A 57,066-nucleotide genomic window follows, 5' to 3' on the forward strand; every position below is an offset into this window, starting at 1 on the left:
GACGCTGTTCCTGGTGGCAGTGTTCCTGCTGGCGAAGCTGCCGCTGGGCACGCTGCCCCGCCTCCCGTGGTGGATCTGGGCGGGCGTGCTCATCGGGGCGGCCATCAACGCGCCCGTCGGCGCGTCGGCGCTGCTGCGGTACGCGCAGGTGATCCTGTTCGGCTTCCTGCTGCTGGGTGCGTCGTTCCTGGTCGCCTGGACCACGCCGATGGGTGAGGTGGCGCCCGCGCTGGCCCGACTGGGTGCGCCGCTGAAGCGCATCGGCTGGACACGCCGCGGAGTCCGGCACGCGATTCCGGTGGACGAGTGGGCGGTGGTGGTCGCGCTGACCCTGCGCGGCCTGCCGCTGTTGCTGGAGGAGATGCGCATCCTGCGCGCGGCTCGCAAACTGCGGCCAAAGGATTCGCTGCGGCATCGCGCGTCGGAGAACCCGCTGGTCGACATTCTGACCGCGAGCATGGCGGTCTCGAGCCGGCGGGCGGGCGAACTCGGCGAGGCCATCACCACCCGCGGCGGCACCGGCGAGCTGACCGCCCGCCCGGGATCGCCGGGGCGCGCCGATGCGATGGCGCTGCTGGTGGTGGCTTTGGTGTGCGCCTTGGGTATCGGCGTCGAACTGCTTGTCTAGCAACACACGAGCCGAAAATAATTCTGGGTGTCGGTGCCCCGCGCTACCGTGTCTGTCAGTAGAACGCGTTGCTGATGCAGCACGGGCTCACAGTCGCGAAGGGGGAATTCTTTCAACTGAGCCGTGTGTTGCCACAAACACCTGATGAAGATTGGAAGACCCATGATGCTGCGCAAGATCACCGCTATCGCCGCGCCGGTTGTCACGGCAGTCGCCATCGCCGGAGCCGGTGTGGCACACGCGGATCCGGCGGTGCCCGATATCGGTTACCAGACCCAGTTGGTCGGCAATACCGTTGTCACCACCCTCACCAATGGCAGCTTCGAGTTGGCCGGGGGAGCGGTGAAAATCAAGGACTCCGCGGGCGCGACCGTCCTCAGCCTGCCGCTGGCCTTCGAACAGGACGGCCTGAGCTACCCGGTGCCGGGCGCCGTCAGCGATGACGGTGCCACCCTGTCCCTGACCGCGGTCAAGGACGTCGCGGCGACCACGCCGGTACTGCACCCGGTGGCCTCGACGAACGAGAACCAGCACGCCATGGATGCGTTCAGCACTCAGTTCGGCATCGGCACAGCCATCGGCAGTTTCCTGGGCCTGGCCGTGGGCGCGGCAGTCGGCGCGATCGGATTCCTCGGTGGCGCTTTCGGTTTGGCGACCGTACCGGTCGCCGCGGCTGTCGGCGCGGTCATCGGCACCCTGGTGGTCGGCGGGCCCACCCTGCTCATCGCCGGCATCGACCTGATCAACACGCTGAACGCGGCGCCCGGCACCACGAAGTGGGCCCAGCCCGGCGATCGGTAACGATCCGACGCGGGTGCACCGACGGCTGCGGACGATCGTCAGCGCACGGTGCACCCGGCGTCCACCGGATCGCCGTTGAACCGATCCGACAGAAAGTTCATGGCCCCCAAGGCTTCTCCGGCAGCCGCCGGATTGTGGCCCGGTATCGCCGAGCGTATGGCGGTGAGGTTCGCGCCCAGCGCGCAGTAGCGGTCTACGAGGGCGCTGAAGCCCGCCGGCGGAATCACGTCGTCGTTGTTGCTGTGGTACAGGTAGAGCGGCACGTCCGGCGCCCAGCCGCCCAGCTCCTGATGGTTGGCGGCGGCCCGGAAGGCTTGGCTGCCAAGGATGTCCGGGACGGTCGAGTAGTCGTCGACGTGTTGGAAGAAGTGGTGGACTACCAGATCGCCGCCACAGGAGGTCGCCTCCTGCGCCAGCAGCGCATGACCGTTGTCATCGAGCGTGTCCGCCAGCCCGGAGCCGGAATCGTTGCGCGCCAGGGCGAGCAGGATCAGCACCGCGAGCCCCGCCTGATAGCTGCCGTCCACCCCGCGGGCGATGGCGGGGATATCGGCGGGCACGCCACCGGAGGTCACGCCGGCGAACCATATCTCGGGCGCGTAGCTCGCCCGCAGCTGCATGGCCCACAGGGTGGCGAAGGCGCCACCCGAGTAGCCCCAGGCTCCGAGCGGACTGGCGTCCGTGATACCCAGTGGTGCAAAGGATTTGGCGGCGCGCACGCCGTCCAGCACGGCCCGGCCGGAGTTCACGCCGTCGAAGAAGCGGGACTGCGGGCCCTCGTAGTCCGGCACCACCAGGGCCCAGCCGCGGCGCAGCGCTTCGGCCAGGAACGGAACGTCCAGCAGGGTGGTGGTAATGGAGAAGTCGCGCCCGCCGCGCAGCGCGAACGATGGGGCGCAACGGGTTCCGAGGCTGTCCTCGGCGATCTGATACGACAGCAGCGGGCGGTCGCCGGGACCGGTCCAGGGCGTGAGCGGCGTCATCACGGTGGCCACGTCGGCGGCGGCCTCCCCGGCGGAATCGGCGGTGCGGTACTGCACCTGCCAGCCCGCCACCGGGAGCGGCAGCCCGAAGACGGCGATCGGCCGGGAGTTTAGGATTGCCCCGTTTGTGAACTCTCCCAGGTTGATCGGCGCCGCGTAGAACGGATCATTGTCGGGATAGGGGACGTCGGCGCGAGTGCCGGGCACCGCCACCACCGCCGCCAGCAGCGTCACCGCCCCGATCAGCCCGGCGCGCCACCAGTGTCGAACCTTGGGTGAACACCCCGTGAATCCGCGCGTGCGTACCCCGAACCATGCGCAGTCCCGCCGCATAACCCCTCCAGCGTCGAATCATCCGACGCTCCAGACATCACGGACCCGCTGTTCGCGCCGATGAGAACTCCGGCGCATCGGAGAACCAAAATTACGTCGGGCCGGTCCTCGCGGTCAACGGCGTCTCCGCGCGTCGTAACTACGGCGTTGCGCGGTTTCTCGTACGAAAAGATATATCCAGCCCGAAGTCCAGATCTTTGGAACTGGCTCTACCGGTTGCATGCCAGTTGCCGCCATGCTCGGTCAATGTTGTTGCGCCGCCTCATCGCTCTGTACGTCGGACTCTGGCTGTACGGCTTCTCCATGGCCGTGATGATCCGCGCCGCGCTCGGCCTGGATCCGTGGGATGTGTTCCACCAGGGCGTGGCCGATCAGGTACCACTGAGTTTCGGTACGGTCGTGGCGATTACGGGCGCGGCGGTATTGCTGGCCTGGATTCCCCTGCGGCAGTGGCCGGGTCTGGGCACGGTCAGCAATGTCGTGGTCATCGGCGTCTCGGTGGACGCGGGGCTGTGGTTGCTGCCGGAGTTGCACGCGTTGCCGATCCGGATCGCGGCCATGGGTGCGGCGGTGCTGCTCAATGCGATTGCGACGGTGCTCTATATCGGCGCGGGCATGGGGCCGGGTCCGCGTGATGGACTGATGACTGGCCTGGTTCGGCGCACCGGCAAGCCGGTGTGGGTCATCCGGACAGGGCTGGAGGCGACGGTGTTGTCCGTCGGTTGGATCCTCGGTGGCAGCGTCGGAGTGGGCACGGTCGTGTACGCGTTCGCCATCGGACCGCTGATCCAGCTGATGATCCCGTTCGTGGACCGGTTCCTGCCGGGCTTCCATTCCGCGGAACTGGCCGGTTCACCCGCCCCGGAGGCCGAGCCGATGGCTGCCTGAGCCATCCCGGGTTGACAGGCTAACGGCGTTAGCCTAACGTGATGGCTAACAACATTAGCCCCAGTTAGAAGCCTCGGAGGGTCCGATGACCACCATCGCCGCCAACCTGCCGGCCGCCACCGATCACCGCGTCCCGGCCCTCGTCCGCAAGGCCGGATGGATCACCTGGACCGTCTTCCTTGCCGCCTTCGCCATCGTCGAGGGCGTCAACCACGGCACCGGCTCCTGGCTGGCCCTGACGGCCGGCCTCATCGCCCCCGACCTCACCTTCTTCGCCGCCATCGGCGCGAAAGACCCTGTGCAGCAGGGTCAATTGCCCCGCCGGGCCGTCCCCTTCTACAACGCCGCCCACCGCGCCTGGATCCCCCTGGCCCTGGCCGTCGCGTACGCCATTGCCCCCCTGCGGATCCCGGCCCTGTTCACCTTCCTCCTGGCCTGGATGCTGCACATCGGCATCGATCGCATCGCCGGCTACGGCCTGCGCACCGCGGACGGATTCCTCCGTGCCTGACCCGACCGGAACGCTCACCGAGCGGCAGCGGCAGATCGCCGCCGCCGCTCGCGCGCTATTGGACGCCCAGGGTCCCGAGGCCTTGACGATGCGAAACGTCGCCGAGGCACTGGGCATCAAGGCCCCCTCCCTCTACAAACACGTCCCCGACAAGACCGCCCTCGAAACCCTGGTGGTGGCCCAGGCTTTCACCGAGATGGCGCAGACCCTGGAAAAGGCCGCGTCACAGGGTCTCCCGGGCGTCGCCGCGGCGTACCGCGACTATGCCCTGTCCCACCCGCACATCTACCGCCTCATGAACTACCGTCCCCTGCGCCGGGACCTGCTCCCCCCGGATCTCGAAGAGCGCGCCGCGCAGCCACTGGTCGCAGCGGTCGGCGGCGACCAGGCCCGCGCCCGCGCCCGCGCCCTCTGGGCCTTCGCCCACGGCATGGTGAGCCTCGAAATCGACGGCCGCTTTCCCGGCGACGCCGACCTCGGGGCCGCCTGGCAATCCGGCCTCGCCGCCTTCGGCGAGTAGCGGCCGATCCCGCAATGAGCGCCTCAGCGCAGGCTGCAGCCGGGGGGCATCGGATTGCCGGCGAAGCGGTCGGACAGGAAGTTCATGGCTCCCAGGGATTCCACGACTGCTGCGGGGTTGTGGCCCGGTATCTGTGAGTGGATGGCGGTCAGGTTTGCGCCGAGGGCGCAGTAGCGGTCGACGAGGGCGCTGAAGCCTCCCGGCGGGATCACGTCGTCGGCCGTGCTGTGGTAGAGGTACAGCGGGGTATCGGGGGCCTGGCCGCCCAGTTCCTGACGGATGGCGGCGTCCTTGAACGGTTGGCTGTCGACGAGATTCGGTGCGGTCGAGTACTCGTCGAGATGTCGCATGGCGTGGTGGAGCACCAGGTCGCCGGCGCATGACGTGGCCTCTCGGGCCAGAAGCGTACGGCCGTTGTCATTGAGTAGTTTGGCCAGTCCGGTGCCGAAATCGTTGCGCGCCAGGGCGATCAGAATGAGCACGGCGAGCCCGGCCTGGAAACCGCCGTCCACCCCGCGCATCATGGAGGGGATGTCGACGGGTACGCCGCCGGAGGTCACGCCCGCGAACCGGAGCTCGGGTGCGTAGCTCGACCGCATCTGCATGGCCCACAGGGTGGCGAAGGCGCCGCCCGAGTAGCCCCACGCGCCGAGCGCACTGTTCGTGGTAAGGCCCAGTGGGGCAAAGGATTTGGCGGCACGTACGCCGTCCAGCACGGCCCGGCCGGAGTTGACGCCGTCGAAGAAGCGGGACTGCGGGCCCTGGTAGTCGGATATCACCACCGCCCAGCCGCGCCACAGCGCCTGAGTCAGGAACGGGACATCCAGCAGGGTGGTGATGATGGAGAAGCCGCGTCCGCCGCGCAGCGCGAACGATGGCGCGCACCGTGTTCCGAGACTGTCCTCGGCGACCTGGAACGCCAGCAGCGGGCGGTCACCCGGCCCGTTCCACGGGGTATTGGGCAACAACACCGTTGCCATATCGGCGGCGGCCTCGCCGCTGGAGCCGGTGGTTCGGTATTGGACCTGCCAGCCCGCCACCGGCAGCAGCGACTGCCCGAGCACCGTGATCGGCCGGGAGTTGAGGATCGACCCGTTCGCCATACTTCCCAGGTTGGCGGGCGCCACGTAGAACGGATCGTTGTCGGGGAAGGGGATATCGGCGCGGGCGCTGGGCGCCGCGATCACCGTCGTCAGCAGAGTGACTGCGCCGATGAGTCCGGCGCGCCACCTGTATCGGATTGTTGTCGATCGCTTGGTCGATCCATTCGTGCGTTTCCCGAACCGTGCGGCATCGCGCTTCAAAAAGGGCCTCCAGTGTGTACCGGCCGACGCTCCAGATACCACGGACCACTGCATACGCCGGCAAGAGTTCCGACGCATCGGAGAACAAGCTATGTGGCCTGGTACTCGCGGTCAACGATGACTCGCGCGTGGCGACAAAGGTGTTGTGCGGCGTTTGTCCAGCGGGGTGGGTGGAGCCTGGAGTCCAGCTCTCCGGCCCCTGCGGCCCTCGGCTACCCTTCGGTCCGGCCCGGCCGAGGGCCGGTTGTCATCCACAGATCCAGCTACTTCGAAAGGTTGGTCTCACATGAGGTTGATCAGTGCGCGGTACGCAGGCGTGATTGCAGTGACGATTGCCGGATTCGCCGCCGGTGCGGCACTGTCCGGTGCGGGAGTGGCAGGCGCCGATCCGATGAACGATCTCGAACCGCTGCTGAGCTCGAGTTGCTCGTTCGACCAGATCGACGCCGCCTTCCATCAGGTGGATCCCGATACCGCGGCGCAGCTCGATGCCGCACCGGTGCGCAAGGCCGTGTTCCAGATGGCCTACGACCAGCCGGCCGCGCAGCGGCGCCTCGCCTTCCAGGCGCTGCTTGCCGAACAGCAGCAGATGAACGCGCCCACCGACATCAGCTCGGACTTCGGCTCGCACCTGCGCCAGGTTGCCGACAGCTGCCACCAGTACTGACCAGCGGTTTGCCCTGCTGATTCCCATGGAGCGGTGAAGCCGGGGAATCGGGAAGGTTCGGTGCCGGCGGGAGAGGCCGAGGCGGATCGCTCGGTATCCGCTGCCGGCACCGTGCTCCCTACCGCGGTTGAGATGACTTGGTGGGCAAGGAATTTCGCGTCCACGCGGGCTCCTTGGAGATCACCTCGATCAGATGCCGGGCGGTGTGGAGGCGCGGGCGCATGCCGTGAATATGCCAACCGGTTGCTGATCAGCCTCGGATCGGGGTGAAGGCGTAGTCGGGGAGGCGAAGGGCGCGGGTGCGGCGGCGGTAGCTGCGGGTGGTGCCGGGCCAGTTGTTGGTGATGCGGCCGGAGGGTGTCCGATACCAGCTGGTGCAGAAGTTCCACGGGGTGCGGGCCAGGCGCTGCTGAAGGGCGTCGTTGAAGGCCAGCTCGGCCTCGGGGCGGACTTCCAGATAGGTGCGCGATCGTTCGCCGAGGAGTTGCAGGGCGTGGCGAATGTAGTGGGCCTGGGATTCGATCATGTAGATGATGGATCCGACGGCGAGGTTGGTGTTGGGGCCGTAGACCATGAACATATTGGGGAATTCGGGGACCGTGATACCCAGGTAGGCGTGGGCGCCGCCGTCCCACACGTCGCTCAGATTGCGGCCGCCGCGGCCCCGGATCTTCATGGGCCACAGGAATTCCGTGCCCTTGAAGCCGGTGCCGTAGATGATGACGTCGGCCTCGTGCAGCACGCCGTCGGCGGTGCGGACGCCCTCGGGGACGATCTCGCTGATGGCGGTGGTCTCCACGCGCACATTGGGCTGGGTGAGGGCCGGGAAGTAGTCGTTGGAGAAGAGTCCGCGTTTGCAGCCGATGGGGTAGTCGGGGGTGAGCTTGGCGCGCAGCTCCGGATCGGCGACCGTCACCTCCAGATGCTTCTCCGCGATCCGCGCGACCGCGCGCACGATGCCGGGGAACTCGACCAGCCCCAGCGATACGAACTCGGCGATCAGCCACCACGAAAGGCGTTCGGCCTTCGGCATTCCCGGAATCGAGATGAGGATCCGCTGATGCACCGGCTTGTAGTCGGTGTCGAACTTGGGCAGCACCCAGGCGGCGGTGCGCTGGAACACCGTCAGACGAGCGGCCTGCGGCTGGATCTCGGGAATGTACTGGATCGCGCTGGCCCCGGTCCCGATGCAGGCCACCCGCTTGCCGGCCAGTTCGACCCCGTGATCCCACCGCGCCGAATGGAACGATTCCCCGCCGAACGCCTCGATGCCCGGAATCGGCGGCATGGCCGGGCGCGACAGCTGCCCGACGGCCGGGACTAGCACATCCGCGGTGCGCGTCACGCCGTCGGCGGTGCGCACCGTCCACTGCCCGGTCGTCTCGTCGAACTCCGCCTCGGTGACCTCGGTCCCGAACACGATGTGGTCCAGCAGCCGATGCCGCTCGGCGAGCGCGCGCAGGTACGCCCAGATGTCCTCGCGTGTCGAATACCGCTGCCGCCACTTCGGTTTGGGCTCGTGCGCGAACGAGTACAGCGGTGACGGCACATCGCAGGCCGCTCCGGGGTAGGTGTTCTCCCGCCACACCCCGCCCAGGTCGGCCGCTTTCTCCAGGATGGTGAACTCGCGGAAGCCATTGCGCTGCAACTCGATCGCCATGCCGAGCCCGCCGAATCCGGCGCCGATGATGATGACGGACGGCATTGTGGTGCTCCTCACATCGAAGACCCTTCTCACTGTAGGAGCGGGCGATCGATTTGGTGGGCGACCGGATCGAGAATTTCGGCCATAATCAGGCTATGGGCACGGTGCAGGAGGCGGGGATTCGCGACTGGAATTTCCCGCGCGGCGTGGCGAGTGTCGCCCTCATGGTCGGATTCGCGCGCGAGCACGGAGTCCCGCCCGCCCGCATGCTGCAGGGGAGCGGGCTGAGCGAGAGACAGCTGGCCAATCCGGACGAGCAGATCGACGCGCACACCGAACTGGCGGTGGTCCGGAACCTGGTGCGCGAACTGGGCGCCCGCCCCGATCTCGGGCTGGAGGTGGGCCGGCGGTACCGCATCACCACCTTCGGCATCTTCGGCTTCGCCTGCGTCAGCAGCCCCACCCTCGGTGAGGCCATCTCCCTCGCGTTGCGCTACCTGGAGCTCAGCTTCACCTTCTGCATTCCGGCGGCCCGCTGGCGGCCGGGCGAATTCGTGGCCCGCATCCACGACGAGCGGGTGCCCGCCGACGTCCGCCGCTTCCTGGTGGAGCGCGACGTCACCGCCATGTTCCAGATGCTGTCGGACCTGATGGGCCACCGCGTCGAACTGCTGCGCGCCGACTTCGACTTCGAGCCGCCGCCCGACCTCCGCCTCTACACCGAAATCTACGGGCTGACACCGAATTTCGAGTCCGAGCACAATCTTTTCGCCATGGATCCGGCGATCCTGGAGCAGCCGCTGCCGCAGGCCAACGAGCACACCTGGGCCATGTGCCTGGCGCAGTGCACCGAACTGGTCTCCCGGCGCCGCGCCCGCACCGGCATCGCCGCCGAGGTGCGGGAGCTGCTGGTGCCGCGCGGCGGCCTGGACGGTTTCGCGGTACCGCCCGGAATCGATTCGGTGGCAAGGGATCTCAATATGAGCACCCGCACCCTGCGTCGCCACCTGGACGCGGCGGGCACCAGCTACCGGCAGCTGCTGGACGAGGTGCGGCGCGCACTGGCCGAGGAGATGCTCACGGCCACACCGCTGTCGGTGAGTGATGTGGCGATCCGGCTCGGCTACGCGGAGGCGTCCACCTTCATTCACGCCTTCAAACGCTGGACCGGCACTACGCCGTCGGCCTATCGGCGCGGCGCGATCACTCCGTCGGTTCGCTGAGCCAGCCGCCCATGGCGATGGGCCGGAACATCGACAGCAGCCGGCCGTCGGTGATGGAGTGGAAGATCATCGACGGGTCGGGCGCGAAGTCGATCGGCACGTGTCCCGGTGCGGCCGTTTCCCATTCGCAGCCGATGGTGGAGGAGACGCTGGGCGCCACGATCAGCGGCTTGCCCGCGAACTGGGTCATGAGCCCGGCGTGCACGTGGCCGGTGAGGACGGCGGCGATGCGGTCGTCGCCCGCCACGATCTCGGCCAGGCGCTCCGGATTGGTGAGCCGGATGGGATCCACGACGGTGGACTGCACCGGCACCGGCGGATGATGCATGGCCACCAGCACCACCTCATCGTCGGGGGCGGCCGCCAGCACCTCGGTGAGGAAGTCGTAGGTCTCGTCGTCGAGCAGGCCCTCCGGTTTGCCGGGGATGCTGGAGTCGAGCAGGGCCAGGGTCACGCCGTCGATTCGGTAGGACTGGTTGATGGGTCCGGTGCCCGAGGTGGCGGGGAAGAGCACGCTGCGCATATTGGTGCGGTCGTCGTGATTGCCGGGCAGGATCAGCACGGGCAGATCGGCCGTCAGGGCCGCGCGCGCCTGCTGGTACTCCTCCACATCGCCCTCGTCGGCGATGTCCCCGGTGACGATGATGGCGTCGGGTCGCTGCGGTAGCTCGGCGAGAAAAGCCATCACCCGTTCGGCGCGTTCGACATTCCGTGCGCCCATATTGAAATGGGTGTCACTGAGCTGAGCCAGCAGAACCATCGGCGTTCGCTTTCTGTGAAGGGCCGCATCATTGCGCCCGGCCGTGCCGCCGCACCGCGGTCACCCCATTCAGGCTAATTGACCTGCCCTGATGCGGTCTCGGTGAGACCCGCCACCCAATATAGCGAAGTCGTATCAGTTGCCGGTCGATGTGGTTCGGGTCATGAGTTCGCTTGCGCTGCTCAACAGTTGCCGCGGATCGGTGGTGACCGGGGTGTCGCCGACACGCCAGAAGTCGGCGCCCGGCTCGGCCTCCAGTTCGAGTGTGCCGGTGGGACGCCAGGACGCGTCCAGGGTCAAACGCCACGAGTGCAGATGCGTGCGCGGAAATGCGCCGGACCGGTCGAAGAGCGGGTCGCCGACAATGGGGTGGCCGATCCAGGCCAGGTGCACGCGAATTTGATGCCGTCGCCCGGTGATCGGGCGCAGCGCCAGCACGGTATGGGCACCGGTGCGGGCCAGGGTGGTGAATTCGGTGACCGACGGATAGCTCTTGCCCGCCGCCACCTCCTCCTCGTCGACCAGCCAGGTGTCGCCCGCGCGGTGAATGCTCTCGCGGGGCGCGGCGATTCGCACCCGGTTCTTGCGGCCCACACTCAGCGGCAGGTCGATGACGCCGCGGTCGGGCAGGCCCGTGGAGGCGGTGACGGCCAGGTACACCTTCTCCGCGGTGCGCTTGTTGAACTGCCGGGTGAGCTGCCCGTGCGCGGACAGCTCCTTGGCCAGCAGGACGAGACCCGAGGTGACCTTGTCGATCCGATGCACCGGATACAGCGTCTCGCCCTGCGCCGCGGCCATTTCCACGATGTCGGTGTCGTGGCGTTCACCCGTCACCGAGATCCCGGCCGGCTTGTTCAGGGCCAGGACCGCCTCGTCCTCGAGGATCAGGCACTCGGTGCGCAGTTCGGGCCACGATGTTTCCACGCGGACCAGCGTAATGAGGCCCTGCGCGGCCCTGTGCCACGAGGCGTCAGCCGACCGCCCGCTCCAGCTCGGCCAGGCCGTTCTCCAGATGATCGGTCATGCGATCGAGATCCGGCACGGTGCGGCGGCAGCCGACCAGGCCGAAATCGAGATTGTCGCCATTGGTGGTCAGCGTGATGTTCATGGCCTGCGATTCGAACGGTATCGACAGCGGGTAATTGGCGTCCAGACGCGCACCCTGCATGTAGACCGGTTTACGTGGCCCGGGCACATTCGAGATCACCAGGTTGAACGGCATGCGCGGCAGCGCTTCGAAGCCCGGTAGCAGCGACACCCCGAGCGGTGTCATCAGCGCGGCCGACAGCAGCATGGCCTCCAGCTTCGGCAATTGCGTGAACACCCGTTTGGCGTCGCGCATGGAGGTGCTGATGGTTTCCAGCCGGGCCGTCGGATCCTCGATGTGGGTGCCGAGGTTGGTCAGGCAGGCCGCTACCAGATTGCCCTCGGAGGTATCGGATTCGGCGGAGCTGCGAATGTTGACCGGCACCATGGCGATCAGCGGCTCGTCCGGCAGTGCGTCACGCTCGAGCAGATAGGCGCGCAGCGCGGCGGCGCTCATGGCCAGCACGATGTCGTTGACGGTGGCCCCGGTGGCCAGCCGTACGGCATTGATCCGCTCCAGCGGCCAGGACCGCACCGCGATGCGCCGGGCCCCGCCGATGGAGGTGTTGAGCACGGTGCGCGGGGCGGTCATGGGCAGGGTGAGCCGCCCGTCGATGGCGCCCCGCAACGGCGCGGCGATCGATCCGGTGGCACGCAGGATCCGCGGCAACGCCCGGCGCAACTGCGTCCAGGGGCTTTCGGATTCGGGGCAGTCGTCGCGCGGCACCGGCGCCGTGCCCCACGGGACGGTGAGCCGGCTGTCCAGCGGGTCGTCGGTGAGGGTGCGCTGCAGCAGCCGCATGGCCGAGACGCCGTCGATGAGGGCGTGGTGCATCTTCACGTAGACCGCGAAGCGGCCGTCGGACAGGCCCTCGATGAGCCGGGCCTCCCACAGTGGGCGGTGCCGGTCCAGCAGGATGCCGTGCAGGCGCTCGGTGAGGTCCAGCAGGTCACCCATGCCGCCGGGCGCCGGCAGCGCGGAACGTCGCAGGTGGTAGCCCAGATCCACGTTCTCGGCATGGGACCAGGCGAGGCTCGAGAAGCCACCCAGCAGCCGGCTCGGTCTGCGCCGGAATCGGGTGCGGACTTCGGTTTTCGAGGCCATCGCCTCGAACAGCTCATGGGTGTAGCCGGGGCCCGCGTCGGCGGGCGGTTCGAACAGCTGCAGACCGCCCACGTGCATCGGATGCTCGCGGGATTCGATGGCCAGGAAGATCGCGTCGAGAGGGTTGAGCAGGTCCATGGGAGCCGCCTTGGCCGGGAGGGGCACAACTGCCCGGAGCGGATACGGTGCGGCGACGCTGCCCCCCGCTGCGTTAAAGGTTGATCAGGCTATCACTGTATATGATTCAGGCCATATCGACCGGTCGGCGCAAACTCCCAGCTCTGCGCGGCGTTTCTGCTATCGGGGCGCGAGTTCGGCCACCCGCCGCCGGATTTCCCGCTCGTCGTCGGTCCGCGACGCGAAGGTCATGGCGACGATGGTGCGGCGGCCGTGCGCGAAGGGGTGCACGCGGTGCAGAGTGGTGTCGGTGCGCATCAGGTAGAGGTCGCCGGGCTGTATCTCCCACGAGTGGATCGGATTGCGGGTCAGGGTCCGGTAGATGTCGGCGTGGTCCCAGTCGCGGCGGGTGTGCGCCACCGTCTGTACGAAGCCGCCGTCCGCCAGCGGCGGGCACTCCACCACCAGGACGAGGGCGAAAGCGTAGTCGTCCCAATGCCATTGGCCGGTCGAGTCGTCGTGGTGCAGGCGGGTGACGCGGTAGCGCTCGGCCTCGGGGCAGGGCAGGACGGGTTCGGCGGCCACCACGGACAGGCTGTGCCGCAAGGGTTCACAGTCGTAGAGCCGTGGGATGCAGGAGGCGTGGGCTGCCACCTCCTGCTCGGTCAGGTCCACCTGCTGCCGGGCCGGGCCCTCGCCCTCGGGCAGCAGGTCGCCCCACTGTTTGTGATGATCGAGCAGGGTCAGCGCCTCGGCGGCGAGGACCCGTTTGACCTGGTACGGGAGCAGAAATCCCAGCCGTGCGATTCCGGTCTCCGCCAACCGGTTCCGCGCGTGGTGCAACGCCGAGGGATCCACTCCCCTCAGGTGCCGCAGGGTGATGTCCACCGTGCTGTGAGCCGGCATCGCGTACGTCCTTTCACCCGGCCGTCTCGCGAACGGCCCGACTGCCGAAAAGACCGGGCCGTGACCCGGGCGACCCGGGCTCAATTGTATTCCCTTGCCCGGCAACGACTATGGAATAGGGTTGCCAGTTGATCACGATCTGGAGCCGCCGCCGCTCCCCCGACGTGCCGAATCCGTGCGATTTCGCCCGGGCGCCCCCGGCGGCGCGGTAGCTTGATATTCGCTATGGCGGATTACGGGCATGAGCTCCGGTTCGGGATCTTCGTGCCGCCCGAGGCGGCGCGCGGGCGTCCGCTGCTGCGCCTGGTGCGTCACGCCGACGAGTCCGGGCTGGAAGTGCTGGCGGTGCAGGATCATCCGTATCAGCCCGCCTTCCTGGACACCTGGACCCTGCTGTCCTACCTGGCCGGCCTCACCCGCAACCTCACCCTCATGCCCGCGGTCGCGAACCTCCCGCTGCGCCCGCCCGCGGTGCTGGCCCGCAGCGCCGCCAGCCTGGACCTGCTCAGCGGCGGCCGGGTCGAACTGGGTCTGGGAGCCGGCGCGTTCTGGGACGCCATCGAGGCCATGGGCGGCACCCGCCGCAGTCCCGGCCAGGCCCTCGCCGCGCTGCGCGAGGCCATCGCGGTCGTTCGCGCGCTGTGGGGCGAGGGTGAACGCTCACAGCTGACCGGCGAGTTCTATTCGCTGCGCGGCGCGAAACCCGGTCCGCGCCCGGCTCATCCGATCGGCATCTGGCTCGGCGTCTACGGTCCCCACGCCCTACGCCTGACCGGTGAACTGGCCGACGGCTGGCTCGGCAGCTTCGGCTACGCCCCGCCCGCCACGCTGACCGCCATGATGACCGCCATCGACGCCGCCGCCCGTGGTGCGGGCCGCGTCCCGGCCCTGATCCGCCGCGCCTACGTCATCGACCCCACCATGACGCCCGGCCAGCTCACGGAGGTGGCGCTGGTCCACGGCATCAGCGAATTCCTGCTCCCCGTCGACCCCGACGGCGACCGCGCCACACACCATTTCGCCACCGAGACCGTCCCCGCGGTCCGGTCCGCGGTCGCCTCCGCCCGCGCCGGTCGCCCGGTTGTCTAGCCCCGAAGACAGTTATCTGGCCCCGAAGAATCGGTTGTGCATGATCTGACGGATGGGGGAGAGCAGTCCGTCGAAGGTCACCCGGTCCGAGCGGACGGTGTGCAGGCTGGCGTCGCCGCGCTTGGGGTCCTCGCAGATGACGCGCAGCTTCTTGGCGTTGCTGTGCACCGCGCCGAGCGTGAGGGTGACGCTGCCGTCGGCGCCGACGACGCCCCACGGGCCACTGATATCGGACGCCGCGATCTGGCACCTGTTGTCCGGCTTCTCGCCGGTGACCCGGGCGGTCACCTCGGTACGGCCCTGGATCACGGCCTTGGGTTCGCCATGGGCATTGGTGGCGGCACCCACGGCGAGCAGGGCGCCGAGGCTGCCGACCACGGCGACGGTGAGAACGCGGGTGCGCAGTGATCGAGACATAGCACCGATATTGGACCTTGCCTCGTGAGTATTTCGTGATGGCGCGGCATGAACTGCCAATGAACAACGCACCAAACCTGTTCTCGGTCGCCATCGACGCGAAGGGTTGCCCTGCAGTATCTTGCATTTCGATCGCGATTCACCCCGACCGGAGTGTTTTCGGCGAGGATCGATTTGCTGTCGGTACGCTGTGCGCCGTTCTATGTGCCCCGATTGGTAGAGCTGGACGGAACCCCTCCCGAGGAGGATGTGGTGACTGCAGTTGCTCCAAAGCCCGAACAGAATCTCGAGGCGGCCCGCCCGTATCCGCCTCGGCACGGTCCCACGGGCTCGTTCATTCTCAAAGTGATCACCACGACCGATCCCAAGATGCTCGGGATGATGTACATGACCACGGCCATCAGCTTCTTCCTGATCGGTGGTCTGATGGCGCTGCTCATGCGTGCCGAGTTGGCGCGGCCGGGTATGCAGTTCCTCTCGACGGAGCAGTTCAACCAGCTGTTCACCATGCACGGCACGATCATGCTGCTCTTCTACGCCACCGCCATCGTGTTCGGATTCGCGAATGTGGTGCTGCCGCTGCAGATCGGCGCGCCCGACGTGGCGTTCCCGCGCCTGAACGCGCTCAGCTACTGGCTGTACCTGTTCGGCGCGAGCATGGCCACGGCCGGCTTCCTGACCCCGGGCGGTGCGGCCGACTTCGGCTGGACCGCTTACACGCCGCTGTCGGATATCACGCACTCCCCGGGCGTAGGCGGCGACCTGTGGATTCTGGGTCTGGCCGTCTCCGGTCTGGGCACCATCCTCGGTGGCGTCAATATGATCACCACCGTGGTCTGCCTGCGCTGCCCGGGCATGACGCTGTTCCGGATGCCGGTGTTCGTTTGGACCATCCTGGTGACGAGTTTCCTTATCCTGGTGGCCTTCCCGATCCTGACCGCCGCCCTGTTCGCGCTGGCCTTCGACCGCCACCTGGGCGGCCACATCTACGATCCGTCGAACGGCGGCAGCATCCTCTTCCAGCATTTGTTCTGGTACTTCGGGCATCCCGAGGTGTACATCATCGCGCTGCCGTTCTTCGGCATCATCTCCGAAGTCATCCCGGTGTTCTCGCGCAAGCCGATCTTCGGCTACACCACCCTGGTCTACGCGACCTTCGCCATCGCGGCGCTGTCGATCGCGGTGTGGGCGCACCACATGTACGCGACGGGTGCGGTGCTGCTGCCGTACTTCTCGTTCATGACGTTCCTCATCGCGGTCCCGACCGGTGTGAAGTTCTTCAACTGGATCGGCACCATGTGGAAGGGGCAGTTGACCTTCGAGACACCCATGCTGTTCGCGGCCGGGTTCATCGTCACCTTCCTGTTCGGTGGTCTGTCGGGTGTCATCCTGGCCTCGCCGCCGCTGGACTTCCACGTGTCCGACACCTATTTCGCGGTCGCGCACTTCCACTACGTGCTCTTCGGCACCATCGCCTTCGCCACCTATGCGGGCCTCTACTTCTGGTTCCCGAAGATGACCGGCCGCATGCTCGACGAGCGCCTGGGCAAGTGGCACTTCTGGACCACCTTCCTCGGCTTCCACGCCACCTTCCTGGTCCAGCACTGGCTCGGTGCGCAGGGCATGCCGCGCCGGTACGCCGACTACCTGCCCAGTGACGGATTCACCACGCTGAACACCGTTTCCACCATCGGGTCGTTCATTCTGGGCGCGTCGGTGCTGCCGTTCGTGTGGAACGTGTTCAAGTCCTACCGCTACGGCGAGGTCGTGACCGTGGACGACCCGTGGGGCTACGGCAACTCCCTGGAATGGGCGACCTCCTGCCCGCCGCCACGGCACAACTTCTACGAGCTGCCGCGCATCCGCTCCGAGCGTCCCGCGTTCGAGCTGCACTACCCGCACATGGTCGAGCGCATGCGCGCGGAGGCGCATGTGGGGTGGGGTTCGAGGCAGCACGCGGTGGAGGAGCTCGAGAAGGCTCCCAGCTAGCTCGTTCCGCACGTCAGGCGCGGCGGCCGTCTCCGGACGGCCGTCGCGCTTTTTTGTGCGCTGACCAGGCTCTCTCCATCCGATAGAAAGATTAGGTTTGACATATGAAAGAGGTCGGAATTAAATTTAGGTCCAACCTAGAAATAATGGCGGAAGCGCCGGGTCTCATCGAAAGGCACTGTCAGTGCGCAAGATTCAGTTCTCTGGCCGCAGCCCCGTCATCGTTACCGCCGCCGAGCCCGTGCCCGGCCCGGATCAGTTGCTGGTGCGCACAGAGCTGGCGGGCGTCCATCTCGGGCTGGTGCGGATGCTGCAGCGGAACAACGGCCCCGACGGCGGTGAGATCGTCGGCACGGTGGTGGCGGCCGGACCGGACCTCGCCGACTGGGTGGGCAAGCGGGTCGGCGGCGTGGTCTTCGAAGGGGCCTACGCCGAATATGCCCTCGCCGCACCGCAATTGATGTCCGAGATTCCCGCCGAAGTGGATGCCGCCGACGCGCTCACGCTGGTGCGGGGCGGCGTCATCGCCCTGGGTCTGCTGCGGACGGCGGGGTTCGTCGCGGGGGAGTCGGTGATGGTCACCGGTGCGGCCAGCGGGGTCGGGCATCTGGCCGTCCAGCTGGCCCGGGCGCTGGGGGCGGTGCGGGTGATCGCGGCAGTCGGCAGCCTGGGCAAGGCCGAGTTCCTGCGCGGCTGTGGCGCGGACGAGGTCGTCACTTACGCGGACGCCTGGACCGAACGGGTGGATACCGTCCTCGATGGCGTCGGCGGCGACGTGGCTCAGCGCTGCGTGGACATCCTCGGCCCGCATGGTCGTCTGATCGCCTTCAGTGCTTTCGGCGGAAATATCGACGCGGGCAGTCTGCTCGGTGAGCTGAAGACCGTCGGCGGCTTCTCGATGGGCCTGCTCAGCAGGACCCGGGCCGATCTGCTGGAGAGCTGGCGTGCCGAACTGTGGAACCTGCTGGCGTGCGGGCGAATTCGCCCGCACCAGACCATTCTTCCGCTCGACCGGATGGATGCCGCACTCGAGCTCATCGAGACCCGCGCCAATCGGGGCCGGGTCGCGGTGCGCATCGCCTGAAGTCGGGGCGCACCTTCGGATCCGGGTGCGCGACCCCGGCGATCTGTCAGGGGCGCGGCCAGGGCCGCCCGTCGAGGCGCTCGATATCGGTGTTGAAGCGTTCGAGATAGCTCGCGAAGGTGGCGACGTCGGCGGCCGACCAGTTCACCATGACGCGGTCGAGGCCATCGGTATTGGCCTGACGCTCGGCCTCGAGGGCCTGTTCGCCCGTCTCGGTGATGCGGAATTTTCGGGCGATGCCGCCGATGGGGTCGGGGATGCGGTCGACCAGTCCGGCGCGCAGCAGGGCGGCGGTCTGCCGGTTGACGGTCGAGGTGTCGAGGCCGAAGGCCTCGGTGAGCTGGCCGATGGACATGGGTCCCTCGACGCTGAGGCGGCTGAGCAGGACGTAGGCGCTGCGGTCGAGGCGGGTGCCGTCGCGGCGGTAGCGGGCGGCAATGGAGTAGCGGCCGAGTAGCATGGTCTCGAATTCCACACGGGCCGTGGGTTTTTCGGACGAGACCGGATCTCCGGACGAATCGGCGGGCTGTGCCATGCCGTCCTTTCGTTGCGAGCTGCGGAATCTGTCTATCACAGCTGAACCGGGCCCGAAGCCGAGCCCCGGTCCGCTGATCGCGGGTTCGGCACTGTGCGCCCTCGCCGACTCGGTCGCCCCCCATGGTCATCGGGCGGGGCCTGCAGGGCATGGGCATTCTGTCCCTCGGTATTTCGGCGCTGCGCGATGTGTTCCCGGCGGAACGGCCGGGCTCGGCGATCGCCATGGTGAGCGCCGCGCGGCCGAAAGTGCTGATCAACAACGCCTTTTCGATGGTGCTGGGCTGGCTACGGCTGGGCGGAGGCGGGCCGGCACCGCCACCGTGTTGAATCGGGCTGGCACCGCCACCGTGTTGAATCGGGCTGGCACCGCCACCGTGTTGAATCGGGCCGGCACCGCCACCGTGTTGAATACGGTGGGCGCGGTGTCCCGACGGAAGTGGCTGCCGCCCGGCCGATTTCGCCGGGCGGCACCAAGGCCGCTCAAGCCTGCTGGGTCGGCAGGGCGACCACCTGGCGCAGGTTCACGTGCGCCGGACGGCTGGCGGTGTAGGCGATCAGATCGGCGATATCGTCTGCGCGCAGCGACTCCATGAACCCGAACATGCCGTCCAGCTCGCCGCTGAGCTCCGCATTGTCGATGTGGCTGCCCAGTTCGGTGTCGGTGAGGCCGGGCTCGATATTGGTGACGCGCACCTTGCGCGCGCCGAGCTCGGTGCGCAATGCCGCCGACAGCTGGGTGATGGCGGCCTGGGTGGCCCCGTACACCGCGTAGCCGGGGAAGGCCACGTGCGCGCCGATGGAGGAGATATTGACCAGGTCGGCGGTGCGGCCCGCGTCCGCGGCGGCCAGCAGGTCCGGCAGGAAGGCGCGGATCATGCGTAGCCGCCCGGCCACATTGGTCTCCAGCATGCGGGTCCACTCGTCCTCGCGGCCGTCGGTGATCGGGTTGGGCAGCATGACGCCCGCCGAGTTCACCACCAGATCGACCGGGCCGAACGCGGTGTGCACCGCCTCCGCCGCGACGGTCACGCTCGCCGCATCGGTGACGTCCACCGGTACCGCCAGCGCGGTCCCGCCCTCCGCTTCGATCTTGGCGGCCAGGGTGTCCAGCCGATCCGCGCGCCGCGCCAGCAGTGCCACCCGAGCTCCGTTGCGGGCCAGCAGCAGTGCGGTGGCCTCGCCCATGCCGCTGGCGGCTCCGGCGATGACGGCGGTGCGACCGGACAGGTTCTCGTAGCTCATCTCGAATGCTCCTTCGCTTTCTGCGTGTGCATTCATCCTGCGAGCGTGCGCAATCGGCAACGAGGGTTGCGGTTTTCCTGGGTCTGCCGGTACCAGGATGGATTCGTACGCTGGACCCATGCAGAACGATCTCGGCGACTTCCTGCGCTCGCGCCGCTCCCGCATCCAGCCCGCGGACGCGGGGCTGCGCGAATACGGCCGCCGCCGGGTCCCCGGTCTGCGCCGCGAGGAGGTGGCGCAGCTCGCTGGGGTGAGCGTCGACTACTACATCCGCCTGGAACAGGGCCGCGGCAAACATGTTTCGGACGCCGTGCTCGACGCGGTCGCCCGCGCGCTGCGGCTGAGTGATCAGGAGCGACTGCACCTGTACGCGCTGGCCCGGCCGGGCGGCACCGTCGACGCACATCCGACCACCGTGTCCAGCGTCTATCGGGACACCGTCCACCCCGGTGTCCGGCTGGTGCTCGACGCCCTCACCGCGCCCGCCTTCGTGCTGGGGCGGCGGATGGATGTGCTGGCCTGGAATGCCTTGGGTGACTTGGTATCCGGCTTCTCGCGCATGCCGGCAGCGGAACGCAACCAGGCGCGCTATCTCTTCCTGGATTCCGCCGCGTCCACGTTCTATCCCGACTGGGAGACGGTGGCCGGTGAGACCGTCGCCTTCCTGCGGCGCGATGCGGGACTGCATCCCGACGATCCGAAGGTGGCCGCGCTGGTCGAGGAGCTTTCCGTCCGCAGCGCGGTCTTCCGGCGGCTGTGGGCCGCGCATCCGATCAAGGAGAAGACGCGCGGGGCCAAGCTGATTCAGCATGCCGAGGTGGGGCGGCTCGAACTCGGCTACGAAACCTTCGCGCTGCCGGGCGATCCCGATCAGCTGCTGGTCGTGTACACCGCCGCGCCGGAGTCTCCGGCCGCGGCGGCGCTGTCGCGGCTCGCCGGGCCGCACTCCGTTCACGCCTGAGCCGGCAGTCGACTCTCAGTTCGTGGCAATGGGTCTGCGGTGCACGGGGCCGTGCGCGTCCTGGCAGTGCGGGATGTGGTCGTGCTCGGTGTCCGGGCATTCCTCGTGGTCGGTGTAGTCGACCTGGAGCACGCTGTGATCGATGTGGTGCTTGTCGGAGAGCATGCCGGCGACGGCGGCGCGCACCGCCTGGCTGTCGGTGTCGGGCGCGACCAGGATGTGCGCCGACAGTGACGGGGTGCCGGAGGTGATCTCCCAGATGTGCAGGTCGTGCACCTCGATGACGCAGTCCACCGCGGCCATCTCCCGGCCGATCTCGACCGGGTCGAGGTGGGCGGGCGCAGCCTCGAGGAAGATGCGGCCCGAGGCGCGGACCAGGTCCACACCCGCCTTCACCATGAGCACCACCACGATCAGGGTGGCGATGCCGTCGGCGCGGGCGAAGCCGGTGAGCATGATGATCAGACCGGCGACCGCGGTGGCGATGAAGGCGAACAGGTCATTGAGGATGTGCTGGTAGGCGCCCTCGACGTTGAGACTCGTCCGGTTGGCGCGGCTGATCATCCAGCCGGCCAGCACGTTCACCATGATGCCGACCAGTGCGGTGGCCAGCACCAGGCCACCGGTCACCTCGGGCGGGTTGATCAGGCGGCGGACGGCCTCGTAGGTCAGCCAGGCCGCCAGGCCCAGCAGGGTCAGGCCATTGGCCTGGGCGGAGAGGATCTCGGCGCGCTTCCAGCCGTAGGTCATGCGACCTGCGGCGGGCCGGACCGCCAGCCGGATGGCCCACAGCGCCAGCACGATCGAGGCCGCGTCGGTGAGCATGTGGGCGGCGTCGGAGAGCAGCGCCAGTGACTGGGCGACCAGGCCGACCACGACCTCACCGAGCAGGAACGCCACGATGACCGCGAGCGCGCCGGCCAGCCAGCGCTTGTCGCTGTCGGCGGTCGCGCCGTGTGAATGTCCGGCGTGGTCATGCCCGTGTGAATGCTCGTGCCCGCCCATAACCCTCCTTCGGTAGTGCCCGTCGAACACCATATGCATGAATCGCTATGTATGCAATATTTGTGACACGTCCGGTTCGGGTGGTTTGCCAGGAGAAAGCTCCGGCCTCTTCACGAGAGGTCGCGGAACGTCATGAGGAACCCGGCGAACGCGATCACGAACAATGCGACGAACCCGGCTGCCCGCAGCCACAGCCAGGGCCAGTCCCGGACCCACAGCCCGGTGAGCATGACCCCGACCAGCATCAGCGCCCCATAGAACGGCGTCCGCTGCGGATGGCGACCCATAACTCCTGCATACGCCTGTTCCGGGCGTAGAGCAGTCGCGGCACGCCGGGCCTGCGCGGGGTCAGTTCCGGGATTCGGCGTCCCAGCCCGGAGATATCGGCGGCGGTATACCGAAAGGCGCGGAGGATCGTGTTCGAGACAGCCGGGAAGACCAGGGCGGTGTCGCTGTCCGGATGCTCGGTGAATGACGGGACTACGTACTCCCATCAGATCCGCCGATCCGGGGTCACTTGGAAGACGCGCCCGAGGGCCGCCTCGGCGAACGGGGTGTTGCCAGGCGCCTATGTACGGGGTGAAGAAGGCCTCGCGCGGCGAATCCTGATACGTGCAGGCGAGTTCACCGGTGGCCAGGTCGATTTCGAGGACCCGGCGGTAATTACCGACTCGCCGGCGGCCGCACCGTTCGAGCCGACTGCGCCCGTCCGATCGCCGAAAAGCCTAGAATCACAGGGGTGGACGCAATCCTGACAACCATCGGTGTGGTCGTGGTGATCGGCATCTCCGGCGCGGCCTATGCCGCGTTTCTGCTGCTACGCGGTCGTAAATAATTCGGGGGCAACCGGTTCCGCGTTGCCGCTCGTTCAGCTCTGGACCCGGGGCCAGGGGTAGAAGGCCAGGTGGATGAGCAGCACCACGAGTGCGGCCAGCAGGATCGCGGCGATCGGGTGGGCGCGGCGCTCCAGGTAGCCGATGGTGCGAAACAGGGTGGGGAAGGGGACATCCCGGCTGAAGAACATGGCCAGAATGCTGGGCACGATGACCCACATCAGGGCGATGAGTCCGTAGAGGACGTACGCGCCCAGATAGGACTGCGGGTGCATGCCGCGGCCTGCGGCGGCGAACAGGACGCCGAAGACGAAGGTGCCCACCGCGGCCAGCAGATACCCCGCGCCGAGCAGGGTGATCGGCGAATCCGGGTTGGTGACACGGCCGTTCACGGTGAGGGTGCGCCCCGCGACCGTCTGTGGGATGGGCTCAGGCGGGGTGGCCAGTTGCGGGACAGCGTAATACGCCAGCAGCACAATCACTGACACGACGATGAGCCGCACGAACGAGTGCTGGGTCTCCAGGTGCCCGATGGTGTTCGAGATGGTCGGCCAGCTCGCCAGTCCGAAGACCGACGCCAGCTCCGAGGTGGCGATCGCCAGTCCCGCGAGGCCCCACATGCAATAGCCCCAGAATTCCACCGAGCGTCCCGCCGCTGTCGGTACGGCCGCGCTGCCGACATCCTCCGTCATGCTGCCGTTGTATCACTGAAACGGGGGTCTACCTGGGAACATGCACAGTCGATGCCAGGTTGTCACGAGTCCGACATCTAACGGTACCGGCGGGTCGGTTCGGGTGCGCCACGGCTGGTTTCGGCTGTGTCACTGCCGGTTTCGGCCACCCTGGCGACCCGCCGGTGTACCGGCTACTTGCCGTCGGCCGTCAGGCGACCGGCCGTGCCCCAGCTGTCGGCGGGCGTCTCGTGGATCCACACCTGCACGGCCTCGGCCGGAATCTGATAGGCATCCACGAAGGCGTCGGTGATGCGGCGGACCAGGTCCCGCTTCAGTTCGACGGTGCGCGGGCCCTGCTGCACGGTGACGATGGGCATGACTGTTCTCCTTCGCGAAAACTGCTGGGATACCGGCCATCTCGGAACCGGCGGTTCCGATCTCCGATCCGTTCGGCGGCCTGGGAACAGTTCACCGGAAATCCACGCCGCGACCAATGATCAGGTCGTTCGCGCAGTGATAAGCGATCGTTATCGCCTGCGCGCCCGCGAGATCCCTACGCGCCCGCGAGCAGAGCGCCCAGCAGGCGCAGATTGGGCGACGCCGCATTCGCCCGCACCGCCAGCGCGATGGGCAGGGTCAGGCCCGCATCGGCGAAGGGGCGGAAGGCGACCCGCGCGTTGTGTACCTGCCGCGCATTCGATTCGTAGACCACCGTCCACATGGGCGAACCCGCGCCGATGGCGGCCAGCGTGTCCTGCAGGGTGGTGGAGGTGGGCGCGGGCACCGGCTCGAATCCGGCGCGCACACACGCGTTCAGCACCAGATCCACCAGCGCCGGATGGTTGCGCCGTTCGGTCAGCCGCAGCGGCACCGTGGACAGGTCCGCCAGCCGGACCGAATCTTGGGCCGCCAGTGCGTGTTTGGCGGGCAGGGCCACCACCAGTGGATCGTCCCAGGCGGGCAGGAAGTCCAGTTCCGGGCTCTCGCCGGGTTCCGGCGAGCGCACGAAGGCGGCGTCCAGACCGCCGTCCGCCACCCGGGCCAGCCGATCCCGCACCGGCAGCGCCACCAGCTCGACCTGCACCTGCGGTGCCTGCTCGGCGAAGGCGTCCAGGACCGCGTCCAGGCGCTCGCCCAATCCGGTCACCGTGCCCAGCCGGAACACCTCCGCGCGGCCACCCGTCAGGCCGGCCACGCTGGCCCGGGCCTGATCGGCCGCGGCCAGCACGCCTCGCGCCGCGGGCAGGAACCGCAACCCGGCCTCGGTCAGCCGCACCCGTCGCGGTGAGCGGTCCAGCAACTGCACGTCCAGATCCCGTTCCAGCCGGCGCACCTGCTGGCTCACCGCGGGCTGCGCGATATGCAATCGCTCTGCGGCCCTGCCGAAGTGCAACTCCTCGGCGACGGTGACGAAATACCGCAACTGACGCAATTCCACATGCCCATGCAACCACCCGGCCCGCGCCGAGAGCCATGTGGCCCGAGGCAGGAACCAACCCGGCCCGCAACCGGAACCCTTCGGCCCCGCGGCGGAACGATTCGGTCCGAGGCCGGAAGCTGTTCGGCCCGAGGCAAGGTCAGGCCAGGTAGCGGCCGTACCAGTCGAGCACCCGCCGCCAAGCCTCCGCGGCGGCGGTGGGCTGGTAGCGGGGGCCGGTGTCGTTGAAGAAGGCGTGGTCGGCATTGTCGGCCACGAAGCTCTCGTGCGGGAGCCCCGCCTTGTCCAGGGCCGCCTCGGCGGCCGGGCGGGAGGCGTCGACCCGGCTGTCCAGCGCGCCGTAGACGGCCAGCACCGCGGCCTTGGATCCGGTGAACTCGCCGCCGTCGGGGAACGGGCCGTAGAAGGGGGTGGCGGCCGCGAGTTCGGGGGTGCCCGAGGTGAGCAGCAGCCAGGTCAGGCCGCCGCCGAAGCAGAAACCGGTGGCGCCCAGCTTCTTTCCGGGCACGCGGCGCTGCAGCTCGGTCAGGCCCGCGCGCAGATCGGCGATGAAACGGTCCTGGGGGATCTTGCCGAGCGCGGCGGTGGCGGCCGCCTGATCGGTGAAGGTGGCGGTGCCGCCCTCCTCGGAGAGCAGATCCACCGCGAGCGCCGAATACCCGACGCCCGCGAAACGCCCTGTCACCGAACGGATGTGGTCGGTCAGACCGCGGTTCTCGTGGATGACCAGCACGCCGCCCATGGGCTGGGACGCCTCGGCCCACGCGGCCTGCAGGGTGCGGCCCTCGGGTCCGGCGAAGGTGATGGCGGTGGGCTGCAGGGCCGTCGCGGTGCCGGGCGGTACGGCCGGCGGGGTCGAGGACGAACTCGCGGCCGCGGTCGTGGGGGCGGACTGCTTGCCCGAGTCGGCGCAGGCCGCCAGCAGCGCCACGGCCGCCGGTGTCCCCATGCCGAGCAGCCCCAGCCGCCGCAGCGCTTCCCGGCGGCTGAGCAGGCCCTCCGCGTGATCGGTGGCAATTTCCTCTGCGATATAGCGCTGCAGCGGCGTCATGTCCTCAGCCTAGGCCGACGGACCGGTCCGGTCTCGGTCGAAACGCTGTGGATATGCCGTCTGCGAAGATGGCGGAATGATTGCCACCATGGCTGCGGTCGCCGTATCGCTGGTTGTCCGGGGGCTGCTGGCGAAGACCGGACCGGTGGCGGATCAGTCCGCCGATGGTCGCGGTCACCACCGGTGTGGTGGTGCCGATCGACTTCGCACCCGCCGCGGTCATCCTGTGGGACAAGCGAATTCCGGTGCGGTGTGCAATATTCTCGACAGCGAGAGCGGCTACAACGACTGAATCGTCTGCCCGCCTGTGGCTACCGTCGTCGCGTCACGGCCCGTTCCGGCGCGTGAGCGGCCGGGATCACCGGTAGGCGGAAATATCGAAGGCGCCGTTGCTCTGGCGGAACGAGACCGCGGAGTCCGGCCAGAGCAGTGTGACGCGACCGGTCTGTTCGTCGCGGTACCAGCTCGTGCAGCGGCCCTGGGTCCACACCGTGTCGCGGGCGCGCTCCTCGATATCGAGCATGGAGGAGCGGACCGCCTCGGGCGTGACCTCCAGGACTGTGTCCGCGCTGGAAGCGAGATGGTCCAGGGCGCTGAGCACGTAGTCGATCTGGGTCTCGATCACATAGATCGCGGAATTGTGGCCCAGCGCCGCGTTCGGGCCGTCCAGCACATACATATTGGGGAAGCCGTCGACGGTGGTCGACGCGTGCGCGACCATGCCGTTGCTCCAGCGCTCGGACAGCAGTGAAGTGCGGCCCCGGATGTGCTTGGCGATCGACGGCCGGGTGGCGTTGAAACCGGTGGCGAAGACCAGGATCTCGAGATCGTAGGTGTGCCCGCTCGCGGCGATGGCCAGACCGTCGTCGATGCGGGTCAGCTCGGTCGGCTCCAGGCGGACGGTGTTCAGCTGCAGGGCCGCGTAGTAGTCGTCGGAGAAAAGGATTCGCTTGCAGCCGATTTCGTAGTCGGGGGTCAGCCGCTGCCGCAGGCGCGGATCGCGGACCTGGGCCGCCAGATGGTCCGTGGCGCGCCGGTGCAGCAGATCGATCTCCGGGTGACGACGGCGCCGCGCGGCGATGCTGAGCTCGGCCTCGGCGAACAGCTCGTCGCGCAGTTCGGTGATGGTCCGCGGATCGGCGGCGAAGCTCGACAACTCGTCGGGGGTGTAGAAGCGGTCCCCGCGCGGCAGCACATAGGGCGCCGAACGCTGGAAGACCACGACCTCGCTGGCCTCGCCCGCCAGCCGCGGCAGGATCTGGACCGCGGACGCACCGGTGCCCACCATGCCGACCCGCTTGCCGACCAGCGACACCTTCGGATTCCACCGCGCCGAATGCCAGTGCCGCCCACCGAAATTCTCCAGCTCCGCGACCGGCGGGATCCTGGGTTCGGTCAGCCGTCCGGTGGCGATGATCAGGGTGGCGGCCGAGAAGTCGCCGCGGGAGGTCCGGACGAACCAGCGCGCCTCGGCTTCGACCCACTCCGCCTGCTCCAGCGCGCAATTCAGCCGCAGATACGGTTCCAGCTCCTCCTGCTGGACGCACGACCGCAGGTAGGCGTGGATCTCCGCGCCCTCGGCGAACACCCGCGACCACCGCGGATTCGGCCGGAACGAAAAGGAATACAGGTGGGCGGGGATATCGCAGGCCACGCCCGGATAGCGATTGTCGCGCCAGGTGCCGCCCACATCGTCGGCCTGCTCGATGATGACGAAGGAGTCCCGGCCCCGGCGGGCGAGCTGGATGCCCATGCCGATACCGGCGAAACCCGCGCCGACGATCAGGACGTCGACCAGTTCGGGGCTCGAATGTCCTTCGGCGCCGGCCGGATCCGTGGCCTCAAGCATGGCCGTACCCGGTGGTGCGGCGGCGCGGCGAGCGGCCCAGCTCCTCGGCGATCCGATCGACATCGGTGACGGTGAGGCTCAGCCCGGCCTCCGGACCGGACTCCGGCGCGAGCCGGCCGTCGAGCAGCAGGCCGCCGAGATCGTTCGCGCCGCCGCGCAGCAGGGCGACCGCCACCGCCAGCCCCAACCGGGGCCACGCGGCCTGAATATTGTCGATGCGCCCGTGCAGGAGCAGCCGCGCGACGGCGTGCACCGCCCGCGTCTGCCGCTGGAGTGGTTCGGGCACAACGGGATCGAGGAAGCCGGACGCCGCCGTCACGGGAACCATGGGCATGGCGATGAATTCGGTGAAGCCGCCGGTGCGATCCTGGATATCGGCGAGCAGCCGCAGGTGCGCCACCTGCTGCGCGGGGGTCTCCACATGCCCGTAGACCATGGTCGAGGTGGAGGTCAGGCCCGCGCGGTGGGCGGTCTCGATCACCTCCACCCAGCGGCTCACGGGCAGGTCCGGGCTGCCCTTCAACCGGGCGCGGACATCGTCGTCGAGGATGCGCGCACCGGTGCCGGGGACCGATCCGAGGCCGGAATCCTTGGCCCGTGCCAGGAATTCGTCCAGTGGCATCGAGCGGCGCGCGGCGCCGTCGAGCAGTTCCTCCGGGCGGAAGGCGTGCAGGTGCAGGGGAGCGGTCTCGGTGATGGCGGCGATCAGCGCCAGATAGTCGTCATCGCTGTCGGCGGGCAGCGGGCCCTGCATGCAGATCTCGGTCGCGCCCAGCGCGTGCGCCTCCGACACCAGCGCGGCCAGTCGTTCCCGCGCCGCGGAGCCGGAGACCACGGCGGTATCCAGATTCCGATTCACGACATAGGTGAGGGCATCGCCGACCGTCCGCTGCCGGAGCGCATCGGCCAGCTCGCACAACCGCTCCAGCTCGGAGCCGTCCGCGTGCAGCAGCGCGATGTATCCCGCGTCCGGCAGGCCCGCCGGATTCCGCTCCGCTTCCGCGAGCCACTCCCGTACCCGGCCCGCATCGGACAAGCCAATCTCGGCGACACCACGATCCACGATCGCCACGATACCGCCGCGCCTCCGGGCGTCCCGGCCCGCTCGGTGCCGCGAACACCCCGGCTCCAATTCGGGCGGGCCGGAGGCGTCCGAGCAGGGCCGGGAGTTCGGTGGCGGTGAGGAGGGCGCGGAAGGGCCGGCTGTCGTCGCGGGACAGGATGCCGGCGCGCTGCGTGACATCGAAAGTGTCGTAGGGGGTTTCGCCCTGCGCAGCGTCGTAGAGGGCTTCGCCCTCGGCGAGCTCGGGGCCGCCGGGTGGGCGGCCCCGAGCCGGGATGTGGACAACCATGCGGGTCAGGCGGCGGTGGTGTGCCCGATGGTGGTGTTGCCGTAGGAGTTCCGGGCGCGGACCTCCACGATGTCCTGCGGCCGGCTGACGGGGTACAGCTGGTTCTGGATGGTGCCCTTCTGCGCATTGGTCTCCATCCGGGCGGCGCTGCCGGGGTGGATGCCGACCGACAGGTCGCCGGTGGAGGTCTCCACGTCGATCACGCCGCGGGTAGCCTCGACGATGCGGATGTCGCCCTTTGCGACCTTCGCGGTGACCGAGCCGAGCGGGCGGTCGACGGTGATGTCACCGGCGGAGACCTCCAGCTCGCATTCGCCCAGCGGGCCCGCGCCCAGCAGGTGGCCCATGCCGAGCGAGCCGGTCACGCGAGAGCCGGCGGGCACCTCGATGGTGACCTCGGCCGACCCGCGGCCCGCGAGCGGGGAGAACTTCCGCCAGCCCTTGGGGGCCTGCACGGTCAGGGTGCCCGCGGCGAACTCGGCGCGGATCTGCTCGGCGGCGCGCACGTCCTCCTTCTTGGACGCGTCGGCCGGGCGGATCTCGACGACGGTGTCGGTGCGGTTCGAGGCGATGACGGTGACGTTTCCGGCGGCCACGTCGACGGCGACGGTGATGGCTTCGGGGGTCTGGAACGCGGTCATGGTGTTTCTCCTTCGAGGGTCTGTGCTGCTGATGTGACTACTTTCGCGAGCCCGGCTGACAGCGGCCTGACGCCGGACTGACACGTCCGCTGACACGCGTTCGGCCCCGGCTGGACAGCGCACGGCAGAATGGTCCGGGTGCAGATCGGAATGCTTGGGCCGCTCGAAATCCGGGCAGACGACGGCGGATTACTCGAGGTACCGGGCGCCCGGTTGCGGTCGCTGTTGATCGCGCTCGCGCTGGAACCCGGCCGGGCCGTCTCGAAAGGGCGGCTGGTCGACTGGATTTGGGGCGAGGAGACTCCGTCCGATGCGGCGAATGCCTTGCAGGCCTTGGTTTCCCGATTGCGGCGGGTGCTGCCGGACGGGTCGATCGACGTGCAGGCGGGCGGCTACCGGCTGACGGTGGCGCCCGGCGACATCGACGCCGTGCGGTTCGAACAGCTCCTCGACCAGGCCCGTGGCGGCGACGACCTCCACCAGGCCGAGCTGCTGCGCGAGGCCCTCGCACTGTGGCGCGGCGCGCCCATGCGGGACATCGGGGCGCAGGACAGCGCGGCCCTCGACGCGGTGATCATCCGGCTCGAGGGACTGCACCTCGGTGCGCTCGAGGATCGGTACGACGCGGAACTCAGGCTCGGCCGGGGCGCGGAACTGGTCACCGAACTGAATGATCTGGTGGCCCAGCATCCCGTGCGGGAACGGCTCGCCGCGTCTCTGATGCGCGCGCTCGCCGCAGCGGGCCGGGGCGCCGAGGCGCTGGTCGTGTACCAGCGGGTCCGGGAGGCCCTCGCCGACGAGCTGGGTGTGGATCCCGCGCCGGAGCTGTCCGCCCTGCACGTCGCCCTGCTGCGCGGGGAGGTGGGCGGGCGGGAGGACGACCGCCGCACCAACCTGCGCGCCGAACTGACCCGATATGTCGGCAAGCAGGCCGACGTCGCCGCGGTGCGCGCCCTCGTCGCCCGCCATCGGCTCACCACGGTGACCGGTCCGGGCGGTTCGGGAAAGACCAGGCTGGCCACGGAGACCGGGCGGGCCCTGCTCGACGGGCTGCCGGACGGCGCGTGGCTGGTGGAGCTGTCCTCCGCGAGCGCGGGCGGTGACCTCGCCCAGGCGGCGCTGGCCGCGCTCGGGCTGCGGGACGCGCTGCTGGGCGGCGGGTCGAACCCGGAACCCATGGACCGGCTCATCGCGGCCATCCGGGAGCGCGACATGCTGCTGATCCTGGACAACTGCGAGCACGTGATCGAATCCTCGGCGGCGTTCGCGCACCGCCTGCTCGGGGAGTGTCAGCGGCTGCGCATTCTCGCCACCAGCCGCGAACCGCTCGGCATCACCGGCGAAGCGCTCTGGCAGGTCGAGCCTTTGGCGCTGCCCGCCGCGGACGCGGACCCCGCCGCAATCGAATCCTCCCCGGCCGTCCAGCTTTTGCGCGACCGCGCCGGCGCGGTGCGCCAGGACCTCGGCGCCGATGCCCGCACCCTGGCGACCATGGCCCGCGTGTGCCGCGCGCTCGACGGGATCCCGCTGGCGATCGAACTGGCCGCGGCCCGCCTGCGCACCATGTCCCTCGAGCAGCTCGCCACCCGTCTCGATGATCGGTTCCGGCTGCTGACCGGGGGCAGCCGGACCGCGCAACCGCAGCACCGGACCCTGCGGGCGGTCGTGGACTGGAGCTGGGAACTGCTCAGCGAGGCCGAACAGGCTGTGCTGCGCCGACTTTCGGTGTTCGCCGGTGGCGCGAGCCTAGAGGCGGCCGAACAGATCTGTGCCGGTAGCGAATCCGAGGGGCGGCCCGCGGCGATCGAACAGTGGGAGGTGCTCGAGCTGCTGACCGCGCTGACCGAGAAATCGCTGCTGCTCACCGCGGGCGACGCCGGGCCGCGCTACCGGATGCTCGAGACGATCAAGCAGTACGCCCGCGACCGGCTCGTGGAGGCGGGGGAGGCGGACGCGGCGCGGCGCGCGCATCTGGCGTATTTCACCGGACTGGCCGAGACCGCGGAACCGCATCTGCGCCGGGCCGAACAGCTGGAGTGGCTCGCGGTGCTCGAACCCGAGCACGACAATATCGCGGCCGCCATGCGCGGCGCGCTCGCCGCGGAGGACGCGACCGCGGCGATGGGGCTGGCCGCGGCCGCCGGCTGGTACTGGTGGCTCAGCGGGCACAAGGCCGAGGGCATGGAGCTGGTCACCGCGGCCGCCCGGACACCCGGCGAAGCCGACGACGAGACCCGGGCCACGGTGTACGGGCTCGTCGTGCATTTCATGACCTCCGGCCCGAATGATGAACACCACGTGGAGGAATGGATCCACAAGGCATACCGGGCCGGCGGCGATCGGACCGGCGCCGGCCGGACCGGTCATCCGACGCTGGCGTTCGTGGTCGCGCTGGAACGCATGTTGCAGGGGCCGGACGAGTTCCTGCCCGCCTTCGAGGCGCTGCTCGGCGACGACGATCCGTGGGTGCGGGCGCTGGCCCGGCTGCAACTGGGCAAGCTGCGGACTGTGCTCGGCCAGGGCGGGCTGGAAGCCGACGAACAGCTGGAGCTGGCGCTGGCGGAGTTCCGGGCCGTCGGTGAGCGCTGGGGGATCTCGTTCGCGCTGACCGAGCTGGCCGACAGTCTCGCCCTGCGCGGCGAATTCGCCAGTGCGTGTGAGTATCTCGAGCAGGCGATCGCGGTGGTCGCCGAGGTCGGCGCGATCGAGGACCTGGTCCGGATGCGCTCACGGCAGGCGCAGCTGTACTGGCTGCTGGGCGACCCCGCGGCGAGCGCTGCCGCCATGGCCGAGGCCCAGCGGTATGCGGATCAGACCGGCTGGCCGATCGTGCTGGCCGAAATGGCGCTGGCCCGAGCGGAATTGGCGCGCTGGAACGCGGATCCCGCAGAGGCGCACCGGCAGATCGGCCTCGCGACAACCCTGCTGGACGGGGAATCCGAGCAGCCGTTCATGAGTGCGGTGATCCACGATCTGCTCGGCTATCTCGCGGACGGTCTCGACGAGGCCCGCGACCATCGGGCCGTGGCCTTCCGGGTGGCGTCGGCGGCGGGGCACGCGCCCCTGCTGGCCAAGGTGCTGGTCGGTCTGGCGGATCTGGCGCTGCGGGCGGAGCAGGACGAGCAGGCGGTGCGGCTGCTCGCGGCCAGTACCGCGGTGCGCGGCGTATCGGATCATTCCCACCCGGATGCGGCCCGGATCGAGCGGACAACGCGAAGTCGCCTCGGCGACGTGAAGTTCACCGAGGCGACGGGGGAGGGGGCGCGGGCGGTCTGGCATGAACTGGCCGAGATCACGCTCGCTTCGTGAAAGTGGCACGGGACCACAGGTATCCGACGATCGCGAACCCGGCGCACCAGGCCAGCGCCGCGGCGGTGTAGCCGCCGGACGGGTGCCCGGTGAGGAACCCGCGCAGGGACTCGATGATCGGGGTGAAGGGCTGGTACTGCGCGAACTGCCGGACGCCCTGGCCCATCTGGCCGGCCGGGACGATCGCGCTGCTCACGAAGGGCAGCATGATCAGCGGCACCACGGACATGCCCGCGGACTCCGGGGTCTTGGCGGCCATGCCCAGCGCGACGGTCAGCCAGGACGCCCCGAACGAGGTGGCCAGAACGATGCCGAGCGCGCCCAGCCAGTCCAGCGCGGTGGCCGGCGGCCGGAAGCCCAGGGCGAACGCCACTCCCAGCACGGCCGCGATGGCGACCACATTGGTGAGCATGGTGGCCGCCACGTGCCCGGTCAGCACGGCGCCGCGGGAGACGTCCATGACCTTGAACCGGTTGATGACGCCCTTGGCCATGTCCGAGCTCACCGCGACGGCGGTGCCGGAGAGCCCGTAGCTGATGGCCAGCAGGATCATGCCCGGTGTCGCGTAGTTGATGTAGTGCTCGCCCACATTGAAGGCGCTGCCGAACACGTAGACGAAGATCAGCAGCATCACCACCGGCATCAGCGCGGCGTTGAAGATCGCGACCGGGTTGCGGGCGATGTGTTTGAAGTTGCGGCGCAACATGATCGCCGAGTCGCCCAGCGACGCCGTCAGGGCGCCGGTCGCGGCGGTGCGGTTCGGGGTGCTGTCGGTGGAAACGATGGTGCTCATTGTGCGTCGGCCTCCGTGGTGGCGTGCCCGGTCAGGGCAAGGAAAACGTCATCGAGATCAGGGGTGTGGATGGAGACCTCCGCGGCATCGACCGCGTGATCGGCGAGCCGATCCAGCAGGGCCCGCAGGGTTTTCGTGCCGCCGTTGCCGGGCACCTGCAGGGTCAGCGCCTCGCTGTCCATGGTCGCGGCGGGCAGGATCCGCGCGGCCGCTTCCAGTTCGGTGAGGCGGGTGAACCGCAGCTGGAGGTAGCTGCCGGGTACGCGGCGCTTGAGGTCGTCGGGGGTGCCTTCGGCGACGATGCGGCCGCCGTCGAGGACCGCGATCCGGTCGGCCAGCTGATCGGCCTCCTCGAGGTACTGGGTGGTGAGGAAGATGGTCACGCCGTCGGAGGTCAACTCCCGCACGATCTCCCACATGGTGCGCCGGCTACGCGGGTCCAGTCCGGTGGTCGGCTCGTCGAGGAAGACGATGTCCGGCTTGGTGACCAGCGTCATCGCCAGGTCCAGCTTGCGGCGCATGCCGCCGGAATAGGTGGCCGCCTGCTTGCGCGCCGATTCGGTCAGGTCGAAGCGCTCCAGCAGGGTGTCGACCACCTGCTTGCGGTCTGTGCCCCGCAGCCGGTGCAGATCGGCCATCAGCTGCAGGTTCTCTTCGCCGGTCAGCAGGTCGTCCACCGCCGCGAACTGACCGGTCACGCCGATGGCCGCCCGCACCGCCTTGGTCTCGGTGGCGATGTCGTGCCCGGCGACCCGGGCCGTCCCGCCGTCCGCCTTCAGCAGCGTGGTCAGCACGTTCACCGTCGTGGTCTTGCCCGCGCCGTTCGGCCCGAGCAGCGAGAAGATCGTTCCCGCACCGATATTCAGATCAATGCCGTCGAGGATCGTCTTGTCCCCGTAAGCCTTCCGCAGCCCCGAGGCCGCGATTGCTGTGCTGTTCATGTGGACTACTGTCGCGACCCGGCCTGATACCGCCCTGACACCGACCTGATACGCCCTCTGACACGGTGTTATGCCTGTTCACAAGGGATGGACGAGGGCTGTCAGCCATTGGAACTTCACTCACCTCGACCCCAGCGTCGGCGACCCCAACTGTCGGGGCTGTCGGTGACCGCGGCCCGGGTTCGATACTGGCTTCCGCCAAGATCGAGAACGATGGAGTCGCAAATGAATTCGAAGAAGACCCTCGCCGCCTTCGCCGTCTCCGCGGCGCTTCTCGCGCCCGCTGCCGTGCTCGCCGCTCCCGCCCAGGCCGATGCGCCCGCGCCGACTCGGGCCCAGGCCGTGGACGGCACCGCCACCGGCTCCTCCAGCGGGTCCTACTCCGCCGCCAACAACCTGGTCTGCATCCTCTTCCACACCAGCCTCAATGGTTCCGTGGGCGTGCCGTTCTGCTGACGGCCGCTGGCCGGGACTGTGATTCAGCACGTTTATCTGCTTCAGTGACCCGTACTGTCTCGGCACCGCTTACCGTCGCGGGGCACAACAGTTTGTTTGGGAAGGTGGCAACAAGCGTGATCGGTACGCGGGCGAAGCTCGATGAACTGGCCAAGATCCTGGAGATGGCCGCGGAACCGGCGGGTGAGGCCGGTATCGCCAAGCGGGCGTCGAAAGGCATTCCGAGCGTTCGGCAGCGGGTGGAGATGCTGCTCGACCGCGGGACGTTCATCGAGACCGGTGCGCTGGCCCGCCAGCCCGGTCAACCGGACGCGCTCTACGGTGACGGACTGGTCACCGGCCGCGGGCTGATCGGGGGGCGTCCGGTGGTGGTGATCTCCCACGATCAGACCGTGTACGGCGGGTCGGTCGGTGTCACGTCCGCCCAGAAGTTCATGCGGGCACTGAAATTCGCGTTCGACAACGCGTGCCCGGTGGTGACGATCAACGATTCGGGCGGCGCGCGGATCCAGGACGCGGTGGGTTCCATCGCTTCGTTCGGTGATATCTCCCGGGTCCTGGAGAAGTTGTCCGGCTATGTGCCGCAGGTGTCGATCATTCTCGGCAAGTGCGCCGCGGGCTCGGTGTACGGGCCGATCAATACCGACGTGCTCATCGGCACCAAGGATTCCTACATGTTCGTCACCGGGCCGGAGGTGATCAAGGCCGTCAACGGCGAGGACGTCACCGCCGAGGAGCTCGGCGGCGCGAAGGTGCAGGCCGAACGCGGCACCCTGCATCACGTGGCCGAGACCGAGCAGGAGGCCTACGACTGGGCCCGCAACTATCTGAGCTTCATGCCGACGAGCTGCGTCGAACAGCCGCCGATCGTGAATCCCGGCCTGGAACCGGAGATCACGGCCAGTGATCGGGAGCTCGACACGATCATCCCGGATTCCGATCGCGCCGGTTACGACATGCACGAGATCCTGCTGCGCATCTTCGACGACGGCGAGTTCCACGAGATCCGCGCCGCGTTCGCCCCCAACCTGATCACCGGCTTCGCCCGCGTCGACGGCTACCCGGTCGGCGTGATCGCCAATCAGCCACTGGTGCTGGGCGGTTCCATCGATGCCGCCTGCTCGGACAAGTCGACCTACTTCATCCGGCTCTGCGACGCCTTCAACATTCCACTCGTGTTCGTCGCCGACACTCCCGGCGTGCTGCCGGGCCTCGCGGAGGAGGCCAACGGCGTCATCATCCGCGGCGGCCGTGTCCCGCGCGCCATCATCGAGGCGACGGTGCCGATCATCAACCTGGTGGTGCGCAAGTCCTACGGTGGCGCATACGGCATGATGGCCGCCCGGCAGGTCGGCGCGGACGTCAGTTTCGCCTGGCCCACAGCCCGTATCGCGGTGATCGGCGCCGAAAGCGCGGTCGACCTCCTCGGTAAGCGGCAGTTGGCCGCGATGCCGGAGGAACATCGCGCCGCAGCCCGCGAATTCATGATCAACCAGTACAACGAGACGGTCGCCACCCCCTGGGTCGCCGCCGAACGCGGCTACATCGACGCCGTCATCGAACCGTCCCGCACCCGCCTGGAAATCCGCCAGGCCCTACGCCTGCTCCGTGGCAAGAAGCCGGTCAAGCCGGAGTTCAACCCCCGCAAGCATCCGGTGTACCCGATGTGACCCGAAGGCGCGAAATCCGATGTGGGACAGCGATCGAGGATGTCTCGGGGTCCCTGACCGGCATCGTCCACTCCGACATCGCTACCCCGCCGCCACGTGTGGTGGTGCGCGGGGCAAGCGAGTTCCATGGCCTCGTCGCCGTTCACCGCCGCATCCTCGCAACTGTGGCAATGGACGGCTCGGCGGCGAGATCGCCCGCCATCGGGCTCTCGCGGTTGTGGAGAGTCGGGCATTGATCAGCTCTTGTCCTTCGTTGATATTCGACGCAGGCGCAACGGTCCCACGAAGCGGTGCTTGGGTTCTGGTTTGGTGTTCACGAGCGAGAGATCGCCGTCGTAGTGGGCCAGGACGCGGTGGTCCATGACGGCACGCCAGAGTGGGGGAACGACGGCGAGCAGGATCATGGTGGCGTAGCCGGCCGGGAGCTGTGGTGCCTGTTGCGAGCTGCGCAAGGTTTGGTAGCGGCGACCGGGATTGGCGTGGTGGTCGCTGTGGCGCTGCAGATGGAACAGGAATACGTTCGTGACCAGGCGGTCGCTGTTCCAGCTGTCGCGCGGCGAGCACCGTGCGTAATTGCCGTTGGCGTGGCGCGGACGTAGCAGTCCGTAGTGCTCGATGTAATTGACCGTTTCCAGCAGCCCCGCACCCAGCGCCGCCTGCAACACCAGAAACGGAATCACCTCCAGGCCGAAGATCAGGATCAGGGTGCCCCACAACGCGGCACTCATCGACCAGGCCTGTAACAGCTGATTGTGTCGACTGAACCAGCGTCTTCGTTTGCGGGATAGTCGTTCTCGCTCCAGATCCAGCGCCGAGCGGAAGCCTCCGACCATGCTGCGCGGCAGAAACTCCCACAGTGACTCACCGAATCGGGCGCTGGCCGGATCCTCGGGCGTCGCCACGCGCACATGATGACCGCGGTTGTGTTCGACGAAGAAATGCCCGTAACACGGTTGCGCCAGCGCGACTTTCGCCATCCAGCGTTCCAGGTGTTCGACCCGGTGCCCCAGCTCATGAGCGGCATTGATACCGATGCCCGACATGAATCCGAGCGTCACGGCCAAACCGAGCTTGTCGGATACGCTGAGCTCGGGACTTGCCCACAAATATCCCGCTACGAACAGCCCGGTGAACTGTAGCGGCAGAAAGAGGTACGTACACCATCGGTAGTACCGGTCATCGGACAACGACTGGTAGTCCTCGTCGCGTGGGTTGCTCCCGTCATCCCCTATGGACAGATCCAGCAGTGGGATCAGGACCAGCACGAGGACTGGACCGATCCACCAGAATATCGGGAGCCCCGTGTGGGCTACCAATTGTGACGGCAGTACAGCGCACGAGGGAGCGATCAGCCCCAGAATCCAGAGGTACCGTTTGGGGTCACGCGCCTTCGAATCCTGAAATATCGACATGTGTGCCTCGGTGATCGAACAGAACAGCACTCGGTCGTGAGAGCGAACAGCCGAAATCGTGGGCCCAAACCTGTCGATACAGGCTAGCGGTTTCCGCTGCCACTTCTGGCCGAACTGTGGAAAATATGGACTGACCGGGCAATTCGACATGATGCTCGAATGCGCGATGCCCGGCAGTCGGGTCGGCTCGAGCACCGATCCCGGGTGCCGGGCATTGGACCGAGCGTCACAGGGTCAGGGCAGTGCCCCGCAGTTGTTCGGAGCGGGCAAGCCCGCGAGCCGATCGGTCAGCCACTGCTGCGAGGCCGCCAGCGATGGAAAGAAGGCCATCACATGGGTGCCCACCAGACCTGAGATGGTGGGGATCTCCGCGTTCGAATCCAGTTGGACGGGTACGCCGCTGCCGCACCAACTGGCCGCCATCTCCCGCACCGGCGCGTAGGGCACACCCTCATCGTTCATGGCCGAGGCGGTGAGGATCGGCACCGACGGGGTGAGCATGCCGATGCGCTGTTCGCCGAAGGCCGATTTCAGCTCGGGGTTCCGATCGATGACCGCGGTGATCGGTTCGCCGCTGGTGGTCCATTCGGAGGTGCGCGGATGGTCCTGGGCCAGGCCGGTCGGGACGGCGCATTTGCCCAGAGCGTCGGCCAGGATCGCCTTACCGGTGTCATTGAGCTCGGCGTCGAGTATCGGGCGAGTCGTCGGGTAGTCGGCGGTGATGCCATTGAGAATCCAGGCGAAAGCCTGCGCCATGGCGGCCCGTCCATCGTTGTATCCGATGAAGTATTCGTCGTCGACCACCGGACCGCCCACATAGGCGCCGCGTATATTCAGCTCGGGAGCGTACCTCGACTGCAGTTCGGCCGCGCCCGCGGAGGCCATGCCGCCCTGCGAGTATCCGTAGAGAGCGACCGGCGTGCCGGGGTTGAGGCCGGTGCCGGGCAATTGCAGTGCCGCGCGCGCCGCGTCCAGCAGCGCGTAGGCCTGTGCCTTGCGGTTGAGGTAGTCATGCACGTAGGGGGTGCCGAGGCCGTGGTAGTCGGTCACCACCACCGCCATTCCGCGGGCGAGCAGCGTATACAGCGCCACCAGGTCGTATTCGAACAGGATGTCCGCCGGGGGCTGATATTGCACGACCTGCGTCATCAATTTCGACGACGCGCATTGACTACCCTGGCCCTTGGTACCGCCCGCGTACGCGATCAGCGGGCGCTCGCCGGGGCCGGTCCACGGCACGCTCGGCTGCAGGTACGTGCCGACCACCGCGGTCGGCGCATCGTGGGTATCGCTGCTGACGTACATCATTCGCGTCGCGGCGGCCGGAATGACGCCGGGCATTCCGGGTGCGGAGAAGGCCACCTGTGCCGCTTCGGCGCGCACGATGGCTCCCGGTGTGGGTGGTAGCGGCGGCGGCAGATAGAAATCGTCGCTCGCCGCGAACAGTTCCGCTCTAGCGAGTAGTACCGAGTTCATGGCGCCCCCGCCAACCATGATGAGAGTTCCCGTCAGAGCTGCGGCCAATCCAAGCAGTCGCCTCCGCACTTTTAGATCCTTCCTGCGATTGTGAGGGACCCAGAGCATCTCGAATCGGGTATTGAGGCTATACGCAGGGCTATCGGTTTTTTGTGAATCAGCGGAAGAAACGCCGAACTCGCATCCGCCCACGGCGACTCGACCGCGTCTTTTCGGGATCACCGTCGTGTCGGCGTTGCCAAATGTTCGGAGATGTCCATGAATGACATGTGCGCCCTGCGAGATTGGGAACGCATTGGGCACAGAGGTACATGCAGCAAGCATTTACGTAGGTAGGGGTGTGCCCTCGGCAGGATTCGAACCTGCGACACCCGCTTTAGGAGAGCGGTGCTCTATCCCCTGAGCTACGAGGGCTGGACGTGCCGGGCTGGAGGCCCGGACGGGACGTCGGGGAGTCTACCTGGTTGGGCAGCCGGGGGCCGCATTCATGGGCGGGGGCGGTGAGGTGGGCTGGTCAGTGGGGGCATTGGTGGGGACGCGGGGTTGGCCGGCCTCGGAGGCGGCGGTTCCGAATCTTGCCCGGGAGTGCTGGGTGGACCGCGGCTCGTGCTGTCACCATGGGGCGGGTTCGGCGGGGCCACCGCGGACAGGAGCCGCTATCGCCCGGTGGCCCGGCTCTCGTTGTAGTCGGACGCGGTGAATCTGCTTGTCTTCCAACGGAACAGGAGGGTAGCGCCGGGCCAGTTGTTGGTGATTCGGCCGGAGGCGTTGCGGTACCAGCTGGAGCAGAAGTTCCAGGGGGTGTCCTTCAGGCGGCGCTGCAGCCAGTCGTCCCAGGACTGTTCGGCGTCGGGACGGGGCGAGAGGAAGTGGCCGGGGCGGGCGGAGAGGTGGTCGATGACCTGGCGGATGTAGCGGGCCTGGGACTCCAGCATGTAGATGATGGAGCCGGAGCCGACGTTGGTGTTCGGGCCGTACATCATGAACAGGTTGGGGAAGCCGGGGACCGACATGCCGAGGAAGGCGCGGGCGCCCTCCGGTGACCATTCGTCGGCGAGCTTGCGGCCTTGCAGGCCATAGATATTCATGGGGGCGAGGAACTCGGTGCCCTTGAAGCCGGTGCCGTAGACGATGACGTCGACGGGATGCTCGACGCCGTCGGCGGTGCGAATTCCGTTGGGCGTCACCGCTTCGATGGCGGTAGTCTCCACCGTGACATTGTCCTGGGTCAGTGCGGGGAAGTACTCGTTGGAGAACAGGCCGCGCTTGCAGCCGGCGGCGTAGTCCGGAGTCAGCTTGGCGCGCAACGCCTCATCGGGCACCTGCTTGTTGCGGTGCCGGTCCGCGACGGCTATCACCGGGTGCTTGATGGCAGGAATGTCGGTGAGCGCCAACGCCATTGCCTCGAAGAAGGTCCAGATGGCGAATCGCTCGGTCTGCCGTGTCCCGGGCACGTACTTGAACAACGCGTGGTGCAGCGGGGTGTACTCGGTGTCGAACTTGGGCAGCACCCAGGCGGCCGAGCGCTGGAACAGCGTGAGGTGTTCGACCTTCGGCTGGATGGCCGGAATGTATTGGATGGCACTGGCTCCCGTGCCGATGCACGCCACCCGCTTGCCCGTCAGATCGACCGAGTGATCCCACTCGGCGGAGTGGAAGGCCGCGCCCGTGAAGGTGTCGATACCGGGGAGGTTCGGCATCGCGGGGCGGGAGAGCTGCCCGACGGCGGGGATGAGAACGTCGGCGAGGTGGGTGACGCCGTCGGCGGTGCGGACCCGCCACAGGCCGCCCTGCTCGTCGAATTCGGCGTCCACCACCTCGGCGCCGAACTCGATCTTGGACGGCAGGTCGTGCCTCTCGGCGACGGTGCGCATGTACGCGTGGATGTCGGCCTGCTGTGAGAATCGGCGTGGCCAATCGGATTTCGGCTCGAACGACCACGAGTACAGCGGCGAGGGCACATCGCAGGCGGCGCCCGGGTAGGTGTTCTCGCGCCAGACGCCGCCGAGGTCGGCGGCCTTCTCCAGGATGGTGAAGTTGGTCAGGCCGTGGCGTTGCAATTCCAGCGCCATGCCCAGCCCGGCGAATCCGGCACCGATGATCAGAATGGATGGCTCTCGCTGCATGCCAGCAACGGTAGGGCGTATTCCCGCTGGCCCTGCAGACATCGCCGGACAGTGAATCCGTATTTTCGGTCACGCCGGGTGGGTGAGCCAGGATTCACCCCCGGCGATCATGGGAGGGCCTCCTTCACGGCCCGCTGTCCGAGTCGGTGAGCGCCGTCTGACCTGCGACGCCGTCCTCGACTGGACAGCCCGGTGTCACACTCAATATATTCACGGAAGTTCTTGCTCCAATTTACTTGTCCTGGTTAGTGATTGGCTATTCTGCGCCGCCGCAGGGGGCGTCGTCAGCAGGTCACGGCGCTGATCAGGATTGCGGAGCCGGCTGGTCGTCGTGTTGGGCGGCGGCGGGTCGGTTGCGGGCTGCGGGCGGCGAAAGTGGGGTTCGCCGCCCGCAGCCCGAATATTTCGCCAGCTCGCAGCCCGAATATTTCGCCAGCTCGCAGCCCGAATATTTCGCCAGCTCACCGGGCCCGGACTGAGGTCACCATGCCGTCAGTTCGGGCCCTGAACCGTGTATGTCCGAATCGGCTAGGCTCGCCGCAAGTGACTCAGTTCACTCTCCAGTAGGTACATGCAAGGAGCGGTTGGGAAATGTTGAGCACCATGCAGGACGAGCAGCTGTCACTCGCGACACTGCTGCGCTATGCCTCCACGTTCCAGGGGGACAGCCATGTCTCCACCTGGACCGGCGACGGCTTACGCACCCAGACCTATCGCGAGATCGGCCAGGACGCGGCCCGGCTCGCCAATGCCCTGCGTGACCTGGGCATCGGCGTCGGTGACCGGGTCGGCACGTTCATGTGGAACAACAACGAGCACATGGTCGCCTACATCGCGGTGCCCGCCATGGGCGCGGTGCTGCACGCGCTGAACATCCGGCTCTTCCCCGAGCAGCTGGTGTACGTGGCCAACCACGCCGAGGACCAGGTCGTCATCGTGGACGGCTCGCTGCTGCCCATGTTCGCGCAGTACCTGCCGAACCTGAAGACGGTGCGCCACGTCATCGTCGCCAATGGCGATGCCGCCGCGCTGCAGGCCCCCGAGGGCGTCACCGTGCATTCCTACCGGGAGCTTCTCGACGCCCAGCCCGACACCTACGACTACCCGGTCATCGACGAGCGTTCCGCCGCCGGTATGTGCTACACCTCCGGCACCACCGGCGATCCCAAGGGCGTCGTCTACTCGCACCGCTCGAACTGGCTGCACGCCATGCAGGTGATCTCGCCCAACGGCATGGGCTTCACCGCGGCCGACAACGTGCTGGCCATCGTGCCGCTGTTCCACGCCAACGCCTGGGGCATTCCGTACGCCGCGCTCATGTCGGGCGCGAATGTGCTCATGCCGGACCGTTTCCTGCAGCCCGCACCGCTGCTGGAGATGATGGCCGAGGCGAAGCCGACCTTCGCCGCCGCGGTGCCGACCATCTGGGGCGGCGTGCTGGCCGGGCTGCAGGCGCAGCCGCAGGACATCTCGCACCTGCGCACCTGCGTGGTCGGCGGCGCGGCGGTCCCGCCGTCGATGATGCGGGCCTTCCAGGAGCGGCACGGCGTGAAGCTGTTGCACGCCTGGGGCATGACCGAGACCTCCCCGCTGGGTTCGGTGGCGCACCCGCCCGCCGGCGCCGAGGGCGAGGAGGCTTGGAGCTACCGCTACACCCAGGGCCGCTTCCCGGCCGGTGTGCAGGCGCGTCTGGTCGGCGATGACGGTTCGGTGCTGCCGAACGACGGAGAAGCCCTGGGCGAGTTGGAAGTTCGCGGCCCGTGGATCACCGGCGCCTACTACTCGCCATCGGGCGGCGAGGTCGATCCCGACAAGTTCCACGACGGCTGGCTGCGCACCGGCGACGTCGGCAAGATCAGCCCGAATGGCTATCTCACCCTGGTCGACCGCTCCAAGGACGTCATCAAGTCCGGCGGCGAATGGATTTCGTCGGTGGACCTGGAGAACGCCGTCATGGGTCACCCGGCCGTGGCCGAGGCCGCCGTCATCGGCATCCCGGACACGAAGTGGGACGAGCGCCCCCTGGTCGCCATCGTCCTGGTCGAGGGCACCGAGGCCAAACCCGAAGAGCTGCGGGACTTCCTGGCGCCCAAGTTCGCCAAGTGGCAGCTGCCCGAGCACTGGTGCTTCATCGCCGAGGTCCCCAAGACCAGCGTCGGCAAGTTCGACAAGAAGCGCCTGCGCGCCCAGCACGCCGACGGCTCGCTGACCGTCTTCACGCTGTCCTGACCCACCCGGGTGCGCCCTCGGCGCGAGGGCGCACCCGCCGGTCTGCGCTGGGAATGTGCGCTGTGCCGCAGCGCTTCACGCCGTCCCGAGCGGATTCAGGACGGCGAATCGCCATTCCCCGTTCTCGAGCTGCCGGGCGATGTTCGCGGTGGTGCCGGTAGGGGAGACTCGCGTGCCGTTGGGCGCGTCGATCTCCAGGGTCCAGTTGGTGACCAGCAACGCTGCGTCACTGCCGATCAGCAGATGCTTGCCGTTGTTGGTGAGCTGTCCGCGGGCGGCGACCGTGCCGCTGATCTCCTGGCGCAGGGCGTCCGCGCCGGAAATAACGGCTCCGGTGGTGGTGCGCATGGTCGCGCCCGGTGCGAAGAGCGACAGCACACCCTCCACATCGCCCGCGTTCAGGCGCTCCTCGAAAACCCTTGGCAGCTGGGCGGGATCGGTGATCTGGGTGGCCATGACCTGGTCCTTTCGTGGTCGGATCGACGCCTTCCATGCTGGTGTGCGGCGGTGTCCGGGGCGAGGTCGAAAGAGGACGCGTCATGGTCAAAAGTGGACAATCGCGGTTCGGCTAGCCCTCCGGGTAGAAGACGAACAGGGTGCAGCCGGTGACGGTCGAGGGGATGTGCCAGGAACCGGCGGGGGCGTGCAGGAAGGTTCCGGCCGGGTAGTCGCGCGCGCCGTCGTTGAAGACGCCCGAAACTACGTACACCTCTTCGGGACCGGGCTCATGGATGTCCCGACCCTGCCAGGAGGCGTTCGGGTCCAGCTCGACGACATTGGCGCTCGCGCCGTTCGGTCCCGTCCAGAGGGTGCGCACCCGGATGCCCGGGAAGATCTCGCGCACAGGGGATTCCGTGACGGAGGCCGAGGTGTAGCCGGGCTGGGTGAGGATTTCGGAAGTCATGCCGACCACGGTGCCGTGCGCGGGATGGGCGGCACAGTGTCAGCAAAGACGTCATAGGGTACTTTTCTGCCATGCATCGCGTGACGGCTCTGGTGCGGCCGGTCCAGTCGACCTTCGAGCTCGGCTGTGCCGCAGAGGTATTCGGCACCGAACGGGACGGTGTGCCGAACTACTACGAATTCGGGGTATGCACCGAGACGCCGGGACTGGTGCCCACGACGGCCGGGTACTCGCTGAATGTGGCGCACGGGCTTGCGGCGCTGTCCTCCGCCGACACTGTGATAATTCCGGGCTGGACGCCGGTGGACGCGCCGCTCTCCGATCACGTGCGTCGCGCGCTGTTGCGGGCGCATGGCCGCGGTGCTCGAATCGTGACGATCTGCCAGGGGGTATTCGCCCTGGCGCGCACCGGATTACTGGACGGCAGGGCCGCCACCACACACTGGGCGCGCGCCGAGCGGCTGCAGGCGGAGTTTCCCCGGATTCACGTGCGGCCGGACGTCCTCTATGTCGACCACGGCGACGTCGCCACCAGCGCCGGTGCGGGCGCGGGCATCGATCTGTGCCTGCACCTGGTCCGCCGCGATCACGGTGCCGCCCACGCCGCACTGCTCGCCCGGCACATGGTGATGCCGCCGCACCGTGAGGGCGGCCAGACCCAATACGCGCCGACGCCCCCGCCGTCCGACATGCTGGACGGCCTGCTCGACTGGGTGGAGGGCCGGCTCGGTTCGCCGCTCGCGGTGCGCGACATGGCTGCTCACCTCAATGTCTCGCCCCGCACGCTGGCCCGCCGCTTCGACGATCAACTCGGCACAAGTCCGGGTGCGTGGTTGCTTGCGCGCCGGGTGGTGGCGGCCCGCACGCTACTCGAGGACACGGACCTGCCCGTGGACGCCATCGCGACGCGCGTCGGTCTCGCCTCGGCGGTGAACCTGCGCCGCCGTTTCCGTGCGCAGGTGGGAACGACTCCGGGCGCGTACCGGAGGGCCTTCCGGGTCTCGTGAGCGTCCGGTGTCGCCGCGGCTAGGCGTCCTTGACCGCGGACAGGCCGTAGAGCACCGGGATGATGGGGTCGGTGGGAGGGAGTTGCCACCAGCCGGTTTCGGTCCGGATCATCTGAGGCCAGCGGGGCCACGGGAGCGTGTGGGTCTCGGTGAGGCCGGTGATGCGCAGGCCCGCCGCGAGCAGGGCGTTGATGACTTCGCCGATGCCGTGCCGCCATTCGTAGGCGGTGGTGTCGGTGCTGAGGTCGGGGCCGTCGGTGTAGGTGTGGGTGCTGTCGCGGCGCTGGGCGCCGCGACCGGCGAGGTAATCGTCGTGCAGCACAAGCTGTCCCGCATCGACACCGGGTAGCGGGGTGGGGCCGAGGGCGTGCAGCAGCGGATGGAATTCCACCAGGTAGAGCAGGCCGCCCGGGCGCAGCAGGTCGGCGATTTCGCGGGCCCAGCGGGGCAGGTCGGGGAGATAGCAGAGGGCGCCCTTGCCGGTGTAGGCGATGTCGAAGGTGCGCTCGCCCAGGGCTTCCCGCGCCTGGTAGACGTCCGCGCAGACGTAGTCGACCGCGCCCCCGGCCAGTTCGCGGGCGTGCCGCACCGATTCGGCCGAGAAGTCCAGGCCCACCGCGCGGGCCCCGCGCCGCGCGAATTCGATTGTCTCCGTGCCCAGATGGCATTGCAGGTGCACCACGTCGAGGTCGCGCACGTCGCCGAGGGCGTCCCATTCGAACGGCGCGAACCAGTAGCTGGAATCCCGATCGCGGTAGAAGCTGCTGGCGGCGTGAATGCCCGCCCGGGCATCCCAGTTCCGCCGGTTCGCCGACAACGGATCTGTCACGGTCGCCACTATAGGCACGACGCGAACTCCAATGCCGGAGCTTGCGGCGGAGTGGTTCCGGTCGCGGCACCGGGTCCGTACCGTTAGTTTGAGGGCAGATGCCCGCAATCTGCAGGGGTGGACGAGGAGGTCCGGGTGGAATCGACACGCGCGCACACCGCACGGCCGGTCACGGCAAGGAAGGTACTGTCGATCACGCAGGCCGGGGGTGGCCGCGCATGACGTTCGGACTGATCAGGTCGGCGGGGGAGCGGGCCTATCTGGAGGCGGAATCGGCGCGGCTGGTGCTGGAGGCCGGGCTGGCCCGGCTGGAATCACCGGTGGTGCTGCTGTCGGCGGCCACAGCCATGCTGCGCTACGGCACGCTGGCGGCGGGGCTGCGGCTGTCGGCGGCCCGGTACGGCGGGCGGGTCGCGGTCATCGACGAGCTGGGCGAGCTGACCTTCGCCGAACTGGAGGACCGGTCGAATCGGCTGGCCAACGCCTGGCGCGAGCGTGGCCTGAAACCCCATGAGGGCGTGGCGATCCTGGCCCGCAATCACCGCGGCCTGCTGGACGCGATCTTCGCCGCCGCCAAGTGCGGGGCCCGGATCATCCTGCTCAATACCGATTTCGCGGGCCCGCAGATTCGCGATGTCGCCACTCGTGAGGGCACCGACCTGCTCGTCTACGACGACGAGTACGCGCACATGCTCGACGAGGTGAGCCCCCGGCGTGGCAGTTACCGGGCCTGGACCGAGCAGCCGCGCGAGGACAGCCTCGAATTCCTCATCGAGACCGGCTCGCCCGCCGCGCCGCCCGCGCCCGGCGCGGAACCCAAGATCATCCTCCTGACCAGCGGCACCACCGGCACCCCCAAGGGCGCGCCGCGCACCGAGCCGAAATCGCTGCTGTCGCTGGGCGGTCTGCTGTCCAAGGTCCCGTTCCGGGTGAACGAGGTGACCGAGTGCTGCGCCCCCATGTTCCACACGCTCGGATTCGCCTGCGCCATGCTGACTCTCGGCTTCGGCTCCACCCTGGTGATCCGCCGCCGCTTCGACCCGCAGGCCGCCATCGACTCCATGGCGCGGCACCGGGCCACCACGGCGATCGTCGTCCCGGTCATGCTGGCCCGCATGATCGACCTGGGCGGCCGTGCGCTCACCGGGCACGATCTGTCCGCGCTGCGCATTATTTTCGTCGCGGGCTCCCAGCTGGGTGCGCACCTGTGTCGGGAGGTGACGGCGGCCTTCGGGCCGGTCGTCTACAACCTGTACGGCTCGACGGAGGTCGCCTACGCCACCATCGCCACGCCCGAGGACCTTTCCGAGGAGCCCGGTTGCGTGGGCCGGCCGGTGCTGGGGGCCCGGGTGGAGATCCTCGACGATCGGGGCAGCCGGGTACCGGCCGGGGCCACCGGCCGTATCTTCGTCGGGAACACCATCCAGTTCGAGGGCTACACCGGCGGCGGCCACAAGGAGATCATCCGCGGCCTCATGTCCTCCGGCGATGTCGGCCACATCGACAGCGCGGGCAGGCTTTTCATCGACGGCCGCGACGACGACATGATCGTCTCCGGTGGTGAGAACGTCTTCCCGGTGGAGGTCGAGGAACTGCTCTACACCCACCCGTCGGTGCGGGAGGCGGCCGTCCTCGGCGTCCCCGACGAGCAATTCGGTGCGCGCCTCAAGGCTTTCGTGGTCGTCCACGACGGCCACCAGCTCACCGAGCTCGAGATCAAGGACTTCGTGAAGGCCAATCTGGCCCGCTACAAGGTCCCCCGCGAGGTGGTCTTCCTGGCCGAACTACCCCGCAACCCCACCGGCAAGGTACTCAAGCGCAAGCTCCAGGAGGTCTGAACCGGCAGCGATTCGGCGGGATTCGGCACCGTGTGTTTCCCCGCCCGGGGTCGTATGCTGGGCACCTCGCAGTACGCGGTGGAGCATGGGGGAGGGCAGGTGCCGGGGGCAGGCAATCTCGGCCATTATCGACTCGTCGAGCTGATCGGGCGGGGCGGAATGGGCCAGGTGTGGCTGGCCGAGGACACGCATCTCGAGCGGGAAGTCGCATTGAAGCTGCTCCCCGTCGAGCTCGCCACCGACGAGGACTACCGGCGGCGGTTCGAACGCGAGGCGCGGCTGGCCGCGCGGCTGCGCGGACCGCATGTGGTGCCCATCCACGCCTTCGGCGAACTCGACGGCCGCCTGTACATCGACATGGAGCTGATCGAAGGCTCGGATCTGGGCAAGATCCTGCGCGAGGTGGGCTCGCTCCGGCCCGACCGTGCGGTCGACCTCATCACCCAGATCGCCGAAGCCCTCGATATCGCGCACCGCGCGGGCCTGGTGCACCGGGATGTGAAGCCCTCCAACGTCCTGACCCTCCCCAACGGCTTCGCCTACCTCATCGACTTCGGCATCGCCCGCGGCGTCGGCCAGGCCACCATCACCAGTACCGGTGTGGCAGTGGGTACCTGGGCCTACATGGCGCCCGAGCGCTACTCCGGTACCGAGGACCTCCGCTCCGACGTCTACTCCCTCGCTTGCCTGCTCTACGAAATCCTCACCGGCGTGAAGCCTTTCGCCCACACCGATCCGGTCCAGCAGATGGCCGCCCACCTCACCGCCGACCCGCCCCGGCCGAGCGATCGCAACCCACTCGTCCCCGCCGCTCTCGATGTCATCATCGTCCGCGGTCTCGCCAAAGACCCGGCTCACCGGTTCCCCAGCGCGGGAGCGCTGGCCACCGCCGCCCGCGCGGCCCTGGAATCTGCCCCTGCACCGCGCCCCGGCGCGGTCCGCCGGGCGGACCGGACGGCGAAATGGGATGGTGGCGAACCCGTTCCGAGCCATGGCTCCGCGCCCACACCGCAGTACCCGGCCTACACGCCGCCCCCGGTCCGGAACGCTACTGCTTCGCCCTACAACCACATCCCGGCCGGGGCCACACCCCCGCCCGGCGGCCTGTCCTGGCCCGCGACACCACCGCCCAGCGGAATGACACCACCGCCCAGCGGAATATCACCGGCCGCAATGCCTCCAGCCGCCGGAATGCCAGGGGGTCAGGTGCCGGGCGGCGTGGGGTATTTATCGCCCTATGCGGCGGGATATGCCGAGATCGGAAATTCGGTGGAGCGGCCGCGGATTCGGCCGTGGCAGCCCGTGTGGTGGGTGGTGCTGGCGCTCTGCCTTCTGTTCTTCGCGGTGATGACCGTCGGAGTGGTGGGGGTGACCTTTACCGACGGGTTCGGCGACGGGCTGACCACGGTGGTCGCCTATCTGTTCTTCGTCGGGCCGTTCTTCGCGTTCGCGGCGCTGGCGGCGCGGGAGATCCGGAAGTTCCGTGCGGTGCGTCGGCGCTAGAACACAGCGATTCGGCGGGACCGGGTCGCGGTCGCGCCGAATCGGGCTGTGCGCTCAGCAGTTTCGAAGTGCGCTCAGCAGTTCCGGAGTTCCGGGCTCTGGTTGAGCAGCTGGGCGCGGGTGGAGATGAAAGTGGTGTAGGTGTCGCCACCGACCGAGGTGAGCGGGAAGGCCGCCACCCGGTGACAGTTCTGGAAGGCGAGCTTGATGCCGAAGTGACGTTCCAGGCCGCCGCGGATGGCGTCGGAGGCCATGGCGCGCAACAGCTGGCCCCGGGCGGTCTCATCCGGCGGGGGAATGGTGTTGTCGGCGTATTCCGCCGTGCCGGAACGCAGATCGGCGGCTACCCGGCTGACGACCTCGTAGGCGTAGGGCAGCGAACTACGGACGCATTCGACGAACTCTGCGTCGCTTACTTCACCGCGTTCGGCGCGCTCGAGTAGTGCGGTGGGTACGTCGAGTGACATGTCGCTCTCCTCATGGGATGGCGGAAGGTGTCAGCCGATTCTAAACGGAAAACGTTGTCAATAACACTGGATTCGCAGCGAAAGTACCCGTTGCAGAGCATTTCTCGCATCCGCCGACAGCGTGCGGACCAGCTCGCCCGCTGGTAGCTCGGGAGTCAGCGAATGCGCCTGACCTGCCCAGAGATTCACCGCGTCGGTATTGCCGGCCGCTCGCGCAGCCGCCCGCAAAGGCCCCGTGGCGTAATGGATCTCGGGATAGGCGACAGGAGCGTCCAGGTGTTCCACCATGAACCGGTTGCGCAGCCCGCGCGCCCGTCGCCCGGTGAAGGCGCGGGTCAGCATGGTCGGCGTCGCGGTGGCGACGGCCTCCCGGGCCAGCGGCGCGGTCCCGGCCTCGGGGCAGCGCAGGAACGCGGTGCCCAGCTGCGCCGCCGCCGCACCCGCGCACAGCACGCCCGCGACGGCCGCCCCGGTCGCGAGGCCGCCCGCCGCCACGATGGGCGTGTCCACCTCGGCGCGCAGCAGTTGCAGCAGGGGCAGCAGGCCCAGTGGATCGGTGAGGTCCTCGGCCGGATCGTCGACGAAGACGCCGCGGTGCCCGCCCGCCTCCGCGCCCTGTGCGATCAGCACGTCCGCGCCCGCGGCCACCGCTTGCCGGGCCTCGGCCACGGTCGTGACCGTCACCCACACCTCGGACCCGGCCGCGTGCAGGCGCGTGATCTCCCCGGCGGTCGGGCAGCCGAAGGTGCTGGACACCACCGGCACCGGATCGGCGATCAGCAGGTCCAGCTTGGCGGCCCAGTCGTCGCTGTCGTAGCGGGCCTCGCCGACCGGGAACTCGGCCGCCAGCGTCCGTATATATGTCTCGAACCCCTCGGTCGGACTCGGTTCGGACGGATAGAACAGATTGACCCCGAACGCTCCGGAGGTCAGTGTCCGCGTGGCCTTGATTCGCGCGGCCAGTTCGCCCGCGGGCAGGTATCCGGCGGCAACGAAGCCCAGCCCGCCGGCCTCGGTCACGGCGGCGGCCAGTTCGGGGGTGGAAGGTCCGCCCGCCATGGGGGCAAGAACGATCGGCGTATCCAACTCGTCGAGAACCATCTCGCAATTGTGCGCCTTCGGTTACGGTTTGTGATCAAGGGTTCGAGCACTCGACCTGGCGTTATCGCACAAAAGGTTGCGAATTGGTCACGGGCGAGTACTGTTTCCATCACAGCGATGCCGAATCGTTACCGGACCCACCGAGCGCTAGGACTTGCAGTGCCGCATCATCGAACGACCGCGAACTCTGTCACAGTCATGGATCTGCTGGGTGATTCCGGTGTGGGCCACACCGGCACCATCTCGCGTCGCCGCCACCGGGCCGAACCCTCCACCGCCGAGCGCGTGAAGACCGCCGCGGGTGTGGCCGTCGCCGCCGGCGCCCTGATCGGCACCGGAACGCAGCTGGTCCCGGCCCTGGCGCACGCCGCGCCGCTGCTACCCACGCACGACGAGAAGCCCGCCACCATCGGCGAGGACGTCGCCCCGGCCGAGCAGGCCGACCTCGATCTGAAGCAGGCCAGGGACTCCGCCCCCGCGGCGCAGACCCCGCAGGCCCAGCCGATCGCGGCCGCCACGCCCGATCCGGCCCCGTTCGGCCTGCAGAACCTGCCGCCGGAGATCTCCGCGCCGCTGCAGCAGGCCGAGCAGACCCTCAAGAACCTCCAGCAGCAGCTGAACCCGGGCCCGAACGTGGTCAAGCCGGTCGACGGCCAGCTCACCTCCGGCTTCGGCATGCGCTGGGGCGCAATGCATTACGGCATCGACTTCGCCGACCCGATCGGCACGCCGATCCATTCGGTCATGGGCGGCGAGGTCATCTCCGCCGGCCCCGCCTCCGGCTTCGGCCTCTGGGTGCGCGTCAAGCAGGACGACGGCACCACCGCGGTCTACGGTCACGTCAACGACATGTACGTGACCGTCGGCCAGCGGGTGAACACCGGCGATGTCATCGCCTCCGTGGGAAACCGCGGAAACTCCACAGGTCCCCATCTGCACCTCGAGATCTGGGACGCCGCCGACAACAAGATGGATCCGCTGCCATGGCTAGCCAGCAAGGGCGTTCTCATGCAGCAGCAGTGGGGACCGGACCAGTAGACCGTTCACCGCTGCCCTCGACCGGACGCTTTCCGGACCGGCGCACGCCGGTGGGTGCGGTGACGACACTGGACGATCTCTTCGACCCGGCCTCCGTGCCCGGCCGCTCCTACGCGGTGCTCGTGCAGCACCCGCGCTCGACCGTGCTCGAGGTGGCCGAGCGGCTGACCATCCCGCCGCGCGTGGCCGAGACCGCGCTGGAGGCGCTGTGCCAGCTCGAGGCCGCGGTGCGCCTCACCGACGGCAAGGGCGTGGTGCGGTTCGACGCGCATGCGCCGGAAGCCTTGTCGGAGGCCGAGACTCGCCGCCGCAATCAGGACATGCTGCGTATGCAGTCGGCCGCCGCGCGCCTGGGCGAGACCTTCCGCTCGGTGCGCCGCACCACCGATGCCGACGGCGCGGTGGTGGCGGTCTATGAACGTCGCCAGTTGCTGGCCGATTTCGAGGACCTGCAGCACACCGCGCACGCCTGCGTGAAGGTGGTGGAGCGCGGCCCGTTCCTCTCCGATGTGGAGACCGAGGAGCGGATGTTCGAGCTGAAGTCCTCCCGCATCACCGCGGGCATCGGTTACCGCACCCTGTACCAGGAGACCATCTACCAGGACCCGGAGCGGCTGCGCCATGTCCTGGCCACCAATGCGATTGGGGCGCAGGCGCGTACGCTGCCCGATCCGCCCATGAAGCTGATCGTCGCCGACGATCGGCGCGCGGTGCTGGTGCTGCACACCGACGAGCGCCGCGGCGACCCCATGGGCGTGCGCGTCGGCCCGTCGCCCACGCTGGACCTGCTGGTCAAGACGTTCGACTCGCTGTGGCTGCTGGCCACGCCGATCTCGGTGAACCCTGCCGAAGCCCTCGACGAGCGCGACAAGGCGATCCTGACCCTGATGAGCATGGGCGCCACCGACGACACCATCGCCCGCCGGCTCGGCCTCTCGCGCCGAACGGTGGTGCGCCGCACCGCGAGTCTGCTCGAGCGCCTGGGCGCCAGCACGCGGTTTCAGGCCGGGGTGCAGGCGACACGCCGCGGCTGGCTGTGAACCACTGTGGCGCAAGTCACTTCATAGCAACAATCGCCGCTGCTCAGCGATAGTCACTGTGCTCGGGCTGCTCGAGGCCGCGCGCGAGCATCGATATGATTGATTGATCCGCTCACCCGTTGGCGTCCAGGGAACAAGGCGCCCTTTTTTCGTGGGTCGGGCCGAGTGTCTTCGGCCTGCGGAAAAGATGAACCCGAGAGGTGAATGCACGCGAATGGATACTGCCCGCCGTACAGCTCGCGGTAATCGTCGGCGTCGGTCCGGCAGCCCTCTCTTCGGGCAGTTGCTCACCGCCGCGGTCGAGTCCGCCGCCGACGACATCGCCATCCGGTTCAATCCCACCGGAAACCCGGCCGACCAGCGCGAGATCAGCTACCGCGAACTCGATGCAGGGTCCTCACAGCTCGCCCGGGAACTGATCGGCCGCGGCGTCGGCCCCGGCGACATGGTCGCGATCGGCATCACCCGCTCCATCGAATCGGTGCTGTCGGTCTGGGCCATCGCCAAGACGGGCGCGGCCTACGTGCCGGTCGATCCGGCCTATCCGCCCGATCGCATCGAACACCTGCTCACCGATTCCGGCGCGGTGCTGGGCTTGACGACGCGAGAGTACCGCGCCGCGCTGGGCACCGCCGCCGAGTGGATCGAACTGGACGATCCGGCACACGCGCAGCGCATCGCCGCGTACCCGGATCACCCCATCTCCTACGCCGACCGGCCGGGCACGCTCACCGAGCAGCATCCGGCCTATGTCATCTACACCTCCGGGTCGACCGGGAAGCCCAAGGGCGTGGTGGTCACCCACACCGGCCTGGCCGGGCTGGTGGCCGCCGAGCGGGAGCACTACGCGGTCACCGCGGATTCGCGTGTGCTGCACGTCTGTTCGCCGAGTTTCGACGTCTCGGTGCTGGAACTGCTGCTGACCTTCACCGCCGGTGCGACCCTCGTCATCGCACCGGCCGGGGTCTTCGGCGGCGTGGAACTGGCCGAGCTGCTGGGCCGTGAGGCCGTCACCCATGTGCTGATCACCCCGGGCGCACTGGAATCGGTGGATCCGGCCGGGCTGACCGAGCTGACCACCGTGGTGGTCGCGGGTGACAAGTTCGGCCCGGAACTGGTGTCGCGCTGGGCGACCGCCGAACGCTCCTTCTACAACGGCTACGGCCCGACCGAGGCGACCATTCTCGCCACCTCGAGCGCCCCGCTGCTGCCCGGCGAGCCGATCACCATCGGCTCGGCCATCCCGGGTGTCGGTGCGTATGTGCTGGATTCGCGCTTGCGGCCGGTGCCGGACGGCGTGGTCGGCGAGCTGTACCTGTCGGGTCCGGCGCTGGCACAGGGCTACAGGGGCCGGCCGGGTCTGACCTCGGAACGCTTCGTGGCGAGTCCGTTCGGCGAGGCCGCGGGCGCGCCGGGCGCACGCCTGTACCGCACCGGCGACCTGGTGCGCCGCACCCCCGCCGAATCCGACAACTCGGGCATCATCGAGTATCTGGGCCGCTCCGACTTCCAGGTCAAGATCCGCGGCCTGCGCATCGAACTGGGCGAGATCGACAATGCGCTGAGCGCGCACCCCGACGTGGATTTCGCTGCGACACTGGGCAAGACGCTGCCCTCCGGCGCGACCGCGCTGGTGTCGTACGTGCTGCCGCGGCCGGGCGCGACCCTGGACACCGCGGCGCTGGCGGCGTACGTCGGCGAATCGCTGCCCGCCTACATGGTGCCCGCCGCGCTGCTGGTGCTGGACGAGATTCCGCTGACCCCGGTCGGCAAACTGGACCGGAATGCCCTGCCGGAACCGGTTTTCGCGGCCCGCGAGTTCCGGGCCCCCGCCACCCGCGCCGAGGAGATCGTCGCGGACGTGTTCGCCGCCTTGCTGATTCCGGACAACCCGGACGCGCGGGTGGGTGCGGACGACGACTTCTTCGAATTGGGCGGCAACTCGCTGCTGGCCGCGCAGGCCGCCGCGCGCATCGGCACCGCACTCGGTGTGCGGGTCCCGGTCCACGTACTGTTCGAAGGCTCGACCGTGGCCGAGCTGGCCCGGCGGTTCGACGGCGAATCGGCCCCGGCCGCCGCCGGACCGGCGCTCGGCTCGCTGCCCCGCCCGAACCGGGTGCCGCTGTCGTTCGCACAGCAGCGCATGTGGTTCCTCAACCGTTTCGACCCGAACAGCGCGGTCGACAATATGCCGCTCGCGGTGCGGCTGTCCGGCGCCCTCGACGTGGACGCCATGCGCGCCGCGGCCGCGGATCTGGTTGCGCGCCACGAGGTCCTGCGCACCATCTACCCGGAGGTCGACGGCGAGGGCTACCAGCTGGTGTTGCCCGCCGGCGATCCGCGGGCGCTGCCCGAACTGCCGGTCGTCGACATCGACGCCGCCGAGATCCCGGCCCGAGTGGCCGAGGTGGTCGGCGCGGGCTTCGACGTCACCGCCGCGCCGCCGCTGCGGCTGCGCCTGCTGCGGCTCGCACCCGACGAGCACGTGCTGGTGGCCGCGATCTATCACATTGCCGCCGACGGTGTTTCGATCGGCGTGCTGGCCCGCGACCTGGTCTCCGCCTACGCCGAGCGCATGCGCGGCGCCGCCCCGCAGTGGGCCCCGCTGCCGGTGCAGTACGCCGATTACGCGGTGTGGCAACGGGAATCGCTGGGCAGCGAGGACGACCCGGCCTCGGCTCTGTCCCGTCAGATCGCCTACTGGCGCGACACCCTCGCGGACCTGCCCGACGAGCTGGTGCTGCCCTGGGATCGGCCGCGGCCCGCCGTCGCCTCGTACCGCGGCGGCACCCACGCCTTCCACATCGACGACGAGATCTACGCGGCCGCCCGGCATTTCGCCGAGACGCACAACACCACCCTGTTCATGGTGGTGCACTCGGCGCTGGCCGTGCTGCTGGCCCGGCTCTCCGGCACCCGCGACATCGCCATCGGCACGCCGGTGGCCGGACGCGGCGAGGCCGAACTCGACGACCTCATCGGCATGTTCGTCAACACCCTGGTGCTGCGCACCGACATCGATCCGGCCGTCTCCTTCGCGGACCTGGTGGCACGGGTGCGCGAGACCGATGTGCGCGCCTTCGGCCACGCCGACGTGCCGTTCGAGCGCCTGGTGGAACTGCTGGACCCCGCCCGCTCGCAGGCCCGCAATCCGCTGTTCCAGGTCATGCTGACCTTCCAGAACATGGCGCCCACCCGCCTGGAACTCCCCGGGCTCACGGTGGCCGGCGCGGACCTCGAGATCCCGTTCGCCAAGTTCGACCTGCAGCTCACCATGCAGGAGTCGTA

Annotated in this window: 50 protein-coding genes, 1 tRNA gene and 1 pseudogene (2 of these 52 running past the window's edge); 22 read left to right on the forward strand and 30 right to left on the reverse strand. The window is 68.5% G+C overall.

The genetic code is table 11. The features are described from left to right. Positions 1–628, forward strand: the 3' portion of a protein-coding gene (locus tag ABZ909_RS14915; protein ID WP_356999096.1) for an energy-coupling factor transporter transmembrane protein EcfT. Its footprint begins 137 nt before the window's first position; the window shows 628 of its 765 coding nt (coding positions 138–765); its start codon lies off the left edge, out of view; its stop codon occupies positions 626–628. Positions 629–772: 144 nt separating this feature from the next. Then, positions 773–1,429 (forward strand): ammonium transporter, encoded by a 657-nt coding sequence (locus tag ABZ909_RS14920; RefSeq protein ID WP_356999099.1) that lies wholly within the window; start codon positions 773–775, stop codon positions 1,427–1,429. Between the two features lie 38 nt (positions 1,430–1,467). On the opposite strand, the gene ABZ909_RS14925 is transcribed toward ABZ909_RS14920, so the two are convergent. After that, on the reverse strand, positions 1,468–2,646 hold the full coding sequence (locus ABZ909_RS14925; protein ID WP_356999102.1) for a lipase family protein: 1,179 nt from the start codon (positions 2,644–2,646) through the stop codon (positions 1,468–1,470). A 345-nt stretch (positions 2,647–2,991) separates the two neighbouring features. Here ABZ909_RS14925 and ABZ909_RS14930 point away from each other — a divergent pair, with 345 nt between their 5' ends. The 3 genes from ABZ909_RS14930 (at position 2,992) to ABZ909_RS14940 (ending at position 4,664) form a co-directional block, all read left to right on the forward strand. Further along, entirely contained in the window at positions 2,992–3,633 is a 642-nt protein-coding gene (locus ABZ909_RS14930; RefSeq protein WP_356999105.1) for a hypothetical protein, read from the forward strand. 85 nt (positions 3,634–3,718) lie between these two features. Then, a complete protein-coding gene (locus tag ABZ909_RS14935) occupies positions 3,719–4,144 on the forward strand; it encodes a DUF4260 family protein (protein WP_356999108.1) in 426 nt (141 codons plus the stop codon). Continuing rightward, positions 4,137–4,664: a TetR/AcrR family transcriptional regulator gene (locus tag ABZ909_RS14940; RefSeq protein ID WP_356999110.1), complete on the forward strand. Its 528-nt coding sequence runs from the start codon at positions 4,137–4,139 to the stop codon at positions 4,662–4,664. The genes ABZ909_RS14935 and ABZ909_RS14940 overlap by 8 nt, the downstream gene beginning before the upstream one ends. 23 nt (positions 4,665–4,687) lie before the next feature. Here the strand turns inward: ABZ909_RS14940 and ABZ909_RS14945 are convergent, their stop codons facing one another. After that, positions 4,688–5,851: a lipase family protein gene (locus ABZ909_RS14945; protein WP_356999113.1), complete on the reverse strand. Its 1,164-nt coding sequence runs from the start codon at positions 5,849–5,851 to the stop codon at positions 4,688–4,690. 403 nt (positions 5,852–6,254) lie between these two features. On the opposite strand from ABZ909_RS14945, the gene ABZ909_RS14950 reads away from it, so the two are divergent. Then, the gene (locus ABZ909_RS14950; RefSeq protein WP_356999115.1) at positions 6,255–6,635 is read left to right on the forward strand and encodes a hemophore-related protein; all 381 of its coding nucleotides are present in this window, start codon (positions 6,255–6,257) and stop codon (positions 6,633–6,635) included. A gap of 250 nt (positions 6,636–6,885) precedes the next feature. Here ABZ909_RS14950 and ABZ909_RS14955 read toward each other — a convergent pair whose 3' ends face one another. Then, on the reverse strand, positions 6,886–8,340 hold the full coding sequence (locus ABZ909_RS14955) for an NAD(P)/FAD-dependent oxidoreductase (RefSeq protein ID WP_356999117.1): 1,455 nt from the start codon (positions 8,338–8,340) through the stop codon (positions 6,886–6,888). A 95-nt stretch (positions 8,341–8,435) separates the two neighbouring features. On the opposite strand from ABZ909_RS14955, the gene ABZ909_RS14960 reads away from it, so the two are divergent. Beyond that, the gene (locus ABZ909_RS14960; RefSeq protein ID WP_356999119.1) at positions 8,436–9,503 is read left to right on the forward strand and encodes an AraC family transcriptional regulator; all 1,068 of its coding nucleotides are present in this window, start codon (positions 8,436–8,438) and stop codon (positions 9,501–9,503) included. Here the strand turns inward: ABZ909_RS14960 and ABZ909_RS14965 are convergent. The 4 genes from ABZ909_RS14965 to ABZ909_RS14980 all read right to left on the reverse strand — a co-directional run bounded on the left by ABZ909_RS14965 (position 9,484) and on the right by ABZ909_RS14980 (position 13,477). Beyond that, complete coding sequence (locus ABZ909_RS14965) at positions 9,484–10,263, reverse strand: metallophosphoesterase (RefSeq protein ID WP_356999122.1); 780 nt, start codon at positions 10,261–10,263, stop codon at positions 9,484–9,486. The two genes, ABZ909_RS14960 and ABZ909_RS14965, sit on opposite strands and share 20 nt — an antisense overlap. 135 nt (positions 10,264–10,398) lie before the next feature. Continuing rightward, positions 10,399–11,187 carry an RNA pseudouridine synthase gene (locus ABZ909_RS14970; protein ID WP_356999124.1) on the reverse strand — a complete coding sequence of 263 codons (789 nt, stop codon included), beginning with the start codon at positions 11,185–11,187 and terminating at the stop codon, positions 10,399–10,401. Between the two features lie 46 nt (positions 11,188–11,233). Continuing rightward, a complete protein-coding gene (locus tag ABZ909_RS14975; RefSeq protein ID WP_356999125.1) occupies positions 11,234–12,592 on the reverse strand; it encodes a wax ester/triacylglycerol synthase family O-acyltransferase in 1,359 nt (452 codons plus the stop codon). A 159-nt stretch (positions 12,593–12,751) separates the two neighbouring features. After that, a complete protein-coding gene (locus ABZ909_RS14980; RefSeq protein WP_356999128.1) occupies positions 12,752–13,477 on the reverse strand; it encodes a hypothetical protein in 726 nt (241 codons plus the stop codon). A gap of 225 nt (positions 13,478–13,702) precedes the next feature. On the opposite strand from ABZ909_RS14980, the gene ABZ909_RS14985 reads away from it, so the two are divergent. Beyond that, positions 13,703–14,566, forward strand: a complete 864-nt coding sequence (locus ABZ909_RS14985; protein ID WP_356999131.1) for an LLM class flavin-dependent oxidoreductase — start codon at positions 13,703–13,705, stop codon at positions 14,564–14,566. Between the two features lie 12 nt (positions 14,567–14,578). On the opposite strand, the gene ABZ909_RS14990 is transcribed toward ABZ909_RS14985, so the two are convergent. Beyond that, a complete protein-coding gene (locus ABZ909_RS14990; protein WP_356999133.1) occupies positions 14,579–14,983 on the reverse strand; it encodes a hypothetical protein in 405 nt (134 codons plus the stop codon). Positions 14,984–15,235: 252 nt separating this feature from the next. Here ABZ909_RS14990 and ctaD point away from each other — a divergent pair, with 252 nt between their 5' ends. Together ctaD and ABZ909_RS15000 are read left to right on the forward strand one after the other, a co-directional pair. Next, complete coding sequence (gene ctaD / locus ABZ909_RS14995; protein WP_356999135.1) at positions 15,236–16,972, forward strand: cytochrome c oxidase subunit I; 1,737 nt, start codon at positions 15,236–15,238, stop codon at positions 16,970–16,972. Positions 16,973–17,156: 184 nt separating this feature from the next. Beyond that, positions 17,157–18,056, forward strand: coding sequence for a zinc-binding dehydrogenase (locus ABZ909_RS15000; RefSeq protein WP_356999137.1), 900 nt, complete (start codon positions 17,157–17,159; stop codon positions 18,054–18,056). 46 nt (positions 18,057–18,102) lie between these two features. Here the strand turns inward: ABZ909_RS15000 and ABZ909_RS15005 are convergent, their stop codons facing one another. Continuing rightward, positions 18,103–18,591 (reverse strand): MarR family transcriptional regulator, encoded by a 489-nt coding sequence (locus ABZ909_RS15005; protein WP_356999139.1) that lies wholly within the window; start codon positions 18,589–18,591, stop codon positions 18,103–18,105. A 70-nt stretch (positions 18,592–18,661) separates the two neighbouring features. On the opposite strand from ABZ909_RS15005, the pseudogene ABZ909_RS15010 reads away from it, so the two are divergent. Next, positions 18,662–18,830 (forward strand): annotated as a pseudogene (locus ABZ909_RS15010) (MFS transporter); the annotation flags it as partial. A 243-nt stretch (positions 18,831–19,073) separates the two neighbouring features. Here the strand turns inward: ABZ909_RS15010 and ABZ909_RS15015 are convergent. Beyond that, positions 19,074–19,835, reverse strand: a complete 762-nt coding sequence (locus ABZ909_RS15015) for an SDR family oxidoreductase (protein ID WP_356999141.1) — start codon at positions 19,833–19,835, stop codon at positions 19,074–19,076. Between the two features lie 118 nt (positions 19,836–19,953). Between ABZ909_RS15015 and ABZ909_RS15020 the strand changes: the two genes are divergently transcribed. Beyond that, a complete protein-coding gene (locus ABZ909_RS15020; protein ID WP_356999143.1) occupies positions 19,954–20,796 on the forward strand; it encodes a helix-turn-helix transcriptional regulator in 843 nt (280 codons plus the stop codon). Positions 20,797–20,811: 15 nt separating this feature from the next. On the opposite strand, the gene ABZ909_RS15025 is transcribed toward ABZ909_RS15020, so the two are convergent. The 9 genes from ABZ909_RS15025 to ABZ909_RS15065 all read right to left on the reverse strand — a co-directional run bounded on the left by ABZ909_RS15025 (position 20,812) and on the right by ABZ909_RS15065 (position 29,639). After that, entirely contained in the window at positions 20,812–21,801 is a 990-nt protein-coding gene (locus ABZ909_RS15025; RefSeq protein WP_356999146.1) for a cation diffusion facilitator family transporter, read from the reverse strand. 110 nt (positions 21,802–21,911) lie between these two features. Next, positions 21,912–22,088: a hypothetical protein gene (locus ABZ909_RS15030; protein ID WP_354830724.1), complete on the reverse strand. Its 177-nt coding sequence runs from the start codon at positions 22,086–22,088 to the stop codon at positions 21,912–21,914. A gap of 581 nt (positions 22,089–22,669) precedes the next feature. Continuing rightward, the gene (locus ABZ909_RS15035; protein WP_356999148.1) at positions 22,670–23,326 is read right to left on the reverse strand and encodes a hypothetical protein; all 657 of its coding nucleotides are present in this window, start codon (positions 23,324–23,326) and stop codon (positions 22,670–22,672) included. Positions 23,327–23,499: 173 nt separating this feature from the next. Beyond that, on the reverse strand, positions 23,500–23,802 hold the full coding sequence (gene dmpI, locus ABZ909_RS15040; RefSeq protein WP_356999150.1) for a 4-oxalocrotonate tautomerase DmpI: 303 nt from the start codon (positions 23,800–23,802) through the stop codon (positions 23,500–23,502). Between the two features lie 59 nt (positions 23,803–23,861). Next, positions 23,862–24,746, reverse strand: coding sequence for a LysR substrate-binding domain-containing protein (locus ABZ909_RS15045; protein ID WP_356999152.1), 885 nt, complete (start codon positions 24,744–24,746; stop codon positions 23,862–23,864). A gap of 139 nt (positions 24,747–24,885) precedes the next feature. Next, positions 24,886–25,797: a dienelactone hydrolase family protein gene (locus ABZ909_RS15050; protein WP_356999154.1), complete on the reverse strand. Its 912-nt coding sequence runs from the start codon at positions 25,795–25,797 to the stop codon at positions 24,886–24,888. Positions 25,798–26,155: 358 nt separating this feature from the next. Beyond that, entirely contained in the window at positions 26,156–27,646 is a 1,491-nt protein-coding gene (locus tag ABZ909_RS15055) for an NAD(P)/FAD-dependent oxidoreductase (protein ID WP_356999156.1), read from the reverse strand. Beyond that, positions 27,639–28,709 carry an FO synthase gene (locus ABZ909_RS15060; RefSeq protein ID WP_356999159.1) on the reverse strand — a complete coding sequence of 357 codons (1,071 nt, stop codon included), beginning with the start codon at positions 28,707–28,709 and terminating at the stop codon, positions 27,639–27,641. Before ABZ909_RS15060 ends, ABZ909_RS15055 begins: the two co-directional genes overlap by 8 nt. 294 nt (positions 28,710–29,003) lie before the next feature. Next, positions 29,004–29,639, reverse strand: coding sequence for a DUF4097 family beta strand repeat-containing protein (locus ABZ909_RS15065; RefSeq protein WP_356999162.1), 636 nt, complete (start codon positions 29,637–29,639; stop codon positions 29,004–29,006). Between the two features lie 129 nt (positions 29,640–29,768). Here ABZ909_RS15065 and ABZ909_RS15070 point away from each other — a divergent pair, with 129 nt between their 5' ends. Then, positions 29,769–32,948 carry a BTAD domain-containing putative transcriptional regulator gene (locus tag ABZ909_RS15070; protein ID WP_356999165.1) on the forward strand — a complete coding sequence of 1,060 codons (3,180 nt, stop codon included), beginning with the start codon at positions 29,769–29,771 and terminating at the stop codon, positions 32,946–32,948. On the opposite strand, the gene ABZ909_RS15075 is transcribed toward ABZ909_RS15070, so the two are convergent. Both ABZ909_RS15075 and ABZ909_RS15080 read right to left on the reverse strand, forming a co-directional pair. Beyond that, on the reverse strand, positions 32,932–33,741 hold the full coding sequence (locus ABZ909_RS15075) for an ABC transporter permease (RefSeq protein ID WP_356999168.1): 810 nt from the start codon (positions 33,739–33,741) through the stop codon (positions 32,932–32,934). The genes ABZ909_RS15070 and ABZ909_RS15075 overlap by 17 nt on opposite strands. After that, complete coding sequence (locus ABZ909_RS15080; protein ID WP_356999171.1) at positions 33,738–34,682, reverse strand: ATP-binding cassette domain-containing protein; 945 nt, start codon at positions 34,680–34,682, stop codon at positions 33,738–33,740. The genes ABZ909_RS15075 and ABZ909_RS15080 overlap by 4 nt, the downstream gene beginning before the upstream one ends. Positions 34,683–34,907: 225 nt before the next feature. Between ABZ909_RS15080 and ABZ909_RS15085 the strand changes: the two genes are divergently transcribed. Together ABZ909_RS15085 and ABZ909_RS15090 are read left to right on the forward strand one after the other, a co-directional pair. Further along, entirely contained in the window at positions 34,908–35,138 is a 231-nt protein-coding gene (locus tag ABZ909_RS15085; RefSeq protein WP_356999174.1) for a hypothetical protein, read from the forward strand. Between the two features lie 116 nt (positions 35,139–35,254). After that, positions 35,255–36,808, forward strand: a complete 1,554-nt coding sequence (locus tag ABZ909_RS15090) for an acyl-CoA carboxylase subunit beta (RefSeq protein ID WP_356999176.1) — start codon at positions 35,255–35,257, stop codon at positions 36,806–36,808. 236 nt (positions 36,809–37,044) lie between these two features. Here ABZ909_RS15090 and ABZ909_RS15095 read toward each other — a convergent pair whose 3' ends face one another. The 4 genes from ABZ909_RS15095 to ABZ909_RS15110 all read right to left on the reverse strand — a co-directional run bounded on the left by ABZ909_RS15095 (position 37,045) and on the right by ABZ909_RS15110 (position 41,822). Beyond that, on the reverse strand, positions 37,045–38,220 hold the full coding sequence (locus ABZ909_RS15095) for an alkane 1-monooxygenase (protein ID WP_356999178.1): 1,176 nt from the start codon (positions 38,218–38,220) through the stop codon (positions 37,045–37,047). 234 nt (positions 38,221–38,454) lie between these two features. Continuing rightward, positions 38,455–39,714 carry a lipase family protein gene (locus ABZ909_RS15100; RefSeq protein ID WP_356999181.1) on the reverse strand — a complete coding sequence of 420 codons (1,260 nt, stop codon included), beginning with the start codon at positions 39,712–39,714 and terminating at the stop codon, positions 38,455–38,457. 323 nt (positions 39,715–40,037) lie between these two features. Next, positions 40,038–40,110, reverse strand: a tRNA-Arg gene (locus tag ABZ909_RS15105). A 242-nt stretch (positions 40,111–40,352) separates the two neighbouring features. Further along, a complete protein-coding gene (locus tag ABZ909_RS15110) occupies positions 40,353–41,822 on the reverse strand; it encodes an NAD(P)/FAD-dependent oxidoreductase (RefSeq protein WP_356999184.1) in 1,470 nt (489 codons plus the stop codon). Positions 41,823–42,413: 591 nt separating this feature from the next. On the opposite strand from ABZ909_RS15110, the gene ABZ909_RS15115 reads away from it, so the two are divergent. Further along, positions 42,414–44,051, forward strand: a complete 1,638-nt coding sequence (locus ABZ909_RS15115; protein WP_356999187.1) for a long-chain fatty acid--CoA ligase — start codon at positions 42,414–42,416, stop codon at positions 44,049–44,051. A gap of 75 nt (positions 44,052–44,126) precedes the next feature. Here the strand turns inward: ABZ909_RS15115 and ABZ909_RS15120 are convergent, their stop codons facing one another. Beyond that, a complete protein-coding gene (locus ABZ909_RS15120) occupies positions 44,127–44,507 on the reverse strand; it encodes a nuclear transport factor 2 family protein (protein ID WP_356999190.1) in 381 nt (126 codons plus the stop codon). Between the two features lie 112 nt (positions 44,508–44,619). After that, complete coding sequence (locus tag ABZ909_RS15125; RefSeq protein WP_356999192.1) at positions 44,620–44,955, reverse strand: cupin domain-containing protein; 336 nt, start codon at positions 44,953–44,955, stop codon at positions 44,620–44,622. 71 nt (positions 44,956–45,026) lie between these two features. Here ABZ909_RS15125 and ABZ909_RS15130 point away from each other — a divergent pair, with 71 nt between their 5' ends. Continuing rightward, on the forward strand, positions 45,027–45,962 hold the full coding sequence (locus ABZ909_RS15130; protein WP_356999195.1) for a helix-turn-helix domain-containing protein: 936 nt from the start codon (positions 45,027–45,029) through the stop codon (positions 45,960–45,962). A 19-nt stretch (positions 45,963–45,981) separates the two neighbouring features. Here ABZ909_RS15130 and ABZ909_RS15135 read toward each other — a convergent pair whose 3' ends face one another. Next, entirely contained in the window at positions 45,982–46,791 is an 810-nt protein-coding gene (locus ABZ909_RS15135) for a class I SAM-dependent methyltransferase (protein ID WP_356999197.1), read from the reverse strand. Between the two features lie 218 nt (positions 46,792–47,009). Here ABZ909_RS15135 and ABZ909_RS15140 point away from each other — a divergent pair, with 218 nt between their 5' ends. Continuing rightward, a complete protein-coding gene (locus ABZ909_RS15140) occupies positions 47,010–48,629 on the forward strand; it encodes an acyl-CoA synthetase (RefSeq protein ID WP_356999200.1) in 1,620 nt (539 codons plus the stop codon). 99 nt (positions 48,630–48,728) lie between these two features. Next, positions 48,729–50,132, forward strand: coding sequence for a serine/threonine-protein kinase (locus ABZ909_RS15145; RefSeq protein ID WP_356999202.1), 1,404 nt, complete (start codon positions 48,729–48,731; stop codon positions 50,130–50,132). A gap of 74 nt (positions 50,133–50,206) precedes the next feature. On the opposite strand, the gene ABZ909_RS15150 is transcribed toward ABZ909_RS15145, so the two are convergent. Beyond that, positions 50,207–50,599, reverse strand: coding sequence for an SCO5389 family protein (locus ABZ909_RS15150; RefSeq protein ID WP_356999204.1), 393 nt, complete (start codon positions 50,597–50,599; stop codon positions 50,207–50,209). A 57-nt stretch (positions 50,600–50,656) separates the two neighbouring features. Continuing rightward, the gene (locus ABZ909_RS15155) at positions 50,657–51,700 is read right to left on the reverse strand and encodes a nitronate monooxygenase (RefSeq protein WP_356999206.1); all 1,044 of its coding nucleotides are present in this window, start codon (positions 51,698–51,700) and stop codon (positions 50,657–50,659) included. Positions 51,701–51,898: 198 nt separating this feature from the next. Here ABZ909_RS15155 and ABZ909_RS15160 point away from each other — a divergent pair, with 198 nt between their 5' ends. From ABZ909_RS15160 to ABZ909_RS15170, 3 genes are all read left to right on the forward strand, one after another. Next, the gene (locus ABZ909_RS15160; protein ID WP_356999209.1) at positions 51,899–52,738 is read left to right on the forward strand and encodes a M23 family metallopeptidase; all 840 of its coding nucleotides are present in this window, start codon (positions 51,899–51,901) and stop codon (positions 52,736–52,738) included. Between the two features lie 59 nt (positions 52,739–52,797). Beyond that, the gene (locus ABZ909_RS15165; RefSeq protein WP_356999211.1) at positions 52,798–53,778 is read left to right on the forward strand and encodes a helix-turn-helix transcriptional regulator; all 981 of its coding nucleotides are present in this window, start codon (positions 52,798–52,800) and stop codon (positions 53,776–53,778) included. Positions 53,779–54,061: 283 nt separating this feature from the next. Beyond that, on the forward strand, positions 54,062–57,066 hold the beginning of the coding sequence (locus ABZ909_RS15170; RefSeq protein ID WP_356999213.1) for an amino acid adenylation domain-containing protein. Its footprint extends 4,345 nt past the window's final position; the window shows 3,005 of its 7,350 coding nt (coding positions 1–3,005); the start codon lies at positions 54,062–54,064; the stop codon falls past the right edge of the window.

The organism is Nocardia sp. NPDC046763 (genome assembly GCF_040645495.1).
Classification (GTDB): Bacteria; Actinomycetota; Actinomycetes; order Mycobacteriales; family Mycobacteriaceae; genus Nocardia.

Bases quoted from the DNA above. Each gene is read 5' to 3' on its own strand.
- ABZ909_RS14980 (WP_356999128.1), bottom strand. From the start codon at position 13,477: ATGCCGGCTCACAGCACGGTGGACATCACCCTGCGGCACCTGAGGGGA.
- ABZ909_RS15100 (WP_356999181.1), bottom strand. From the start codon at position 39,714: ATGGTTGGCGGGGGCGCCATGAACTCGGTACTACTCGCTAGAGCGGAA.
- ABZ909_RS15125 (WP_356999192.1), bottom strand. From the start codon at position 44,955: ATGACTTCCGAAATCCTCACCCAGCCCGGCTACACCTCGGCCTCCGTC.
- ABZ909_RS14985 (WP_356999131.1), top strand. From the start codon at position 13,703: ATGGCGGATTACGGGCATGAGCTCCGGTTCGGGATCTTCGTGCCGCCC.
- ABZ909_RS15035 (WP_356999148.1), bottom strand. From the start codon at position 23,326: ATGACGGAGGATGTCGGCAGCGCGGCCGTACCGACAGCGGCGGGACGC.
- ABZ909_RS15110 (WP_356999184.1), bottom strand. From the start codon at position 41,822: ATGCAGCGAGAGCCATCCATTCTGATCATCGGTGCCGGATTCGCCGGG.
- ABZ909_RS15020 (WP_356999143.1), top strand. From the start codon at position 19,954: ATGCAGAACGATCTCGGCGACTTCCTGCGCTCGCGCCGCTCCCGCATC.
- ABZ909_RS15120 (WP_356999190.1), bottom strand. From the start codon at position 44,507: ATGGCCACCCAGATCACCGATCCCGCCCAGCTGCCAAGGGTTTTCGAG.
- ABZ909_RS15150 (WP_356999204.1), bottom strand. From the start codon at position 50,599: ATGTCACTCGACGTACCCACCGCACTACTCGAGCGCGCCGAACGCGGT.
- ABZ909_RS15030 (WP_354830724.1), bottom strand. From the start codon at position 22,088: ATGGGTCGCCATCCGCAGCGGACGCCGTTCTATGGGGCGCTGATGCTG.
- ABZ909_RS14960 (WP_356999119.1), top strand. From the start codon at position 8,436: ATGGGCACGGTGCAGGAGGCGGGGATTCGCGACTGGAATTTCCCGCGC.
- ABZ909_RS14955 (WP_356999117.1), bottom strand. From the start codon at position 8,340: ATGCCGTCCGTCATCATCATCGGCGCCGGATTCGGCGGGCTCGGCATG.
- ABZ909_RS14950 (WP_356999115.1), top strand. From the start codon at position 6,255: ATGAGGTTGATCAGTGCGCGGTACGCAGGCGTGATTGCAGTGACGATT.
- ABZ909_RS15005 (WP_356999139.1), bottom strand. From the start codon at position 18,591: ATGGCACAGCCCGCCGATTCGTCCGGAGATCCGGTCTCGTCCGAAAAA.
- ABZ909_RS15015 (WP_356999141.1), bottom strand. From the start codon at position 19,835: ATGAGCTACGAGAACCTGTCCGGTCGCACCGCCGTCATCGCCGGAGCC.
- ABZ909_RS15155 (WP_356999206.1), bottom strand. From the start codon at position 51,700: ATGGTTCTCGACGAGTTGGATACGCCGATCGTTCTTGCCCCCATGGCG.
- ABZ909_RS14965 (WP_356999122.1), bottom strand. From the start codon at position 10,263: ATGGTTCTGCTGGCTCAGCTCAGTGACACCCATTTCAATATGGGCGCA.
- ABZ909_RS14930 (WP_356999105.1), top strand. From the start codon at position 2,992: ATGTTGTTGCGCCGCCTCATCGCTCTGTACGTCGGACTCTGGCTGTAC.
- ABZ909_RS15085 (WP_356999174.1), top strand. From the start codon at position 34,908: ATGAATTCGAAGAAGACCCTCGCCGCCTTCGCCGTCTCCGCGGCGCTT.
- ABZ909_RS15080 (WP_356999171.1), bottom strand. From the start codon at position 34,682: ATGAACAGCACAGCAATCGCGGCCTCGGGGCTGCGGAAGGCTTACGGG.
- ABZ909_RS15025 (WP_356999146.1), bottom strand. From the start codon at position 21,801: ATGGGCGGGCACGAGCATTCACACGGGCATGACCACGCCGGACATTCA.
- ABZ909_RS14935 (WP_356999108.1), top strand. From the start codon at position 3,719: ATGACCACCATCGCCGCCAACCTGCCGGCCGCCACCGATCACCGCGTC.
- ABZ909_RS15130 (WP_356999195.1), top strand. From the start codon at position 45,027: ATGCATCGCGTGACGGCTCTGGTGCGGCCGGTCCAGTCGACCTTCGAG.
- ABZ909_RS15055 (WP_356999156.1), bottom strand. From the start codon at position 27,646: ATGCTTGAGGCCACGGATCCGGCCGGCGCCGAAGGACATTCGAGCCCC.
- ABZ909_RS15095 (WP_356999178.1), bottom strand. From the start codon at position 38,220: ATGTCGATATTTCAGGATTCGAAGGCGCGTGACCCCAAACGGTACCTC.
- ABZ909_RS15160 (WP_356999209.1), top strand. From the start codon at position 51,899: ATGGATCTGCTGGGTGATTCCGGTGTGGGCCACACCGGCACCATCTCG.
- ABZ909_RS14990 (WP_356999133.1), bottom strand. From the start codon at position 14,983: ATGTCTCGATCACTGCGCACCCGCGTTCTCACCGTCGCCGTGGTCGGC.
- ABZ909_RS15140 (WP_356999200.1), top strand. From the start codon at position 47,010: ATGACGTTCGGACTGATCAGGTCGGCGGGGGAGCGGGCCTATCTGGAG.
- ABZ909_RS15115 (WP_356999187.1), top strand. From the start codon at position 42,414: ATGTTGAGCACCATGCAGGACGAGCAGCTGTCACTCGCGACACTGCTG.
- ABZ909_RS14975 (WP_356999125.1), bottom strand. From the start codon at position 12,592: ATGGACCTGCTCAACCCTCTCGACGCGATCTTCCTGGCCATCGAATCC.
- ABZ909_RS15075 (WP_356999168.1), bottom strand. From the start codon at position 33,741: ATGAGCACCATCGTTTCCACCGACAGCACCCCGAACCGCACCGCCGCG.
- ABZ909_RS15065 (WP_356999162.1), bottom strand. From the start codon at position 29,639: ATGACCGCGTTCCAGACCCCCGAAGCCATCACCGTCGCCGTCGACGTG.
- ABZ909_RS14920 (WP_356999099.1), top strand. From the start codon at position 773: ATGAAGATTGGAAGACCCATGATGCTGCGCAAGATCACCGCTATCGCC.
- ABZ909_RS15070 (WP_356999165.1), top strand. From the start codon at position 29,769: ATGGTCCGGGTGCAGATCGGAATGCTTGGGCCGCTCGAAATCCGGGCA.
- ABZ909_RS15050 (WP_356999154.1), bottom strand. From the start codon at position 25,797: ATGACGCCGCTGCAGCGCTATATCGCAGAGGAAATTGCCACCGATCAC.